We start from the raw sequence: 57,671 nt of genomic DNA, 5'->3' as shown, positions 1-57,671 counted from the left end.
ACAGCAACGTGTACGGTTTCCGGCGGAAAATAAGCAAAAGCAGTCATCAAACAAAACCTCGCCGCCGCAATATTTTGAGAGGGTATTTGGTGCGTAATGTCAATGACTTTTAACTGCGGGTTAATTTGGGCGATCGCACCTTTCATCACTCCCACATAAACATCGCTTAATCCAAAATCCGTAAGCAGAGTTATAATTCTATTTTTCGACATATATCCACAGGTAAAAATATGGTATCACAATGGGAAAACTTTCTGCAAAACTTGGGAGAATGGCACGGTTCCTTCACTCAGCTATCAACGCGAGGAGAGGTACTTCAAGATACTCCTAGCATTATTTCTCTCGAAGGTTTCAATGACAACAAAACTGTGCGATTGAAACTACGTCGGTTTTCCCCAAATCCTAGCGGTGTCGGCGAACCGGAAGTCAGCGAACTTGTTCGAGAATATCAAGCTTTGGGACGAGATATCCTGTTTTTTGAGAATGGAGCTTTTTGTCAGGGAACTATTCAACTAGCGCCTTATTCTGAGTGCGGTGCCGAGTTTGGTTTTATCTACAATTATCGTCGGTTGCGCTTCCCTCTGACATACAATACCGACGGCAATTTATCAAAACTTATCTTAATTCGGGAAAAGCAGCTTGATAAAAATGTCCCCGAACGTCCGCCTTTAACTGTTGACGATTTGCTGGGAGAGTGGGAGGGCGAGGCCGTGACAATGTATCCAGATTCGCGTTCTCCTGATACCTATTCTACCAATTTACAACTGCATTTGGATGGAGCCGATCGCCTAGTGTATAAAATTACTTTTGGCAGTAATCCTACCGTTATCAGTTCTAGCGGCAGGATTGACGGTTCAGTTCTGCACTTTAACGAAGGTGCTTCACCCGTGCAAGTTTTGCTCCTTCCTGACGGCGGTTCTTGCACTTTACCTGTCAAGATTGAATCCAGAAAACCTATATTTTTCGAGGCTGGTTGGTTAGTTGAACCTGACTTGCGATTTCGGATGATTCGCAGTTACAACGATCGGGGTGAATGGGTAAGTTTGACTTTAGTTAAAGAACGAAAAATTAGTCATTAGTAATTTAGTCATTAGTCATTAGTCATTAGTTAGTAGGGGCGGGTTTTACCCTAAATATTTATAGGTAACTCAGGAAATAGATAAACCCGCCCTTGGGATTTGATGCTCTTCCAGTCCACTTTACGGCGGAGGAAAGTTTATGTAGCAGCTAATTTTATTTGCGGGACTTTGTTTCCTGGGTTTGCGATTGAATCACCGCACTCCAATCATCATTGTTAACAGCCGCTTCCAAATCCTTAGCGCGTTCGCCGTCATTTTTGGCTGCTGTTTCTAACTCTTTGGTAAGACTAGAATCTGCCATTGCTTTACGCAATTTCAGCTTCTTTTCCTCATAAGCTTTTTGTTCTTCTGCAGACATTGCCGATCGCGCTGCTTGACCTACCGTAGCCGCCCACATTTCACTTTCAGCACCGTTCCCAGGCGGAATGCTGCCAATTTCTGCTATCCAAGCATCCCGCAAACTTTCCATTTCTTCCCGCTTCGGAAATTTGAAAGTTTGCACGCGCAGGAAAGCGCAATTTTCGACGCCATTTTGGGCGATGTGACCGTTGATTGAAAGCAGGATATTTCGCGAATAACCGATAAACTGAGTGTTGCGGGAAGTGTCCATTACAGCGTACACGCCGGCGACTTTCGCGTTAGTTGCCAAATCGCGCCAGGTATCGATCGACATTACTTGCGTGCCGTCATTTTCTAATTCAGAAATAGTCGCTGCTGCGCTGTGTTCTGCATCGGAACTGTATAAAAAGTTGTGCAGTCCTTCATGGGCGACAGGTACGTTTTGATGTTCAATTGCTACGTCTCGATCGGCATTCACTTGATTAGCTTCCATTAAATTCAATTCCTCAAAAAATGTCAATTTTACTCATTAAATCCCCCTTTCAGGGGCGGGCAAGATGCCCAACCCCTACTCCCCACAATAAAGTTCTCTTTGTGGAACAGGCATCTTGCCTGTTCTATTGCTTTTTTTGCCCTTATATAGCAATCCTAAATGAGATGTAGGGGTAGTGCTACCCCTACTCCCCGTGCCTACCCCAGCATCATGGGGGCAACCGGGCGTGGGTTTTGCCCCTACAAGAATTACACAAATGATGCGAGGATTGCTATATACTTAACTTACGGCAATTTGTTGCAATTCCTCGTCAGTCAATTTAACTTCGAGCGCCTGCACAGAGTCCTCAATACTCGATACTTTGGTCGCACCGGGAATCGGAACGATGCAGGGCGATTGAGCCATCAACCAAGCTAATACTATACAGTAAACAGAAACGTTTTTTTCTTCGGCTAATTTGGCGATCGCGGGCATATCTTGCAAGCTGGTGACGCGGCGGCTTCCTCCCAAAGGACTCCAGGGAAAAAATGTCAGTTTTTCGGTTTCGCAATATTCCAGAACCCCGTCTGATTCCGGCTGTCTGTGCCACGGATTGTACTGATTCTGCACGGAGACAACTTCTACTGTATCGCGGGCACGTTTGATCTGCTCTACAGAAAAGTTGGACACTCCAATAAATCGAATCATTCCTGCTTCTACTGCTTCTTTTGCAGGTGCTAGGGCTGCTTCGATGGTATAAGCAGGATCGGGCGAGTGGTACTGCCAAAGGTCGATCGGTTCCTTGCCGCCCAATGCTTCAAAACTTTCCCGAATTGTCTTGCGTAAATGGTGGGGGTTGCCATTGCGCGTCCACGCACCTTGAGGCCGCATTAAGCCGCCTTTAGTGGCGATAGTAACGGCGCGAGTATCTCCGGTGTACTGTTCCAAAGCTTTGGCAATCAACTGCTCGTTGTGGTGTTTATCAGATTGATCTTGGCAGTAGGAATCTGCTGTGTCAATTAGGGTGACACCCAAATCGAGGGCGCGGTGAATTACCGCCATTGATTGATCTTCGGGGGGCCGGCCGCTTAAGGACATTGGCATACATCCAAGACCGATCGCGCTGATAGTAAAATTACTGTTACCCAGTTTTTTTCTTTTCATTGGTTTGCCTTCTTGTGCATGGTTTATTTCCAGTTTACATTTCCAGGATAGGTTAAAATCTTACATTTATTTAACTATCTAAGTAAATAGACAAAAATATTTTTTAGATAAGCTGTTTTGCATTGAAAATGTATATTTCAATTCCCTATTCCCCGGTGTCAAATCCTCTCCCTCTCAAACATAATAGACAATCTAGATGTGCAGCAGCTTACCTACCTACTTAACTAGCTGGAAGCGCTGGTGTAAAAGCGGAGGGCAAATTGCCAGAAGTAGCGGGAGAAAAATAACAGCCCGATCGCCAATATTCCCGCCCCTGCGATCCAAACGATTTCACCTCTCCCCAGCATGGCTTCTGCAGGTACAGTCGTCAAGAAGGCAACGGGAACCACGAAAGTGAAGAAAAATCGATAAGCTGCAGGATAAGCTGCCATTGGAAATCTACCCGCTTCTAACAATCCTTTGAGGACTTCGGTAACGTTGTAAATTTTGACAAACCAAATGCTGGTTGCCCCTAACATAAACCATATACTGTAAAGAGTAAGAGTTCCGAATAACAGCGGTATTGCTGTTAAAAAATAGTTGCCGATTGCTACTCCCAATTTGTTGGCAGCATACAGCAGCAATACGGTGCCCAAGATTAAATCTGGCATTCCCCAAGGCGAAACTGTGTTTGCAGATAGCCAGAATTGGGAACTGATGGGTTTGAGGAGTACGAAATCTAGAGTACCTTGCTGCACTCGATCGACAATACGGCTGAGATTAGGTGCTAGAAACGTTGACGAAAACCCCTGCAAAATCGTGAAAATACCCAGTACAACTAAGGCTTCTTCCCATGAATAGCCCGAAAACGTGTAACCGGTACGGTAGAACAAAAACAGCCCAAACAAGCTGCCCGCAAGATTTCCGAGGCTGCTGATGGCCGCGAGGACAAAGTTGATTCGGTATTCTAGTTCCGCTGCGATCGCCGCGCCCCAGAACAATTTCAGTACGTGCAAATATCGTCCCATGTTTGTCGCCATTTTTTGCCGTGTAAATACTTAAATTCCCCTATTGTAAAGCTTGTGTAAAGTTAACTGCTGTGCGGGCTGCTCATTTCACTATAACAATAAATTATTGATACCGCTTACTTAAGTATTTTTAGTGATAAATAGTATTAAGTTATTTAACAAAATTTAAATAAAAATTACAATTATTAATTTAAGTCAATCTTAAGGCAATATATTTTGGCAATTATTAAGCAAGGTTCATGTTTTGACACAAAGTTCCGCTTAATTGATTGCAAATACTAATATGTTACAAGTCTTAATATTATAAATATTTGACAAACATCTAGCCAAACCCAAACGGAACCCTTAGGATGGGGCATACGTACTCAAAAGGAATACGTAATCATAAATACGTAATCATACGTACAAAATAGGGGTCGAGAAATTGACTTAAGTAACAACACGTAAGGAAAAAAAGACATGGATGCTTTAACATTATCGAGACTGGGCGTCAAGCACACCAAGAGTGCAGTAGCCGAATCGCTGCGGATCAATACAGGATACGACGTGACAAGCCCAGTCACTTTTTACGGGATTGTCAACGAGCACTGCAATGTTAAATGCCGCCAGTGCGAGTATTGGCGACTCAAAGAATATAAAGACGAAATGACGATCGAAGAATGGCAAAATGCCCTCTTGAGCGTCAAAGAATTTGTGGGCGAATTTTCAATCAACTTTAGCGGTGGCGAACCTTATATTAAAAAAGGTTTTCTCGACTTGCTGGCCTTTGCGAATAAAAATGGCATTCACGCCGGCGTCACCACCAACGGCTATTGCATGACCAGGGAAAACGCAGCCAAAACTGTAGCGGCGCGTCCTTTTAATGTGAATATGTCCGTTGACGGGCCGAATGCAGAACTGCACGATTATTTGCGGGGTCAACCGGGATTATTCGACAGACTTTCTAAAGGAATCGGTTATCTGCGCGAAGAACAAGAAAAACAGAACGTCTTGTTTCCGATCAACGTCAAACCGACAATTAACCGACTGAATTTCCGCCACCTCCCGGAAATAGTCACCTGGGCTCAGGGAATTGGGGCGACGACGGTCAACTTCCAACCAGTCAACCGCTGGACGCCAGAAACATACGAGGAATTGTGGATTGAAAAAGAAGACATGGAGGAATTTTCCCAAGTAATCGAGCGGCTAATTGAAATGAAGAAGAACGGTGCTCCGATTATGAACAGCGATGAAGTGTTGCGATTGATGATTCCTCACTTTGCCGAAGAAAAAGCTCCTGATTCAACTCGTCCTTGTCGCGTTGGACTCCGCAATTACTGGATTGATACGCGCGGCGATGTGAAATTGTGCGATGAGTTCCCGGTAATTGGTAATGTAAAAAATGCCAGCGCCCGCGAGATTTGGTACGGCGAAAAAGCTCAGGAAGTCCGCCGCGATACTTTGAATTGTGGCAAGCTTTGTCTGATTACTTGTGTTTCACAAAAAACGATTTTGGACAAGGTAAAAATGGGGATGAAGTTATTAAAGAATTGAGGTTTGAGCAGTGTTAATATTGCTTGTGCTTATGGTGACCGGGTTTTATCAGAAACCCGGTTTTTTGTTTGATGATGTATTCCCGTTCGGTTTTGCTAAAGGACAGGACAATGCCGTTTCCCTACGAATACAATGTTTTGTATCAGTCGTAGGGTGGCTGACGGGGAAAAATCATTGCACCGCAGCCCTTTACTATTGACTCTCACGCACGGCTTTACCTGACCAATAATTTTCTTACCAGCCACAGGATTCTGGGGGATATTTTTCTCGCCAGCGGCAGGATACCCAGTATCGGCGTTCCGACAAAAATATGATATTCTCAAGTTGGCGAGATCGCTTTTTCTCTTTGTCTTCCTTCTTCCTGCCGATTTTCATTTGTTCTCGATCGCGCTCTTTCTGCTCTTGTTCCTTTTCCTTGTATAATTCTAGTTGTTGGCGATCGCGCTAACATTCCCTCTCTTGCTGATCCCGGTTCAATTCCACCTGTGCGATTGCCACCATCCCGCGAATTGTGGATATCGACTGCTAGAACAAATATTGATTAGCAATCAGGTAGTTTAAGTTTTTTTCCATATCCCTTTCCATTCCCAAAAGAGCGATCGACCTTTCTATGCCAAAAAGAGCGATCGACCTTCCCAGACACAAGAGCGATCGCATTGCTTTTACTCAATCAGTATTGAAAACATCCTGCAAGTTACGATAACCACTAATAACGAGCAAAATCTCAATACCATCACCAACTATTTGATAAAAAATGATGTATCCCATCAATGGCACACCACGTCAACTGGGAGAAAATTGTGAATACGATCGCCCCAAATATGGAAACTGTGCAATCTGCTGACATTTTTTACCAAATCCTTCCACAAAGCGATCGCCCGCATCTACACTTTGCGCCAAAAAGTAATCGGAAATTTCGGATAAATCTCGACTCGCTTCGATCGTAATAAGCAAGCGATTCATGCTCTTAATTCTCTGGCTTTTTTCAGTTTATCTCTAAGTTGAGCTAATACATCGTCTAGATTGAGCAACTCACCTCGTTGTGCTTGTTCTCGTGCTAGATCGATTTTTTTCGCAGTTTCTTGTACCCACGCTAAATAGTTTGGGCTGTTGCCGTCATCGGATAAAGTAACATCATCGATTAATAACAGCAAGGCCGTATTAATTGCTTCTTCAAGGGAGGGATATTGACCGTGCTTTACTAAAGCTTCAAGGACTTGGGTTTGCTCTTGGCTCAAGGTGATTTGCATTGTTACCTCGGATGGGGCAAGGGTTGGACAATACTTCGACTGTATCGTATTTTATTACAAAAGTACGCGCGTGCGAAGCTATCCCGTAGGGAATCGCTCTTGACTGTGGCAGATAGAAAAAGGCGATCGCCTGCGCGTTGAGAAAAAGAGATAAAGTCTCGGTCGGAATTTGGCGGGCTGCTTGCGGTTGTCCGTCGGTCATGAAGATTGGGAGCGATCGCAACTGAGCGCTCCTAATCTCAAGGATGCTATAGCAATCCTAAATGATTATACTCGTTACCAGGAAGAGCCTGGTAACGCATATCCGGAGGCTCTGCCTCCATAGTCTGGGCCGAGGCAGAGCCTCGCTTACATCGGTTCCCAGGCAGAGCTTGGAAGTTAACCAGTTATTGAAACTGATGTGAGGATTGCTATATCATAGATTAACAGTTACTATGTCTTTATAGGTAAATGACATGAACGCTAAAGAATTGCTCCTTAAAGAAGTGGAGAATATTCCAGAATTTATATTAGAAGAAGTTTGGGATTTTCTGCAATTCCTCAAAGCAAAGTATGATAAAGATAAGTTAGAAGCAATCCTGCTCAGTGAATCTTCTTTGCAAAAAGACTGGTTAAAGTCAGAGGAGGATGAAGCATGGCAGAATTTGTAAAAGGTGATGTGATAGTTGTTCCTTTCCCATTTTCAGATTTAACACAAGCCAAGCGCCGACGCTCTAGTAATAGCAACTTTGGCAGGAGACGATCTAATTCTTTGTCAAATTACTAGCCAGACGCTCGCCGATCGCTATGCTATTACCCTTGAAAGTAGTGATTTTAGCGAGGGCGGACTTAACCAAACGAGTAACATTAGACCTAATCGCTTGTTTACCGCCGATCGAGAAATTATACTTTATAAAGCTGGTAAGCTTAAACCTGAGAAGTTGAACGAGGCGATCACCAAGATAGTTGAAATTCTTCACCAATAATTCTCGATTGTCCAGCGTTCTTCTGCTTCAAAATGCTGTTTGACTACATTGTGTTGTGCGAGCGCCTGCGCGTTGAGAAAAAGACATAAAGTGCGATCGACCTTTCCCGACCAAAAAGGCGCTCGCACTCACACTCTAAACCAAATATCGCCCCTCTCATTCCACTCCTGGCGATCGCCCCATTACCTATAATTTTAATTAACATCCTGTCCCTCCCTTAAGCAGGGCTGGGGGGACAGGATGGGAGGGGAAACGAGCCTTAAAGCGATCGATAAACGCGATAGTTAATTTCAGGGAAAATATTATCAATCTCCTCAACCTTCTCCAACCAACCCGAATCAACTTTCCCTTCTTTCACTTCATCGTAAAGCTTGTGAAAGCGCATTAAGTGCGATCGAGTCCGGCGCACTGCATAGGGTACCATCGTCCCTGTACGCATGATAAACGCCCAGTCAGAAGATTGAGCTAGCAGCACTTCCCGCGCCGCCTGGTTCAAAGACCGCCACTGCAATTCATCCGCAGGTTCCATGCTTCCCAACTCAATCATCCGTTCCGCTGCTTTGTGCAAGTGCGGGTAAATCCAAGCATTGGTATCGTTGAGCCAATATTCGTGGAAACCCCGGAAACCCCAACTAGACTGAGACGGGCGGCACACTTGCTGAGTCGGATTTCCCCGCAAATAATCGGCTAAGTGCGTCATCTCGTACGTATTTTGGTCGTACCAACTCTTGCGGAACAGGTAATCTAAGAACCAAGGCCCTTCGTACCACCAGTGACCGAAAAGTTCGGCGTCGTAAGGCGAAACAATAATCGGCGGACGCTGCATAATGCCGTTGAGGTGTTCGACTTGGCGTTCCCGGTTGAAAGCAAAGTTGCTGGCGTGTTCGGCTGCTTTTTCCCGTGCCCAGTAAGGATCGTACAACTGTTTATCGCCTAAACCCAATCCGCGACCGGTGATTTTGTGATATTTAATCCCGGTATTTTTCCGCTGGCCGTTGGGCATGATGTAGGGCTTAATGTAATCGTAGTCAGCTTCCCAGCCCAAATCTTTGTAGAATTCGCGGTATTCGGCGGCGCCTGGATAGCCGACTTCCGAAGACCAAACCTGCTGCGAGGATTCGTGATCCCGGCCGAAGGCTGCTACTCCGCATTCGGTGAAAATTGGGGCGTAGCTGCCGTAGCGGGGACGCGGGCGGGCGTAGAGGATGCCGTGACCGTCTGTGAGAAAGTAGCGGAGGCCTGCGTCGGCTAACATCCGCTCTAAGCCTTCATAGTAGGCGCATTCGGGCAGCCAAATGCCTTTTGGTCGGCGGCCGAAGTTTGCTTCGTAGTTGTCGCAGGCTACTTGAATTTGTGCCCAAACTGCTTCGGGGTACATTTTCATCAGCGGTAGGTAGCCGTGGGTGGCACCGCAGGTGATGATTTCGAGGTTGTTGGTATCTTGGTGTTCTTTGAAGGCTTTGACTAAATCTCGATCGTACTTTTCCCAAAAGTTGCGGACTTGAGAGAAATGGGCGGCGTAATGTTCTGCCAAATAGCGGAGGTGGCCGTTGCCGCTATTGTGTTCGATTTCGAGATCCGCTAATTCTTCGAGTTTAGCCAAGTGGTCGTCGAAGCGGTCTTGCAGCAAGGGGTCGCGCAGCATTGCCACCAAGGGCGGCGTCATGCTCATGGTAATTTTAAAGTCGATGCCGTCGCGCTTGAGCCCTTCAAAGACTTGCAGCAGGGGAATATAGGTTTCCGCGATCGCCTCAAACAGCCATTCTTCTTCTAAAACGTAGTCGCTTTCGGGGTGGCGAACAAAGGGCAAGTGGGCGTGGAGAACGAGGGCGAGGTAGCCAATAGTCATAATGATTTGGATGCCGTAGTTATTAACTGACGCCTGTTAGGGACAGCTTTAAAATATTTTAAGATTTTATGCTGAAACGGGACTCACAAAATGCCGTGTTTTTTTAACTCCTCGCTCCTGTTGTCCCCCGCTATAACTGTACCCAGTGTCTTCGGTGGGATGAAAGGCAGGGAGATTGTAGGTACGGAAATCTCCAAATCTTTATTTTTGTAGATATTTTACTGAAATGTTTATAATACAGTAAGGAGGCAATGAGATGCTGCATACTGCTATCAAGGTTCGACTTGATCCAACATTAGAGCAACAAGCCCTACTGTCTGGGCACTTTGGCTGTGCCAGATGGTGGTGGAACTATGGTCTAAATAAGTCAATTGAGACTTATAAAGAAACGGGTAAAAGCCTTGGTCAGTCAGCACTCAATGCCTTTTTACCAAAACTCAAGAAAACCGAAGAAACACTTTGGTTGTCTGAATGTTACAGCCAAGTTTTGCAAGCAACAACGCTCAACCTCACAACCGCCTATAAAAACTTTTTTGCAGGTCGTGGTAGGTTCCCGCGCTACAAGTCAAAGCATGGTAAGCAATCGATTCAGTATCCTCAAAATGTCAAGGTACTTGATGGGTTTATTCAGTTTCCGGGCAAGGTCGGCAAAGTTAAAGCCAAGTTGCACAGGAACATAGAAGGAACAATCAAAACCGTAACGGTTAGTTTAAATCCTTCTGGGAAATACTTTGCCTCAATATTGACGGAGAGTGAAGGCGACAATCCGACTGTTTCAACGGTCGGAAAAGTAATTGGGATTGACTTGGGATTGACTCATTTTGCTATTACGAGTAATGGCTGCAAAGTCTCCAAGTATGATAACCCTAAGCATCTAGCCAAACACGAGAAAAACCTCAAACGCAAGCAACAAAAGCTAGCTAAAAAACAGAAAGGAAGTAATTCAAGGAACCAAGCTAAAAAGACGGTAGCTAAAGTGTACGAACGGGTAAGTAAATCCCGTCAGGATTTTCTACATAAGCTTTCGAGAAAGCTCGTCAATGAAAACCAAGTTGTCGTAGTAGAGAATCTTAATGTCAAAGGCATGGTACGCAATCACAATTTAGCTAAAGCCATATCTGATGTGGGATGGGGAACCTTTATCAATTTCCTAGCTTACAAGCTAGAGAAAAAAGGTGGCAAGTTGGTTGAAATTGACCGCTGGTTCCCCAGCTCCAAGCTCTGCTCTAATTGCTATTACCAGATTGATAAGTTACCGCTTGATATTAGGGAGTGGACTTGTCCTAATTGCGGTACTCGTCATGACCGTGATGGTAACGCCGCAACAAACATTAGATCCGAAGGCATCAGGATACTACAGACGGATGGAACAGCCGTTTTTGCTAACGGAGGGGAAGTAAGACCAAAGATTGGACGCAAGTCTGTTCTGAGGCATTCCTCTGTGATGTTAGAAGCCCACACTATAATCGTTTCGATTTAGTGTGGGTAGTTCACTGGCCTTTCTCTAACAAACTAAATGTCAGCAAATTCTGATTTTCTGCTTGCTGTCGGATTAGGGCTGCTGCTGTTTGAGAGTCTACTGGCTTTGAGAAAAAGAATCCCTGGGCGTACTCACATTTTAACCCTTTGAGTATAGATAGTTGCGAGGCTTCTTCGACTCCTTCGGCTACTACATCCATACCTAAATTGTGGGACAAAGTAACGATCGACCGCACAATTTCTGTCGGATCAATCCCTCCTTTACTGAAATCGAACTCACCTCCCATCCTGCTAACAAAAGAGCGGTCTATTTTTAAGGTATTGGTGGGGAAGCGGTGCAGGTAGGAGAGCGAGGAATAGCCGGTGCCGAAGTCGTCAATGCACAAGTGTATGTTTCTGGTTCTGAGCTGCACCAGCATGGCTGTTACTGATTCGGAATTTTCTATGAGTACGCTTTCGGTAATTTCTAGTTTTAAACTGCTGCCGTCGAGGTGAGTTTCTGCGAGAACTTGGTCGATGTATTCGATTAAATCTGGCTGAGAAAACTGTTTGACAGAAATGTTGACGCTAACGCTTAAGGGGGGGTTGCTGGGAAATAGCTGCTGCCACTGGCGGATTTGGTGGCAAGCTGTGCGGAGTACCCAGCGGCCCAGGGGTACGATCAAGCCGGTTTCTTCGGCGATGGTGATGAATTCGCCGGGGGAAACTAAGCCGCGTTCTGGATGCTGCCAGCGCACTAGGGCCTCAAAACAGGTAATTGTGTTATTGGCGATCGACACGATCGGCTGGTAGTGAATAATAAACTGGGGCGCTGCGGATAAGGGGGGTAAGGCTGATTCGGGGGATGGGGGAAAGTCTTCTTCTTTCGCCTGGTCTCTAATTGATTCGATCGCCCGCCGCAGGTCGTTTTCTAGCTGCAACAGCCGCAAAGCGTGGGCGTGCATGGAACTGTTGAAAACTTCGTGTCGGGCTCTGCCGAGTTCTTTGGCGCGGTACATTGCTGTGTCGGCGTCGCGCAGCAGGGTTGTCGGTTCCACGTATTCGCCAGAACTCAAAGCTATGCCGATGCTGGCGGTGATAAATACTTCGTGTCCGTCTAGAAGGAGAGGGGAGGTGATTTTCTTTTGCAGGCGGTTGACAATGGTGGTAGCTTCATTGATGCCCTCGATGTCTTCGAGCAACAGCACGAACTCGTCTCCCCCGAGGCGGGCCACTGTATCTCCGGGCCTCAGACAAGCTTCCAGACGCCGCGCGATCGATACTAGCAGTTGATCCCCGATGGCGTGGCCGAGGGAATCGTTGACTACTTTAAATCTATCTAAATCGAGAAACAGCACGGCAAACAAGTAGTCTTTGCGCCGTTTTGCCAGCCTCAGAGCGTGTTCGAGCCGATCGGTAAATAGCGATCGGTTGGGCAATCCGGTGAGGGCGTCGTGAAAAGCATCGTGCAGCAGTTGTTCTTCGGCGAGTTTGCGCTGAGTGATGTCGTGACAGTTAATCACGATTCCCTCGACTGCGGGATCGTACAGCAAGTTGGTGGCTACAGCTTCTACATAACACCAGGAACCGTTGCGGTGGCGGACTCGGTACTCAACTGGGCACTGGCTTCTTTTGGGGTTTTCAATGGCTTTGTGGAGGGTTTCGGCGATCGTGGCGCAGTCGTCGGGGTGAACTATTTCTAAGGCGCTGCGCCCGATCGCCTGGTGGGGTGCGTATCCTAAAATTCGCTTGACGGAAGGGCTGATGTAGCGGAAGATTCCTTCGGCGTCGAGAATGATCGTGATGTCTGTGGCATTTTCAATCAGCGAGCGAAATCGCTGTTCGCTTTGGCGCAGGGCTGATTCTGCTTGTTTGCGATCGCTGATGTCGAGGGCTACTCCGTCTATAATTACGTCGCCGTTTTCGTTTTTGGAAAATTTAGCGCTGTCTTGCACCCACTTGACCTCCCCAGATCTCAGAACGATGCGGTACTGGCGATCGCACGGCAAAAGACTCGCTCTCGATGCTGCTACGCCACTGTCAGACGAGCTTTTGTCCTCTGGATGGATAATTTCGGTCAAGAGTTCTGGGTGGGAAATCACTTCTTCTGCCGCGAACCCAGTAACTTCGCGCACGCCCGGACTGATGTAGGGCATGGAGATTTTGCCATCTGGATGCAGCACGGTGCGGTAGACTGAGCCGGGAATGTTGGCTGCCATTGTGGCTAGCTGCTGCTGGATGCCGCAGACTTCTGCTTCGGCGCGCTTGCGTTCTGCAAGTTCGGTTTGGGCTTGTTGGTAGAGTTCGGCTTGGTGGATCGCGATCGCGCACTGATCGGCTATGGCTTTGAGTAGTGACAGTTCTTCTGCGCTCCAACAGCGCGCTCGATCGCACTGATAGAGGCTAATTCCTCCCAAAAATGACTGCTGGTAGAGCAGTGGCGCGATCGCGACGGAGCGAAACCCTACCAACCCTGCTGATTCTTGCAGGGACGGGCACAGGGTCGATAACTCGTCGATAATCAGGGTTTCTCCGGCCGCGAGCCCCGATCTGTAGTGCTCAGCCACTTTGCAATTTAGCCCGACAAACCGTTCTCTGTCGGCTGCTTTGCTGATGTAGCGAACTCTGATGCCGCCTTCAGCATCTGGCTGCAAGATGGCGCAGGCGCTGATGTCTAGAGCTTCGTGCAGTTGATCTGCGGTGGTTTGGAGCACTTCGTCGAGTACAAGGGTGAAGCGCATGGCTTGGAGGATGCGGTTGACGATCGCTTCACGAGTCGCTTGCCGCTGAATTTGGGCGATCGCTTCTTGTTGCTGGCGCCGCATTTTGTATTCTTGGAGCGATCGTTCTAAGACTGTTGGCAACCTAAACAGCCGCCCTTTTAATACATAATCGGTCATTCCGGCTTTGATGCACTCAACGGCCGCTTCTTCTCCCAAACTTCCCGTTACTAAAATTAAGGGTATGTCTTGCCCTAATTCCTGCATTAATTTCAACACTTCTAAACCGTTGAATCCGGGGAGGCGGTAATCTGAGAGTACAGCATCGTACTTGCAATTCTGGAGCAGTTTTCTGCACTCTGTTGCTGTTTCTGCCGTGTCGCACTTAAAATTTACCCCCCCCGCTTCTAAGGCGAGCACTATTAATTCCATATCTTCTGCCATGTCTTCGATAATCAACAATTTTAATGTTGATTCCGCTACCATTTTTAGTAGATAGTTAGTCTGATTTATATCTAACATAAGGTATTGGGTATGTTTTCAATTGGTTATTTTTGTTTTTGCTAGTAATTTTTTAGACGGAATTTGGTTGTTAATTTTATCTCGATATTTTTAGTTATTTTTAGCAAAATCAATTATATACTCTACTCGCAAGACCTTTATTTAGCACTGGCAGTCGAGCGCTGACCGAACCGATTGGGGATCATCCCAATTTTTAAAAGAGCATTTTTTAGGAGTACGAGCATCTTGCACAGCCGGGCCTAGAGCTTTCGCTTCCATGCCTAACCGTGAACACTCCTGTCACACCAAAATTCTGATGCTCTCACCGATTGTGACTTATTTAAGTGTATAAGAGTTTTAAATTCTGAATTTAAAACTCTTATACACTTAACTTACGAATCTATATTACCGTTTGAGATTGTTTGCGCTAGTTTAAAGTAAAACGTGGCTCCTTGACTAGGTAGGCTTTCTGCCCAAACCGTGCCGCCGTGGCGGTGAATAATCCGCTGGACGATCGCCAAACCGATGCCCGTACCTTCAAATTCTCTCTGGGAGTGCAGCCTTTGAAAGGCTCCAAACAGGCGATCGGCATATTCCATCGGAAAACCCACCCCGTTATCCTTGACAAAAATCGTCCCATCCGGTAAACCCTCAATAACTATTGTAGCCGGAGTGCGTCCGCGGCTGAACTTGACGGCGTTGCTAATCAAGTTGCTGAACACCTGTTGCAGCAAGGTGGGATCTCCCATTACTGTCGGCAAATCTCCGACGACAAATTCAACGCTGTGGGGAGTTTGGGCCGGATCTGCGACGGTTGGTGGTTTAGTCAATTTAATCGCATTTTGTACCAAACGGCTCAGATCGATCGGAATTTGCCTCAACTCGGTGCGAGTCACCCGCGACAGGGCGAGCAAACCGTCAATCAACAGGCTCATTTTTTGGCTGCTGTCTTCAATTACTTCCATATAGTGAACTATTTTGGGATCGCTCAAAGCCTCCGTTAATTCTAGCCGCTGTTTCAACGCTTCTACAAAACCTGAAATGTGTCGCAAAGGTGCGCGCAAGTCGTGGGAAACTGAGTAAGAAAAAGATTCTAATTCTTGATTGGCAGATTCTAATTGCTCTGTCCGTTCTGACAAAGCTTGTTTTGTCTCTACCAACTCAGTGATATCGCGAGAAGTGCCAATTAAAGCATAAACATCGCCCTCGATATTTTTCAGGGGGATTTTAAAAGTATCGTAGTAAGTAGTCTCGCCAGATATCACAAATTTATCCTGCAAGTGCAGAGTTGCCCCTGTTGCAAATACCTGCGAATTTTCCCTAGAGAATTTTGCGGCTATTTCTGGGGCGAAACATTCAAAAATAGTTTTGCCCTGCATCTCTTTTCTGCTATTTAATCCCGCAGTTTTGGCAACAGATTGGTTGACAAAAGACAGGCACATATTCTCGCGCTCAACCACAAAAATGTGATCGGGCAAAGCATCAAAAAAAGTTTCTAATTCTGCGGTACGCTGCGCGACTTGAGCTTCTAAAGTTTCGTTGAGTTCTTTAAGTTCAGCTTCTACTCGTTTGCGTTCGGTAATATCTTGTCCAATGCTGATACACCTGCCGTCCGAAAGACGAACATTGGCCCAAGAAGTGTCGATAATTCGCCCGTCTCTAACTTTTGTCTTGAAGTCGCTCCAGTTCGGATTTGCTGCTTCAATTTCATCCCAAACATATTGACGGTATTCTGGCTGCAGATAAAATTCGGCCAAGATATCGCGGTCTTTGATTTCCGCCAAACTCCAGCCGAGCACTTGTTCCCAGTGGCGGTTTACCCAGTTTATTTGACTGTTTTTGTCCAAGAATGCGAGCATGACTGGCACGTTGTCGAATATAGTTTGCAGCAGTTCTTTTTGCTGTTTTAATGATTTTTCGGCTTGTTTGCGATCGCTGATGTCGAGTACGGAACCGATAAATTGTAAAATTTGTCCGTCTGGGGTTCTTTTGAAAATTTTAGAGCGATCGTGCACCCAGCGCCATTCCCCATTTTTGTGTTTGATTCTGTAGTCTCTGTCATCCGTTTCATAGGGATTCCTACTGTGTTTGAGTCGCTCCATACCTGTAATTAGCTTTAACATATCATCGGGATGAACTAAGTTAGCTACAGCGTCTTTACCCAAATCTTGCAATTCTTGGGGAGTGTATCCCAGCATGGCTGTGACAGATTCATTTGCATAAATATTTTTGTTTTCTACTGCATCGTAAATGTAGAGAAAGTTAGGTATAGTTGTAACAATACTCTCTAAAAGTCGCTGATGTTTTTGCAGTTCCAATTCTGCCTGCTTGCGCTCGCTTAAGTCCAGCACAAAACTGACGCCTAAGTGCTTCGTTCCTTCTAAAAATGTGCTGCCCAGCAGCACCGGAACGCGACTACCATCGGAGCGTATAAATTCTTTTTCAAAGGGAATAACCATATTTCTAGCCTTCAGTTCGGCAACTTTTTCTGTATCTAAACGCACGTATTCATGTGGTGTCATTTCTTGCCAGTTAACTCTTCCGGCCAGCAGATCCTCCCGCGTATAATTTACAGTGTTTAAAAAAGCGGCGTTGGCATCTGTAATGCTGCCGTTAAGATCCCAAAAAATTAGACCGATCATGTTAGAATCAACGATGGCTTTAAATTGGGATTCGCTTTGTCGCAACTGATCTTCGACTTGTTTTAGTTCTGTGATGTCGCGGGCGATGGATAAAACTGTTTCTACGGAATTGTCTTCAGCAAACTCGGGAATGACTCGACAGTGGTAATGTTTTATGCCATCGGGACTAGGAAACTCAAATTCTATGGTTTCTTGTTTGCCGGTGCCAAAAACTTTAAAAAAACTCTCGTCCCACAGGTCGCACAAGTGTGGTGGCATTCCTGATTCTCTGTTGCTTTTGCCAATCAATTTTGCGGCGGGTTTTCCAGTGGTTGATTCTACTGCTGGGTTGATGTAAAGGATGCGTAGGTTGCGATCGAACCGAGCGATAATATCGGTCGCATTTTCGGCGAGGGTGCTGAAAGCTTGTTCGCGCCGATGCAGTTCTTCTTGAGTGCGGTGGAAATCGGTTATGTCTCTGGCAAAAGATAGAATTGAAACTACTCTTCCCGATTCATCGATGAGTGCAGAATTGTACCATTCGCAGTAAATTACCGAGCCATCTTTGGTATAGTTGCGGTTGTGGCAAACATTGCGGGGTTCTCTGCTGTGTAACAGTTGATTTGTGACGGCGCATACTTGCTCGAAGTCTTCTTGATAAACTATTGACCATTCGTGCCAGTATTTGCCCATTACTTCTGCTGCACTCCAGCCAAATATTTGTTCTGCCATTGGCGACCACCGCACTACCCGAAATTCGCTGTCCCACTCTACCACTGCCATTGGTGAGTTTTCTAGATGAAATTCCCGCCGCGAGTTGGCTTTTTTTATTTGAGTTTGAAGTTGTTGCCGGAGTTGCTTCGCCTCGGCCAAGCTGTCGCTGAGTTCCTGTGTATTTGCTGAGCCGGCTTTGGCAATTTGAGCAATGGTTTCTGCTGTTTGTTTTTCGAGTTCGTTCCAAGCGAGTTCGAGGGCTGATTCCGCCTGCTCTAGCTCAGTGATGCTGTTGAGAAACAGTGTGGCACTTTCAACTGGAATTTCAGGCATAGTTTTGACACTTAGGCAAGTGTTACTTTTAGAATTCAAAATTAAAGCTTAAAAATTAAAAATATAGAATTTCCTGTTAAATTATACATTTTTAATTTTTAGTCTGTGCGTGGAGCCGATCGTTGGAGGCGAGCGGCGTTATTCCAGACTGCCAGTCAAAGGATTTGGGGTGTAGATCGATCGGCAATTGTGGTGGATCGATCTAAAATTCTCCTGGGTAAGGGAAGGGTGCGGGCAGGAGCTGGCCCTAAGTATATTTTTGCACAGAGAGAGCTGTTGTTTGGGGGCGATCCAAAGGATCTCGGCGTGGCTGCGGGCTGGGGTCGATCGCCAATCTGTAGCAGGGCGTTGCGTATGCAGATCCCCATTTCTCTCAACTAAACACGCTTGGTCAAAGTCCGGCAGGGGTTAAAACCAGCCCGAATGCGGGTTTGACCCGCTTGTTGACACCAATGAAACCGCCCCTACCTACCAATAATCTCCCATCAGTTTGGTCAATAAAAAGCTAAAATAAAATCTAAAGTTATTTCAGTCTTTTAAATCGCTTATGACTGCTGCTGCACCCTCTTCGATAAAAAACCAAACTCAGTACGAAGCCATTATCGGTCTCGAAACTCATTGTCAATTGAGTACGAATACTAAAATTTTCTCCAGTTCTTCTACAGAATTTGGCAATGCCCCAAATACTAACATTGACCCAATTTGTATGGGAATGCCGGGAGTGTTGCCAGTATTAAATCAAAAAGTTCTGGAGTATGCGGTGAAAGCAGGGCTGGCTCTCAACTGCTCCATCGCACCTTACAGTAAGTTTGACCGCAAGCAATATTTCTATCCCGATTTGCCGAAAAATTATCAAATTTCTCAGTTCGATTTGCCGATCGCTACTAACGGTTGGCTAGAAATTGAACTGGTGGATGAGACGGGAAATTCTACTAGAAAAAAAATCGGGATCACTCGCCTGCACATGGAGGAAGATGCCGGAAAATTGGTTCACGGCGGCAGCGATCGGCTCAGCGGTTCAACTTATTCAATGGTGGATTACAACCGCGCCGGTGTGCCTCTAATCGAAATTGTTTCGGAACCGGATTTGCGATCGGGCGCGGAAGCTGCCGAATACGGTCAAGAATTGCGCCGGATCGTGCGCTACATCGGTGTTGGCGACGGGAATATGCAAGAAGGTTCGCTCCGGTGCGACGTGAATATTTCGGTGCGCCCGGTTGGCCAAAAAGAGTTCGGCACGAAGGTGGAAATTAAAAATATGAACTCTTTTAATGCGATCGAACGGGCGATCGATTATGAGATCGAGCGGCAAATTCAAGCTGTGGAAAATGGCGAAACCATCATCCAAGAAACCAGGCTTTGGGATGAAAACAAGCAGTGTACTTTCAGTATGCGGATTAAGGAAGGTGCGAGCGATTACCGGTATTTCCCGGAACCGGATTTACCTCCGATCAAAGTTTCAGCCGAGCAATTGCAGGATTGGCAAGCTCAACTGCCGGAATTGCCGGCCATGAAGCGCAATCGCTACGAAACTGAGCTCGGTCTTTCTCCCTACGACGCGCGGGTGCTGACTGACGACAAAGCGGTGGCGGAGTATTTTGAAAAATCGATCGCCGCTGGTGCTGTGGCTAAACAAGCGGCGAATTGGGTGATGGGCGATATTACTGCTTATCTGAAAAATGAAAAACTGGCGATCGCAGAAATTCCTTTCCAACCGCAGGATTTAGCCGAACTGCTGGGGTTAATTGAGGCCGGCACGATCAGTGGCAAAATTGCTAAGGATATTTTGCCGGAGTTGCTGGCCAACGGTGGTTCGCCTCAGAAGTTCGTTGAGAGTAAGGGTTTGATTCAAATTTCGGATACTGGGGCGATCGATCGAGCGATCGATGCCGTGTTAGCGGCCAATCCCAAGGAGCTCGAACAGTACCGAGGCGGTAAAACTAAGCTGCTGGGCTTTTTTGTCGGCAAGGTGATGAAGGAAACGGGCGGCCGGGCCGATCCCAAACTTACCAATGAGCTGCTGGCGGCGAAGCTTAACGGCCCAGGCTAAGCAATTGTTAAGGGGATCGTGTAGCGGATACAGCGGCGGGCGATCGGTTTTTCCTGATCTCGCCATTCTCGCGGGATCGTAACTTTATAATTAATCTACATTTCTTTACAACATCTTCACGTTTGGGGGTAACACCCCTCATCCCGGTCGTGTTATATTGTGTTATGTAGATGCACCCTGATGGCAGAGAGAGTTACTTAGGTAGCTCTCTCTTTTTTTTGTCTTTTTTTTTTCACGGACGTGAAAATACGGATGGGGGAGAGGGCAGGGCTGTTTCATTCTCAGATCAAAAGGAGGTTTTCTGTAGGGGCAGTGCTAAGAGTGCCTGCCCCAAACCCAAAAGGGGCAACCACGGGGGGTTTGCCCCTACAAGAAAATGAAACCGCCCTGGGGGAGAGGGGGATGGGCTATACCGATTCCCGATTACTGATTACCGATTAGCAATTACCGCTTTGAGTCGATTAATATCAACTTTAGTTATTAACTAATTTTGACAGTATGAGCGAACAAGCTAGCGAGCTAATCAAGCAGGGGATTTCGCAATATCAGGCGCGCCAATTTGAGGCGGCGCTGGGTTCTTGGCAGGAAGCGCTGGGGCTGTATCGCTCAATGGAGGATAAGCGCCGATCGGGTGCGGCGCTGGGTAATATGGGCGTAGCTTACGAAGCGCTGGGAAATTATGCTCAGGCGATCGACTGCTACCAGCAGCATTTGGTGTTAGCGCGGGAAATTGGCGATCGCCGGGGCGAGGCAAATGCTTTGGGCAATCTGGGCAATGCTTGCTGTGCTCTTGAGGATTTTTCTGGTGCTATTGATTACCAGCAGCAGCGTTTGGCGATCGCGCGGGATACTGGCGACGCGCGTTCTGAGTTGGAAACTTTGGGCAATTTGGCGCTAGCTTACGATGCTAAGGGAGATTTGCCTGGTGCGATCGAATGTTATCACCAGCAGTTGTCGATCGCGCGCGCCAGCAAGGACGATCGCATTGAGCGTAATGCTCTCAAGAATTTGAAGGTTGCTTACAAGTATTTAGCAGATTACGAGAAGGCCGACGAGTACCGACAGCAGCAATTGGCGATCGTCCGGGAACTGTTTTTAACTGATAAAAATAAGAGTTTTGTACAACTTGCCGAAACAGTGGGTTTGAATCCGATTGAGGATTTTGCTGGGGCTAATTTAAGCGGTTTTGACTTGCACTACGCTGATTTTAACGGTGCGGATTTGCGCGAAACCAACCTCCGAGGCGCAGATTTGACTTTGGCCGATCTCAGCGGTGCTTTGCTGAGCGCTGCTATTTTAATTGATGCTAATTTGTGCAATGCTAATTTGCGGGATGCTGAACTCAGCAGCGCCAATTTGAGCGGTGCTGATTTGCGGACAAAGCTGCCCAGGGCGAATTTGAGCGGTGCAAATTTAACCGACGCTAATTTGAGCAGTGCTTATTTACCGAATGCGATTTTAGTAAATGCAAATTTGACAAATACTGATTTCAAAAATGCTGATTTAAGTGGTGTTAATTTGAGTGGTGCGAATTTAAAGGGTGCTGATTTAACCCGCGCTGATTTGAAAAATACGGTGGTTAAAAATGCGAACTTTTCTGGTTGTGTGGGAATTTCGGAAGCCCTGAAGGTTGAATTAAGGGCACGGGGCGGGATTTTTGAGTAGAATTAATTGGAAAGGTTGGTAATTGTAGAGGGTAAGAAAAGCTATGACTGCCGTAACTGTAAAACGATTCTCGATCGCCGAATATCACCGTTTGGGAGAACTGGGATTTTTCGCCCCCGATGACCGAGTTGAATTGATTCGCGGAGAAATTATCATTATGGGTGCTAAAGGTACGTTTCACTCTGTTTGTAATTCGCTACTGTTAGGAGACTTGTACCCGCTGCTGCGAAAAAGAGCGATCGTGCGCGGTCAAGAGCCGATTATTTTGTCGGCTGATAGCGAACCAGAGCCTGATGTTGTTATTGCTTGCAATCGTTCTGATAATTATTTATCTTCTCACCCGGAGCCTCCTGATATTTTGCTGGTAATTGAGGTTGCCGATTCTACTTTGAAATACGACAGGAGAACCAAGTTATCTCTCTATGCTGAATCGGGAATTTCTGATTATTGGATATTTAATTTGGTAGATATTCAACTGGAAATGCACAGCGAACCTTATCAAAAACAAAGAGGTGGTTTCGATTATCGAGTCAAACGAGTGGTTTTGCCGCATGAGGTTGTGGTAATTCCAGGTTTCCCAGATTTGTCTCTCGATTTATCTGCGGTATTTCCGGCGCAGATGGGTGAGTGAAGGTGAGGAGTGCGTAGGCCGGGGCCGGGGCGTAGCCATCGCCCGGATTGATGATATAATGCAAAAGTGCGATTGAACTCTTCACCAAAGTAGCACTATGACCGCTAAAACTCTCGCCCCACCCGAACAAATTGTCCAGCTATCGGGTATCAGTTGGCAAACCTACGAAAATTTGCTTGCCGAAATCGGCGATCGGCAAATTCGACTGAGATATAATCGCGGCCATCTTGAAATTATGGTACCTTCTCCAGAACACGAACGCTTCAAACAAGTATTGGGTCGATTTGTTGAAACCTTAGCGGAAGAATTAGAGGTGAGAATTGAACCTCTTGGATCTACCACATTTAAACGTCCTGAACTTAGCGGTGTAGAACCTGATGAATGTTTTTACATCCAGAATATTAGTGCAGTTAAAGGCAAAAAAAGAATTGACCTGACTCAAGATCCGCCGGATTTAGTGGTGGAAATTGATATTACCAGCCGTTCGGAAAATACCTTGCAGGTTTATGCGGATCTGGGAGTGCCGGAAGTTTGGATTTATAATGGACTGCGACTCAGAATCAACAGATTAGAAAATGGAGAATATGTTGAGAGCGAGATCAGTTTAGCATTTCCCAGCTTACCGATATTAGAGATTGTCAGATTTTTGGAACAAGCAGAAACAATGGACTATTTGGAATTAGTAAAAGCATTTCGGAATTGGGTAAAAAGCCAAATTCAGCAAAATCAATGAAGGGCGGAGGAAGTTAAACAAAATTTACAATTTTACAAAAAAAAAGCGGTGGTGTGATAAAATAGAGATCATAAACTAATTTAAATATCAATTACAGGCTGGTAGTGCCAGCAATTCTACCCGATATGCGATCGCTAGAGTCTCACAACAAATACCCAGATTGCTTGTGGATGCAATTAGAAGCAATTCCCGTTCCATCGGTTGCACCCCAAACCCAGCAGCTCGACATTCACTTGAGCCTGAATTTTAACGAGCATTGGGAACCCCTGCTAGGTGGTCGCGTCAAATTTGGTCTGCAAGGCGGGACGCTCAAACTATATCTAGAAAACTGCGAAATACCCGTAGCATCACGTCAGTTAGTCGGTTCTTTCAAGCTTTTGCCCATAGGAGAAACCCTGCCCATTCAAAGCAGTGCAGAAAATTTAGTAACCGAAAGTCAGCGGGGAGTTCAGGGCGGGGAAACGGCGGAAAAAACTAAGGAAACAGAGAGCATATTTTGTCACGTTTCCACAATCAGCGATGATACAACGCCAGCTTGGATTTTTGCAGTAGAACAGGGCAAATCCGTATTAAAAGGTTTGCTAAAAAGTGCTAAGCTGGGAGAAATTACTGCCAAAGAATTTCGGATTGCGGCGGCTTTTGAAGTGGCTAAAGAAGATATTTATCTCACAGATGCTGAGGGTTTGTGGCCGCACGAAATCACGCCAAATCAACATTCGATTTTAGAAAGAATTCTGACTGCATACCTGCAAGCAAATAAACTCAAACCTGCTCTTAGTTGGGCGCTATTCTCCTACAATTTGCCTCCGGTGGAACCGCGCGAAGTGGAAATTGTCCCGGAAGCTGAATCGGAATTGCAGGAAATGGTCGATCGCATTATTTCCGCTGAAACCGACAACTTTACAGAGTTGGCAAAAATAGCCAATCTCAATCCAGCACTAGATTTCGCGGGTAGCAGCTTGCGCGGAACGACTTTAAGTGCAGTGGATTTTAGCAGCGCAAATCTCGATCGGGCAAATTTCCGGGGTGCAACCTTAAACGATGCCGATTTCAGCGACGCCAACCTGCAAAATGCCAAATTCGGCGGTGCAGATTTGAGTGGGGCTTTCTTAGGAAATGCTGATTTAAGTGGCGCAGATTTGCACAAAGCAAGTCTAGCTTTAGCTAACCTCAGCGGCGCCAATTTGAGCGGTGCAAATCTGCTGGAAGTGAACTTAACAAATACTAATTTCAGTGGTGCGAATATCGAGTCAGCCAGATTCGGGAACAATTCAGGAATCGATGAGGAGATGCAGGTGAATCTACAGCAGCGAGGCGCAATTTTTGAGGAGGTTTAGTCCGTAAGTGCGAGATCCCTTTATTCATCCGCCTCCATTAGAAAGATTTCGTAAAAATAGCAATTACTGAGAGAAATTGTATCGAACAATCCCCAGGTTCCCAGAGAGGATAGTCAGTCTAAATCCCAACCCAACACCTTCGCAATCTCAACGGCAAGCATAGTTGGTTCTAGAGGATCGACGATCGCTGCTGCAAGTTGAGATTTGTGGAACCAACTCTGTTGTAAATTTGACCATTTGGCTTTGAGAGTTAGCAGCACAACCGGAATCCCTTGGGTTTCTGGTTGGCTTTTTAGTTGTTTGAGAAATCGCACTCCATCTATTTCGCCGATAGAAACCTCCAAAATAATCGCATCTGGCTGATAGGAACTTGCTTGTCGCAATCCTTCTAAAGTCGAGCCCGCAACTTCGACTTTCCAACCTACCACATCAGTCAAGCAAGCCTGGATTACCTCCCCTATAGTCGGATTTTTGTGAATTAATAAAAGTCTTTTTGTAGTCACACCGGGGAGTGTCAATCATTCCATCCCAAAATCTCTGCCACTTTTCCCGACAGGGTGGTGGCTTCAAATGGTTTGGGAATTACCCCTGCAACACCCATTTCGGCAAAGTTGGCCATATCGCTTGACAAAACTCTTGCTGTCAGCAGAATCACTGGAATCGATCGAGTTATGGGATCGGATTGGAGGATCTCGTACACAGCAAACCCATCCATTTCCGGCATTGATATATCCAGCAAAATAGCGTTAGGTCGTTCTTTTTCTAGGATTTGTAAACATTCTTTTCCTGATGCGGCCACCAGGGTGTTCCATCCCGCGAGGTCTTCCAGGCACATCTGTATCAGTTCGCGGAGGTGATCTTGGTCATCAACGATGAGAATTTGTTTCCCTATCATCTTGTTTTGGGGAAGGAGACTGCGATCGTAATTAGCTAGTTGCAAAGTGTTCATTTTATTTGGGTTGATTATAAATGAATTTTTCGGTGACCAATTGGGTCTCAAATACACATCTTTAAGCAATCGCTCAAATTGGCAGGTGAGAGTTGAATCCGAACTTCGGATGGCGGAATTCTCAACTCTTTAGCAAGCTGAATTGTTAAACCATCGCCGTGTATTTCAGTGCCATAGATTTCAGGATGTACGCGGTGGGGCAACGGGATGAGACTTTGAAATCTACTAGGAAGGAAATAACCTTCTACTCCAGCCACTTCGGTAGGTTGACCTTTAATTAAAACAGTTTCGGGAGTGATTTGGAGATTCAATTTGACAAGATGAATGTCAGAAATGCGAATCTTAAGGATCAGTGTCAGCTTCTTTTCTTGAATTGTAATACCTGCGATCGGTGTTTCCTCTGTATGAGCAATCCAAAGTGTGGATTGCTGACAACCAGTGGGCAAACGGGAAAATGAACCTGCCAGGTCCTGATTTATATCATTCAAAGCCTGAAAAGCATTCATTGAGTCTCCTCCTAATGCCAAGAACTGTTAGCTGCATAACAGGAGACTAAATAGCAACGGTAAGGAATTGGTAAAGATTCCGTTATTGTTACAAAAATTGACAAAAATGGTGAAAGTCAATCGATTTTCGATTTTCGATTTTCGATTAAAGAATTGAAGCTTTCACCCCACGGATAAATTCGGGGGACAAGTTTCATCGGATACAGTTTTTTTATTTCTGGGGTCTGAGTCTGCTTTCGGAATGAATCACGTGGCGGGTATCCTGGATGCTTGATTGTCAATCATCCCATCCCAAAATCTCTGCTACTTCTTCCGTCAGCGTGATGGGTTGGATTGGTTTGGCAATTACCCCAGCTACCGCCATCTGGGCAAATTTAGCCCGATCGCTGGGCAAAACTTTCGCTGTCAGCAGAATCACTGGAATCGATCGGGTAATCGGATCGGACTTGAGGGTCTCGTACACGGCAAACCCATCCATTCCCGGCATAGATACATCTAGCAAAATAGCGTTGGGTTGTTTTATTTGCAGTATTTGTAAACATTCCTCTCCCGATCCTGCCCCCACTGTTTTCCATCCGCCTAAATCTTCTAAGCAGGCTTGCACAAGTTCCCGTAGGTGTTCTTCATCGTCAACAACTAGAATTTGTCTCTCTGTCATGGGATTTTGGATGGGAGATTTTGGGTTTGGGGTGGATGCTACAGATTAATCTAAGCGTTATTCACTGGTGGGTAAGGGTAGGGTGAAGCAAAATGTGCTGCCTTCACCTAAGATACTTTCCGCCCAGATTTTGCCACCATGCTGCTCAACTATACTGCGACAGATTGGTAAACCTAAACCGGTGCCTCCTTTTTCACGGGAGTCGGAGGCATCGACTTGCTGAAATCGACCAAAAATGAGTTCTAGTTTATCGGCAGGAATGCCTCGCCCGCGATCGCTAACTTGGAACAGCACAAAGTCTGTCTGGTTTTGGGCACTCAGATGAATTGTGGAATCGGCAGGTGAGAATTTAATCGCATTACTGAGCAAATTTGTTAAGGTTTGGACGATCGCATCTCCTGTGGCCCAGACTTCTGCATCCGTGGGGGTAACGATTAATGAGATCTGCTGTTGAATAGCGATCGCCTGAGTGCTATCTACTGCTTGCTGCATCAAATCGGCAGCTTTGCAAACGGTTTTCGCCACAATTGCCCGCCCGGAGTCTAGGCGCTCCAAATCTAAAATATCATTAACCAGGTTCACTAATCGATTGGTATCGAGGAGGGCAATTTCAATCATGCGTCTACATTTTTCTGGCTTGTTATCATAAACCCCACTTTTTATTAGTCCTAATGACATTTGAATTCCTGTCAAAGGAGTGCGAAGTTCATGGCTGACAATGCCAATGAACTCATCTTTAATGTGTTCGATCCTTTGTCGTTCGGTAATATCTTCCCCAATGCCGATCATTCCAATGAGGTTGCCCTCTGAATCTTGCAGAATGGTATTGTTCCACGCAATGAACCGTTCTTCACCAGATTTGGTCAAGATGTGATTTTGATAATAGGGATGATAGTTATGGGTGAAAAGTTCCGAAACAACAACTTTAATTGATTGTATAATAGAACTGGGTAAGAAGTTTTCACACCAATTTTTCCCGACAACTTCTGGGTGAGTATATCCTGTGATTTTTAAGAAAAAAGGATTAACGTAATTGACATTTCCCCCTATATCAATTCCGACAACAATCAACTGCACGTTATCCAAGAGCGATCGCCAGCGTCGTTCGGCTTCTCGGATCGTGGCTTCGGCTTGCTTACGTTCTTGCAGTTCTAGCTGAAGTTGTCGGTAGAGTTTGGATTGCTGAATGGCGATCGACAATTGGCTGGCAATCTGTTCAAGTAATTGTATTTCCCATGATTGCCATTGACGAGGTGCATTATTTTGGTATATAGCTAACAAACCCCAGAGATTTTCTCTCACAAATATCGGGAAAACTGCATAACTTTGGGCTTGAAATTGTTCCACTAGCTCGATATGACATGGTTGAAGTTCAGCGTTGTAAATATTATTAACAACAAACTTTTCATGATTGCGGAATCGACCGCCCTGAGTTTCTTGCAGATAGGTATCTGCACAAGTTTTTTGAACATCGCTTCCTATCAGTTTTACCCAATCCTCACCAACTGACTCCACGACAAAATCACCACTCCAATCAGGATTAAAGCGGTAAATGGCAGCGCGATCCGTTTGTAATGTCTGCCTGATTTCAGTAACAGCAGTATTTAGAACGGCAGTCAGATCCAAAGATTGGCGAATCCCTTGAGTAATCCTCCATAGCAAATTTTCCTTTCGGGATTTCTGTAGTAAGGCGGCAGCCGCCTCTTGTCGAAGTTCTTCGAGGTGCTTCGCTACTGTGATATCTTGATGAACTGCCACCAGAACCTCGCCATAGTCGGAATGATTGAATACACAGCAAGTGGCACTACACCAAAATGGAGTCCCATCTTTCTTGACATTATGAACTTCATAGCTAAATTCACCCCTTTGTAAAACGGCAGACCGAATGGCTCGATTTGCATCTTCAGGACTCACCGATGCGCTGCCATAGTTGAGAATCGAAACGTGCTGACCGTTGAGTTCGCAAAAGTCATAGCCAAACATCTGCTCAAATTTAGGATTGGCATAGACAATTACCCCATTGTCGGTTCTTACTAAGCAAATTCCTTCCGCCATATTACGGGTAATAACAGCCTGAAGTTCCAGCATTTGTTCGGCTTGTTTAAGCTTAGTCAGATCGCGCAGACTAACGATTACCCCTACAATCTTTTCGCAGGCATCACGTAAAGGAATATAAGTAACGCTCAAAAATTGCCGGACTAAATTGGGAGAATCAAACCAGTTTTCATGCTGAATTTTTTCTCCAGCCAAACATCTATCTAACCGAGGTTTTATCATGTTATCGAACACGTCTGCATCCAGGATATTTCTAACAGAACTTCCGATAACTTCGCTTTCAGATTTGTTGCACCAAGTTAAATAAGCTGGATTGACTATTTGATAAATATAGTTGCGATCCATCAACACAATCCCATCTGTTGTATTGAAGACGATGCGTTCATATTGGCGGAATGCTTCTTCAGTACGTTTGCGCTCGGTGATATCAAATACGATAGAACGACTCATCATGAAGTTACCTGCTTCATCATAAATTGCTGTAGCATTTAGGTTAATCCAAAGGGGTTCTCCATTTTTATTCAATATCTGAAACTCTAAATTATCGAGCCAGCCTTGTTTTTTCAATAAGGGAAAGTTTTGATAAAAAATATTTTTACTTTCAATTGTCATTAAATCAACATATTTCATTTGGTGCACAATTTCCTCGCGGGTATAGCCTAACCACTTCAGTTCCGTATCATTAATCATAATTATTGTTCCTGCTGCATCTAGGGAATGATAGCCACAGGGAGCATTATTATACAGGTCTTCAGCTTGAGTGATATATTGTTGGCAGCTATCGTTGACTTCAGTGAGTTCTGCTGTCCGTTCTATGCCTCGTTGATCGAGTTCATTATGGAGGTGTTGTAGGGAAATTCCTGCTTGTTGGCGCTCCCTCAGTTCCGTTTGTACTTGAGGAAATAAATCAGCTTGCTGAATGGCAATTCCAGCTTGAGTTGCTAGCTGTCGCATGAGTTCAATTTCTGAGGGTTGCCATTCGCGAGGGGCTGCACAGTGATGGGCAATCAATAATCCCCAAAGTTCTTCTCCCTTAAGGATAGGAATAACCAGGTTAGCTCTAACTTGAAAAGTTGCCAGGAAGTCCCGGTGACAAGTATCAATTGGGGCAGTATAAATATCAGATTTAGAGGTAAATAAGCCTTGTTTGAAGGGTTCGATATAGCTTTCACCCACGCAAGGATCGTGAATCTGAGTGGATAAGATTGCTGTCCATTCTGAACCAACGGACTCTACCAACACCTTTCCGCTCCAGTCTGGAGCAAATTGGAAGATAATTACCCGATCGCATTGCAGAATGTTTCTGAGTTCCGTTACCGTAGTGTTGAGAATATCTTCTAGATTGACGGATTCGGAGAGAGAAAGTGCGGTTTTAGCAAGGATTTGTTGTTGCTGTTGTTGCAATTCCCCATAATTCTCATCAGTATGATCTATCATTAATCTACTTAATTAATTAATTAATTAATTACATTTTTTAGATTGAGGCCGAAACCGGGTTTTTAGCCAGGGCTGTTTCATTCTTTGTAGGGGCAATCCCCCCGTGGTTGCCCCAATCCCTGAAACGCCTGCCAATCGTGGATGGGGAGGGTAGGCACGGGGAGTAGGGGTAGCACTACCCCTACAAAACCCTGGTTTCGGTGAGAATGAAACAGCCCTGGGTTTTTAGCCCTTGTGCGTAAGTTTTATTTAAGTATTCCCAGGCTTAAGTAAAGGACGACTGCGCTTGATTCGGCTGAGTACCCGCGTGACTAATTCAGGCCCTAGTACCGGCTTGGTAATAAAATCATCGGCTCCCGCTGCAAAGGCTTGTTGCAGAGATTCTGGATCGGTATGGGCTGTCACCACCAAAATCGGTAAATTTTCCCATTGGATATCCTGTCGGACGACCTGACACAATTCTAAGCCACTGACGATCGGCATTTCTAGATCCAGCACTACTAAATCGGGCTCAATGGTAATTAACACCTCCCAAAATTGCTGTGGTTCTTGGAGATTTGTCACCTCAAGTCCCCAAGGAGTCAGTAACGCTGATAATTTAACCAGCATCACAGGGTCATCATCTACGATTAAGACTTTGGCTTCTGAAGTTTTGGGACTGGGTAGAACACGGGCGATGGCTCGAAAAATTTGCTCGGTGGTTGCAGGTTTGTGGAGAAATTGCTTAGCACCTAAGCGCGATACTGCCAAGCGATCGGCAAGACTATCTCGTCCGGTAAAGACAATTATAGGAAGAGTAGGCGATCGCTCGGTGAGTTCTCGCAGTAGCGTCAATCCATCTTCCTCTGTCTGTGCAAAGCTTAAATCTAGTAACATCACATCGGGCATTGACAAAGCAAGACGCGATCGGGCCGCAGTAATATTCGGCGCAATTTTCATCCGCAATCCCCAAGCTGCGGATTCTACTTTCAATCGCTCCGTTAATGCAGCATCATCATCAACTACCAAAACCCGATAGTTGAAAGTTGAAATAGTAGAAACTGGTACAGCCGTTGATGTAATCGGTGTTTTGGCTAATTCCTGCTGTAATCCTGTCACCAATTCCGAGAAGCGGGTAATTTCCTCAGCAGTCAAAGAGCGATATTTTATTAGCAAATGCTCGGCCGAGCGTGCCAATTTCGAGCCTTCGGGATAACCAAAAGATCCCAGAGATCCAGCCAATTTATGAGCTTCATGTTTTGCCGATTGCTGTAATTCTGTTTCTAACTTTCCTGCTAATAGAGCAGTTTTTGCCTGCTCCAATACAGCAATTTGTTGGGTGAAGCATCCCCGAAACCGCTCTAAAACTTGGTCGGTATCGGAGTTCTCAACCCCGCCAGATTGATGTTTTTGGGTACTCTTTCTGAGCAACTTGTTGACGTTAAAAGACGCAGATTGCGGGTACGGTTTCAGTCGATAGCCCATGCCATAAACTGTTTCGATGATTTCTTCAGTTAAGCCGCCGGCCTTCAATTTCTTTCTGACATCCTTAATATGAGTGATAATGGCGCGATCGGTTGGTGCGTCATCAAATCCCCACAGACGATCCAAAATCGCATTGCGGCTAAAGATGCGATCGGGATTTCGCAGGAATAATTCCAGCAGATTATATTCCGTCGCTGTCAGTGAAATTATTTGTTCGCCAAATCTCACTCTACCAGAATCTAAATCTAAACAAAGATCTCCCCAAGTCAATGTATTAGCGGCTGAATTCGGAGTAGAACCTCCTGGGGAAAGTGCTTTACTGCGTCGCAATAAAGTTCGTATCCTGGCCAGTAATACTTCCGTAGCACAAGGCTTGCTGATGTAATCATCGGCGCCCGCATCGAAAAGAGCCACCACCTCCGCATCTGAATCCTTTGCCGTCATTAACAGGATCGGTTTGTGGTAGCCTTGCGATCGCAGTTGCCGACATAGACTAATTCCATCTAGTTTGGGAAACTGCACGTCTAACAAAATCAGGTCATACTCAATTTCTGCTGCCAAGTCTAGGCCCACTTGTCCATCATTTGCCCGATCGAACCCGTAATGATTTGCTTCCAACACCTTGGCCAGTGTTGCACTCAGCCATCCATCGTCCTCTACTAGCAGAATTTTGATCTGAGACTTCTTCATTTTGGCTGTGTGGTTTAATTTCCATGCGATCGACGCGCTTTGATGTCAGGCCGAAGCGTGGCTTGTAACTAAATCACTGCTACTCATTACTACTGCTTTTATCTTACCATTTTTGCAGTCCCATAACCTAAAAATTGCTGTCACTTCCGCAGTTTAGATAAAACGGATCGCCCTTTTATCAGAGAATTGGGTTGAAAACCCCGTCCTTATAGGACGGCTTTTGCCATTGTTAAGTAAAGTAACAAATCCATTGCCACAAATGAATATGGTAGAATAAACACATCAGACAAGATTTAAAAACCTACCCCTGGACTGGGGGAAAGTCTACGCCCAAAACATTTTTGAGGAGATATGACTACGCACTCAACGGTGCAAACGTAGTCAGCCTGGGAACCCACGCTTGCGCGGGATATTTTGACAGAAATGTCTTAAGAATCCCCGTACCTTGAGGTCGGGGAGTGTCAACCCTATCCGTCCATCGTGGCACGGGCGTCTCGCCTGTGCTTCCGAATCGGGTCAAGCGATTTTAGATTTTAGATTTTAGATTTTAGATTGACTTGCGCGAGATAAATGCGGGGGCTTGAGGATTTTCGATTTTCGATTTTCGATTGATTCCACGGATAAATCACGTGGCGGGTACCACCTTTGAAATTCTTGGTCAAAAAGAGCGTGAAGCGAAGCTATCGGGAAGGGGATCGCCCCAAAAAGAGCGATCGCCCTCCCAAACAAATTATCCTTCATCCTCCGACTTTACAGGAGGACGCCCAGAAATCACAATGAATCCCACAGACTCAAGAGTCATGTGCGGGCGGCGAATCCCAGCTAAAACCGCTTCACTCAACAAACTTTCCGTACTGATTTCCTCAGCCAAAACCGATTCTAAAAGTTGTTCGGATTTAGAAAGTCGATTCAACCGCAATTGCAATTGATTCACCCGGTTTTCTAGTTGGATAGCAGCAGTAACAGCAGATTGCTCGCACATTTCCACAAAAGCCGATCGCCCGCGCAGCAATTCCTCCGATACCACCCGTCCCTTTTGACAAAAATCATCCCATTCTAGCGGATCTACAAAACTGTCAATCAGCGACGTGCGATTTTTCGACAAATTATAATCCCGATTCGGCCCGCCTTTCCCCTTATAATCCCGCTGCAAAATCGCCAGAATTTCCGCATCTTCCACCAGAGACATCGGCTCGCTGCGAGCATCTACAAACACCGTTTCAAAAATTGGGAGAAACAGAGCATCAGCGCGGCGCTGCAAAGCTTTTAAGTTGTAATTTTCGATGTTTTGTGCTTGCAAAACTTGCTCAGCAGGCTGCACATCAGTCTGGATTGAATAATTAAACTGAAAGCCGAACCACTCCTTCCCGGGCTCCGCATCCCAACTTTCATCATGCCGCCACATGGCAAAAGCTTGACCGCGATCGTCCCAGCGAATATAAGAGCCAAGTGCATCGATCAATCCCTCACCAATGCGGTAAAGAGCAACATCCGCATTCTGATAAGCAATACGGCGATTGTAACTACCATATTGCTGGCAATAAGGAACCAATCTGGTCATCAAATCCTTCGAGGGAATTAACGTTTTTTGAGTAGGTTTATAGCGCATCAACCCCGATACACTCGGATGTTCAATTTGTTTGAAGTGGAGAGCTTGACACAACCAACCTTCAGTAGCCCGCTGCATTTCTTTATGCTTAGCATCGCAGTTGTCGAGAGATTCAAAATACTGAGATGCACTGTCATCAAGAGTATCAATTTCATCGAGAACGTACTGTTCATCAATTTTGATTTTCTCTTGTTCGATTTCAGTTTTAATCGCTTCAATTTCGCTGGATAAGCCCTTGCCTCCCTCAGCAAACAACTTTTCTTCAAGTTTGAGAAGTTTTTCCTCAGCATAAAACTGAAGGCTGGCAATAGATTTGTTGAAGATATCAAACCCATCTTTTAAAACTTGAAACCAAGCTTCGTGGGGACTCTCTGGCAAATCCGGGCCTGCAAACAAACAAAATTGCACTCCCATTTTGCTGCCAATGCGATCGACTCTGCCGAGTCTTTGTTCTAACTGGTTGGGAAACCACGGCAAATCGAAGTGAACTAACCAATCTGTCAATTGCAGATTTACCCCTGCTTCAGCAGATCGATCGCACACTAAGATAAAACAATGGGGTTCAGTCTTAAACCGCTTGAGACTAGCCTCAACATCATCAGCCGATTTGCTCGTGTCATGGCTGGCGATCGCATTTTTACCAAAGATTTTAGCTAAATTTTCCGCAATCTCTTGACAAGTTGCAGTAAAACTGGTAAAAATCACAACTTTCGGGAAACGCTCGCCCGGAATCGGTCGTTTAATTTGCTGTTGAATTCTCGACAGCAAATCGCGAGGTTTGCTGTGATACTCGCGCGGAACCTTCAAAGCAACTGCGAGAAATCGGAGAATCGCGATTCGTAACAAACTCAGTCGATCGAGTCCTTCCTGGGGCTTTTCCAGGGTATTAAGCAAGGTTTCCAGCATTTCCCTTTCTTCGGGAAACAGCTCCGTTTTGGTCAAAATTGCCGTGTCATTTTGTCCAAATTCGCGATCGAGTTCTGGAGTCGATTTTTTCTGCAAACGAGCTTTGACAACCCGTTCTAAAACATTCAGCCAAGTACCAGAAGCGCGGAAAAACAGCAGAAAAATTCTCTGATATTCGCTCGACTTGGGAGCGACTGTGCGCCATTTATCGAGTACCGTTTGAATTTCCGACCACTGTTCATCATTCAGATCGTACTCGGTTTTGGGGACAGCATCTCGCTCGAAAATCACATCTTCAACCGCATCTCGGCGGTTGCGAAGGATGCGACGATGGAGGCGGTAGGTATCGCTAACATGAGTGCGAATAGTTCGGACAAGCCGAGCCTGTTCTGCGGTTTCTTTAGTTTTCAAACAACTTTCTAACTCGGTTGCTAATCCGATTAAATAATCATCTTTGGCAAAAATAGTGCGGAGTTGAGCGAGTTTTGTTTGCAAAACTGCAGGCTTGGCATTTTCTCGGAAATCCAGCAAAGCGCGACCGATTTCTTGACGGTTTTGCACCTGTTCTTTGAAGCTTTCCAGGTCATCAAGACGGTAAGTTGTGGGATCTAGCAAATGTAGCATCGTTAGAAAATCTTGCTCGTGACCGATAACTGGCGTTGCAGATAATAACAATACATTTTTACTTTTTTGAGCTAGTTTCTGACAGAGTTCAAAGGACTGCTGCTGAGCGCGATCGCTCGAATTTGCCATTGCCGCCACATCATGCGCTTCATCAACAATCAGAAAATCCAGGTTAGCGTTGCGGCTAATTTGATTGATTTCGCTAACAGCAACAAGCTGCACTCGGTCAGCAAAATGAGACAAATAGAATTTATTTTCCAACTCCTGCCGCCACTGTTCGAGCAAGTATTTCGGAACCAGTACCACAGCGCGTCCGTTGGGTTCATCTAGCAGGAATTGGCGGAGAATTGTCCCGGCTTCTACTGTTTTTCCGAGACCTGGTTCGTCGGCCAATAAATAGCGCACGATTGGGTCTTCTAGGACGCGCCGCACGACTTCAACTTGGTGCGGATAGAGGTCTATGTTAGCAGAAATTAAACCGGTCATGCCCCGGCTGACGGCCCGCTGTTCGATCGCAGATTGAACGAATGCCAATCGGCGATCGTGAAAATACGGCGTTTCTTGGCCTTTGACTGCTAAAATGTCGATCGGATCGGCGATCGGGATATTGCAGCGAACGTACAGTTCGGTTTCGACAGCTTGCAAACTTTGGCTGTCGGGGAGGTCAATTTCGTATTCTAATTTATCTTCATCCCAGTCGTAAACTCGCCCGATAATCCATCTTTCCTGAGTTGTACTCCAGAGGTAGCAGCGGGTTTGGCGCTGAAGTCTAGCTTCTTGCAGTAGACTTAAGGGCACGGTTTTGCGGATGCGATTTTTAACTGAGCAAAAATATTCAACTACCGCCTCGATACGCGATACCTCGACAACTTTTCCGACTCCCAAATCGTTTCTGGGCGATCGAACTAACGAACCAACATCAATCATAATTTCAGCCTGACAATACTTACTAGAATACAGTAAATCCTTTTCCGTTAAAAATTTTAGCAAAATGCGATTTTTGCCGCCGTCACTTTTCTAGTCAAATGACAGTCAATCGATTTTAGATTTTAGATTTTAGATTTTAGATTTGAAGCATTGACACCACGGATAAATACGTTCGGCAAGTTTCATCGGATACACGTTTTTGATTTCTCCGTCTTGAGTCTCCGAAGGAATGAATCACGTGGCGGGTATCCTCGATGCTTTCGGTCAATCTGGCATTCGGAAAACAATAATTTTAGCATGGTAACTAACATTTTGGGCATTGAATAAATATGCTGACAGCGAATAAGTATAATAGGACTGACGCACCTACTACGATTTTCTGTTCGCAGAAAACGTAGTGAAACAATCTCAAACCCTTGATTCAACGCCCTTTAGTGCCTAAGTCCTGAATAACTAATTACGAGGAAGGAAAAATAACGCCTAGATTACCGGATTCCCATTTCGGATATTTCTGCATCACACTGCTATAAATTTCCGAGTCTGTGAACGCTGCTAACCAAGCTTGTAGTGGAGGCCAAGGCTGTTCGTTGAACCAAGCTAGATCCGTATGAGCAAATTGACGAACAAAAGGTGCGATCGCCATATCAGCCAATGCTACATTGTTACCAAACAAATATTTAGTGGCGCTTAACTGTGCATTGAGTTTTTCCAGGAATAAAGAACCTTCATACCGATGTACTTGGGCATCAACACCGGGATAACGATCGGGGTACTTATAACGGTCAAGATGATATTTAAACCTATCATCAAATAGAGCAATTAGTTCCAGCATTTCTGTAAGAGAACCTTGCTGTGGCATCAACCATTTTTCAGGATCATGTTGTCTCAATGCCCACAACATGATATCGATACTTTGATCTAGTACACGCCCGTCAACATCAATCAATATTGGTACTGTACCTTTGGGAGATACCTCCAACATCTCTTGTGGTTTGTCTCGCAAAACAACTTCCCGCAACTCACACACCCGATTGCTAACCATTAAGGCCAAGCGCGCGCGCATAGCATAGGGACAGCGGCGAAAGGAATAAAAAATCGGGTATGTTGCTGACATATTATATCAATTCCGGTTGCACCGGAATTATTGTTGACTGTTTACTGTTGACTGTTGACGGTTGACTGTTGACGGTTGACTGTTGACTGTTGACGGTTGACTGTTGACTGTTGACTGTTGACTGTTGACTGTTGACTGTTGGTCAAAGAAATGAAAATTGCGCGAATTATTTGTTGACCGCAGGATTAGACTTTACGCCCGACGATGAAGCGCGGATTTGATATCATTCCGGCCTACGCCGGAATTGATATAATTAGTCGATCGCACGATCGGGTTTTTCGGGTCAAAAACCCGGTTTCTTTCGATATTTCTCGTCGCCAAACAAGATTTTTCGTAGAAACCGGGTTTCTTTGAGCTTAGTGAATAATAATATTAGTCGCAGGCCTCATCTACTTTTTCCTTCGCATCGTAGCGCGCGCCTATATGTACTTGGTTGCGACGCTTAGCAAGCTCAATCTGACGTTGACGTTCAGATAAGGCTTGTTTTTTGGTTTCAGTTTTTGAGTCATGACAATGAGGACAACTCACACCAAGTACAAAGAATTCAGAAGCCTTATCTTCCTGACTAATCGGGTGACGACAACCGCGACAAAGTTCATAGTTACCCGGCTTTAAGTCCTGACCAACAGAAACCCGTTCATCAAAGACAAAACATTCACCTTCCCAACGACTTTCTGCTTCCGGTACCGTTTCCAAATATTTTAAAATTCCGCCTTCGAGATGATAGACTTCCTCAAAACCTTGACTACGCAAAAAAGCAGTAGATTTCTCGCAGCGAATACCACCCGTGCAAAACATTGCCACCTTGGGTTTATTGCGTAAAGCAGTTTCCCGCAGCACCCATTCAGGTAACTCGGAAAAGCTTTTTGTTTTGGGATTAATAGCGCCTTCAAAAGTCCCCAGAGATACCTCGAAGTCGTTACGCACATCAACCACGACAACATCGGGATCGTCAAGCAGCTTATTCCACTCATCAGGCTTAACATATTTGCCAGCCATAAGGCGGGGATTAATGTCCGGTACACCCATCGTGACTATTTCGCGCTTCAAGCGTATTTTCAGACGGTAAAAAGGTGCTTTTTCCGAGAAAGATTCCTTGTGTACCAGATCCGCAAAACGCTGGTCACTACGCAAGAAGGCCAGCACTGCGTGTACGCCCTCAGACGACCCGGCAATAGTGCCATTAATACCTTCTTGGGCCAGCAAGATAGTGCCTTTGACGTTGTTGTTGTTGCAACAATCGAGTAGCGGTGCTTTCAGGTCAGCAAAATCAGGTAGTTCAACGAACTTATATAAAGCAGCGGTTAAGAAATAAGCCATAGATTGAATTGATAGCACTAATGAATTTTCATAATTATATGAAAATTCAGTCAAAGCGGACGGTGGGACTCGAACCCACGACGTTCAGCATGGGAAGCTGACATTCTACCACTGAATTACGCCCGCGCTTAGTGTTTTCTAGTTGTTTTCACCTGCTTTCACCTTGGAGGCGCAGCGGTAAAAAACGACTAGAAAAACATTGTACAACTATTTTCTGATTTTGAGTATAGCATTTTGACAATCAATTTTGGGCGGTAGCCGATCGCAGAGCCGAGCCATCGTACAGCGACGGACGAGCAAATTGTCATCGCGACGAAAAGCTGCCACGAAATGAGCGATCGCCTCGCTTCCCAACATTGACAAAGAGTTAGCGGCTTCTGCAGGCACATTCCGATCGCGATCGAACTGCATCATTTTTAACAGCGCCGCCAAAGCTTCCGCAGTTTGACTGTGCCGCCATCCCATCGCCATGAACCGCACCATAAACTCCCCATCGTTCACTTTCCTCAGCAACATCGCTAGCGCCACCGCAGAATCGCCTTTTCTCACAGCCGTTACCCCCGGCAGCCTGTCTTGAGAATCCGAACTTTGCAGCGCTGCTGGGATTTCCCTAATTTCCCTCAGCCAACTAAAATATTTTTTTGTTACTTTTCTTTAAGATTTTAGCAAAAACTGCCGGTTTTTGGGAAAATAAAAAATTCAGTTATTAGATTGTGTCTGCCAATTAATAGCCTCAAACTTCAACACCAGAAGAAGTTCTGGAAGCAATTGCTGAATCTGATCAATATTGGCAACCGCTAATGGACGATACTCTGGAAATGACTCAAAAGGTAAAAATGCCCCAGCAAGCAGTGATGAAGCAGTTAAAAAAATAATCCAGAGAGAGTTTACATCGACGTGGCGGTAGGGAATTTGCGTGAAGCGAAGCTATCCCGCTCTTAATCGCCTCAAACTGCCTACCTAAAAACGAGATTAATTGCGGTTGTGGATGATGTTCTGGTTTTTTAGGTTTATCTACTTAATTGTACTGTTTTGTTTCCCCGCAGCTTTTCCCGATCGCCAATCCTTGAGAAGATCCCAAAAGATTCCGGTTGGAAGTTAATTGAGGAGTTGGCGCATTTAGGGAACTCCACTCGATCGCAAATATTCATAGAATTGGTACGATCGCAGAATCTGCAAAGTTAACTGATTCTCCACTCTTAGCAGTATAATCTAGTATAATTTTTAAGGGATTTCCCGTTTCAATCTTGTTCCCCGCTAGGAAAGGGGGAACTCCAAAATAAGGATTTTAAAATCGATTGAGCGCACCGATCGAGTTCGCCTAGAGATTATATCGGCAGGTAGATGACTCATTATTCATTTTGATATATATATATATATATATATTAAAAATAAATGCAATATAACTATAATACGCGCCCCGGAAGGTAGCTGCTAGAAAAAATGAGTCAGAATAAGTATTCCAAGAAATCTCGACCTAAAGCTGGTATCAAAACAGCTCAAAAGCAGGACAATCAAAACGACTTATTCCCTGTAGTCGCAATAGGAGCGTCTGCGGGTGGATTGGAAGCCTTTATGCAGTTACTGAGCCATTTGCCGATCGATACCGGCATGGCGTTTGTAATAATTCAGCATATGTTGCCGAATCAGGGAAGTGGCTTGAGTTTGATTCTGGGTCGATCGACCCAGATGCCCGTGCATGAGGTGACAGATGGGATGCTCATAGCACCGAATCAGGTATACGTTATCCCCCCGAATTTCAGCATGACCATCGAGCGATCAGTGCTGAAGCTAACGCCTCGCGGCAAACGAAAGGGGGTATTTATGTCTGTCGATATTTTTCTGTTTTCCCTCGCCGAAGAACGGGGGAACAAAGCCATCGGCGTCATTTTGTCCGGGGGCGACAGCGATGGTGCCCAAGGGTTAAAAGCGATTAAGGCCGCGGGTGGTATTACTTTTGCCCAATGTGAAGATACGGCACAAGTTAGCAGTATGCCGAATACTGCGGCGGCTACGGGTCAGGTAGACTTTATCTTGCCACCGCAAAAAATAGCATATAAAATAGCAGAGATCGGCCGTCATCCCTACATGAGCGATCTGCTTTCGAGAGAATCCACCAGCAGGGAAGATGCGATCGCAAGCGAAGATGCGATCGCAAGTGAAGATGCGATCGCAAGTGAAGATGCGATCGCAAGCGAAGATGCGATCGCCATTATCTACAGTTTGCTGCGGGCGGCTGCAGGAGTTGACTTTACTCACTACAAGCAAACCACCTTGAAGCGGCGGATACATCGGCGGATGTTGCTCTACAAGCTGGAACGGATCGAAGATTATGCCGAATATCTCCAAAACACCCCGGCAGAAGTAACGGCGCTGTATCACGATGTCTTAATTCATGTCACCAGCTTTTTCCGCGACCCCGAAAGCTTTGAGGCCTTAAGCAGCACTGTTTTTCCCGCAATCGTCAAAGATAAATCGCCGAAAAAACCGATCCGAATTTGGATTGCCGGCTGTTCAACGGGTGAAGAAGCTTACTCGATGGCCATCTGCTTGCTAGAGTTCTTAGCCGCTCGATCTACTAACCTGCCGATTCAGATTTATGCCACAGACATCAGCGAAAATGCGATCGCGATCGCTCGCAGTGGCTTTTATACCCATGCCCAAGTCGCCGATATTTCACCCGAACGCCTACATCGGTTCTTTGTCCCAGTCGAGGGCGGATACCAAATCGCTAAGCCCGTGCGCGAACTCTGCGTCTTTGCTAGACAAAACCTGATCGCCGATCCGCCCTTTTCGCGGATGGATTTGATTACCTGTCGGAACGTGCTGATCTATCTGACACCCCTGTTGCAGAAAAAACTGCTGCCAATGTTCCACTATGGGCTTGGGCCCACGGGCTTTTTGCTGTTAGGCACTTCGGAAACGGTTGGAGAGTTTTCATCAATATTGTTTGCGGTATTCGATAAAAAGAATAAAATTTATACTAAAAAACAGGTAACGCATTGGCTTAGCATGGATTTAAATGCTAGCAACTATCCTCTGACACCTCCCAACCCACCAGCCCAGCACACGGAAAGATTGGAGGAAATCGAAATGGAAAAAGAGGCCGATCGCATTGTTTTGAATCACTATGCCCCTGTCGGGGTCGTGATTAATACAGCCAGCGAGATTCTGCAATTTCGAGGCCAGACGAATGCCTACCTAGAACCGGCTCCCGGTAGAGCGAGCTTTAGCCTGCTGAGAATGGCAAAAGAAGGGTTGCGCGTGGAACTGCGTACTGCAATTCAAGAAGCCTCACATCATAAGCAGCCGATCGCACGGACAGGCTTCCAACTTAAAGACGGCGCTCGCCTCCGGCATATCGGAATTAATGTGATTCCATTCCAAGCCGGCGCTGTGGCAAAAGAGTATTTTTTAGTGTTGTTTCAAGAGGAGTCCCCGATCTCTGCAATGCCTGCTGCTGAACAGGATAGAGTCAACTCTGATCCTTCACAGGGTGAAAGTGAGGAGATTGCAAGGCTGCTACAGGAACTGAAAACTACAAAAGAACATCTCGGAGCGATCGTCCAAGAACATCAAGCCGCTAATCAAGATTTGAGAGCCGCTAACGAAGAGATTTTGTCGAGCAACGAAGAGTTGCAAAGCATGAATGAGGAACTCGAAACGGCGAAAGAAGAGATTCAGGCAACCAATGAAGAACTCAACACGATTAATGACGAATTGCAGCGGCGCAATTTGGAATCGACTGAGGTGAGCAACGATTTAGAGAATCTTCTGACCAGCATCAATATTCCGATCCTGATGCTGGGAAACGACCTGCGAATCCGCCGGTTTACTCCCGCAATTGAAGGCATCTTCAACTTGATTTCTGCCGATGTCGGGCGGTCTTTGAGCGACATCACTCACAAGTTGATAGTACCGGAGTTAGAGCAATGGATTTTAGGGGTGATCCGCACGCTCAATTTGAAAGTTCAGGAGGTTCAAGATCGAGAGGGTCGTTGGTACGAGCTGCATATTCGACCCTACCGGACGCTCGACCACAAGATTGATGGGGCTGTGCTGATGTTGGTGGATATCAACGAGCTAAAAGTGAGCGCCCAGCATTTGATGGAAGCGAAAAATTACGCCGAAACGATCGTGGAAACCGTGCGGGAACCGTTGCTAGTGCTAGATCTCGATCTGCGGGCGCTCACCGCCAATCGTTCTTTCTACGAGACGTTTCAGGTGATAGCGAGCGAAACAGAGCACCGCTCATTGTTCGATCTGGGTAATGGACAGTGGAATATTCCCAAGTTGCGAGCGCTCCTCAAAGAAATTCTCGCAGGCACTCCCCAGTTTAAAGATTTTGAAGTCGAGCATGACTTTGAGCACATCGGGCATAAAATAATGCAGCTCAATGCCCGCAAAATGCCTCCGCTGGGCGATACACAGATGATTCTGTTGGCGATCGAGGATATCACCGAGCAAAGACAGTACGAGACTGAACGCAGCCTTCGGATTCAAGAACAATCGGCTCGTGCGGCTGCTGAGGAGGCCAACCGCGTCAAAGATGAGTTTTTGTCCGTCCTCTCTCACGAACTGCGGACGCCGCTGAATGCGATGATTGGCTGGGCACAGTTGCTGCGCCTGAAAAAATTTGACCAGCCTAAAACCGAGGAGGCGCTAAAAACGATCGAGCGCGCCGCCAAAGCACAAAACCAGCTCATCGATGATATCTTAGACGTTTCGCGGATTACCACAGGCCAATTTCGGCTCAATGCTTCTGAAATTGAGATCAATCCAGTGGTTGAAAATGCGATCGGGGTGATTCGTTTCGCCGCAGAAGCCAAAAATATTCAAATTGAATCCAGGCTAAATCCTTTAAAACCAAAGATTTTGGGCGACCCAAGTCGCTTACAACAGGTGCTGTGGAATCTACTTTCAAACGCGATTAAATTCACCCCAGCGGGAGGAAGAATTGACATCGCATTAGACTACATTGATGGAATGGCTCAAATCCAAATTAGCGATACTGGTAAGGGCATTCACCCTGATTTTCTCCCCTATGTGTTCGATCGCTTCCGTCAGGCAGATAGTAGCTACTCTCGCAGAGACTCTGGATTGGGGCTAGGATTGTCGATCGTCGGTCATTTAGTAGAACTCCACGGCGGTACTGTTAGTGCAACAAGTGCGGGTGAGGGACAAGGAGCAACCTTTACCGTGAGGTTGCCGCTACGAAAAGATATCCATGATTGTTGACTGTTGACAATGACGGACGGTACAACCAAAATCGATATAACTATTTACCAACCTTAACCCGATCGCCATCCTTAAGAAAACCAGCGCCAGTAACAACCACCCGATCGCCCGCCTTCAAACCCTTTTTAACCACCACCTTAGCAGCTGTCAAATCGCCCACTGCACCCCCGGAAATTTCCCCGACTTCCACCGGTTGAGCCTGCACCTTGTCCTGGCCGACAAGTTTATAAACAATAGAACTGCCGTCAGATTGTGGCACAATAGCTTTAGCTGGGACTTTCAAACCTTGAGCCTTTGCTGTCGAAATGGATGCGCGCAAAAACATTCCCGATCGCAAAAACTCGCTTGCCGGCAAATCAATCTTCACCGTAGCTTGCCGATTTTGCGGGTCAACTACCGGCGAAATCTCTCGCACAGTTCCTGACAACTTAATCCGCTTGTCAGAATCCGAAGTAATTTGGACTGCTGTTCCCGGCTGCACTTGCGAAATCTGAGTTTCCGGTACTTTCAATTGTAGTTCCAGCTTGTTGCCCCGAATAATCGAAAATAGTTTTTGACTTCCCGAAGAAACATCGCCAACTCGACCAATTCTTTCAGCCACAGTGCCACTATCCGGCGCTCGAACAATTGTTTGTTCTAGTTGAGTTTGTAACTGTTTGACTTGTGCATCATTGCTGCGGACACTTGCTGCGTTATTTCCGACATTTGCTCTGGCACTGCTGACGCTCGCTCCGGCCGTATTCACTTTAGCACGAGCGCTGGCGAGGGCCGCTCTAGCCGTACTGATATTAGCTTCTGCAGTAGCTACTTTAGCAACAGCAGATCGCACTTCTTCCGCTGCTTTATTCTGTTCTTCCAAAGCTGTATTCAAGTCAGCTTTAGCTTTGTTCAAGTCTTGAACAGCAGTCTGCCGTTCCGTCTTTCGTCTTTCCAAATCTTGCTGACTAATTACTCCCTGAGAAGCCAAATCTTGGGTGCGATTTACTTCTCTTTGAGCTTGATCTAATTTAGCCTGGGCGGAGGCAATGCCGGCTTTAGCTTGAGTGACACCGGCTTTAGCTTGTTCCACACCGGCTCTTGCTTGCCCGACGCCTGTTTTGGCTTGCGCTGCGTCAGCGATGGCTTTTTCCACGCCAGCTTGAGCATGAGCCACGCCGGCTTGGGCTTCTTGTTGGGCTGACTGAGCTTGCTGTACCTGAGCTTGGGCTTGTTCTACCGTAGAATTTGCCGATTGTACTCCCGCCAGCGCTTCGGCAATTTGCGATCGTAGCACCGAATCGTCCAAAACCGCCATCGTCTGACCTTTTTCTACCGCATCCCCTTCTTTCACCAACACCTGCTTAATTTGCAAACCGTTGGCTTGTGGTAGCACCGGCAGCAAGTCATAGGCTGCCACGGTGCCCGTCGCTTCCAAAGTTTCACCCACCTCGGCAGATTCCACAGGGGCCACTGTCACAGTCTGATCCGTCGCCTGCTGAGTTGCCGATGGAATTGGAACTGCCGCAGGTGAACTCTGCTTGGCCCCAGTTAACTGTACTGCTAGCAGCGTTGCAGCAACGCCAATCCCTGCGCCCGCCAACAAGGCAGGCCACCTGATTTCTTTGCGGGGCCCAACTTCAGTTGCTTCTGGTTCCCAAACTTGTTCTGCCTCGATTTCTGGAAGTTCCAGCGCAACTTCTCGTTCATCATCGTCACCGGAGAATTGCCAGCGAGAGTTCTCTGAGACTTCACTTTCAGCTACATCCACTGCTGATTTCCTGTCGCGCCCGCTCTCCACGGGGGGAAGGGGTTGCTTTTCTTCCGCTTCTGAAAAAACTTGATTGGTCACGGTAGTTCCTCTCGCCGCTATTAGCCTTTGGTTTTTTTATTGTAAAGAAAGATTGCGATTTTTATATTTGATTCATTTTAGCGGATAGCCTCAGCAATCCCGCGTCCCCCTTTTGGGTGAGTGCGGCGCCATTTCACCTTACAATGGCGAATAAATCGGAGTTTGTGCGATCGATATTTAATTTGATCTGCGTGCGGGGCATACTGAATATTAGCGCGATGGGCGATCGTCGGGGCGATCGGGCTGGCATTGTCTCTCCCCAAGTGGCTTGGCCGTCTAATTACTAGAAAACGGAATATTGGAGTATACTGGAGTGATTCTATATATTAGAGTGTTCTAGTAATGTATCTGTCCCCAGCTCAAGCACAGGAAAAATACGGCTACCACCCTAAAACATTAGCAGATTGGGCGGATGACGGCAAAATCGAATACATCCGCTCCAAAGGAGGTCATCGCCGCTACCTAGAGTCCAGTATTGTCGGGAAATCAGGCTTGCAGGAAACTACCGGATTGGTAATCATTTATGCCGATCGTCTCAACTCATTCGCAGAAAAACTATTTAGAGTCTCAAGCTACAGCCCTCAAAGCTAACCGGCAAGGCAACTTAATTCGAGAGATCGGCTCTGGGATGAATTTTAAGCGCAAGAAATTCATTAAATTGATGGAGCGAGTTGGACAGAGAGAAATATCTGAAATTGTTGTCGCTCACAAAGATCGTCTGTGCCGATTTGGATTTGAATTTGTGGAATGGTACTGCTCTCAAAATGGCTGCAAAATAACTGTTTTAGGCAAAACCGACCTATCCCCTCACGCTGAATTGATGCAGGAGTTTATGAGCGTCATGCACTGCTTTAGTAGCCGCCTTTATTTTCTGAGGCGTTACAAAGACCCGATCGGTAAAGAAGAAATAACGACTAACGAAAAATCTGCGGAACCCATTGACGAATCGGAGTTTATAGGAGTAGCATTGTAAAATGCTCAAACGCCAAAAAGGATATTCAATCGCAACAAAATCAGTTAAAGCGAAATTGATTCGCTCAAAGTTTGATAGGGAGCATCTCACCTTTGCAGCCAAGCTAGAAATAGGAGTTTTGAGGCAGGAGGCAGAAGGCAGGAGGCAGAAGGAAAGATGAAGAAGGAAAGAGGAAGAAGGAAGGAGCCAGAAGAAGGAAGGAGCCAGAAGAAGTATTTTTACAAATATGAGATGCTCCCGTTTGATATGCAGGAAACCAAGGATGCTTACAACGAAATAGTGCATTTTTATTTCCTGTTAATTGCCGAAAATCCTCAAGGCGTTAGTATTCCCGTTCAATCTAATGGTGGTTGGCGATACTACGAACTACTGACTGCTGGTCATCAGTTTATCAATGGTTTCCCGAACCCATTGAAAAGAGCTGCAATTCGACAAGCCATCGGCGCTTACGAAAGTTGGAATTCTACCTACCAAAAATGGTTAAATCGGCCGAAGCGGATGAGGCATCATAAACCTCCTATCCATCCTAGAGCGTTCCGGTTCAACCCGCAGTACGATTCAGGGATGTGGAAAGAGGATGATGGCTTTTCCATTGTTTTGAAGATGCGAGTTGGAGATGCGTGGAAGTGGGTTAAACATCAATACCAATGCCCTCATATCTCAGCGGAATGGGTAAAAGGTTCTCCCAGGATTCAGGTACAAAACGGTTCTTTGTGGATCGTTTTTCCACTAGAAAAGTATGTTCCTGCAACTGGAGGTATCAAGGGACTCATGTCTAAATCCGCATTGAGAACCTGCGGAGTTGATATGGATATCGACAAGTTTATCATCATTGCAACCGTTCTAGAAACCAACGACAGAGGCGAAACGACTGAGATCGCTAGACACTTTATCAACCAGTCGCGTCATATAGCTCGTAGGAAGCGGGAGCTAGGAAGAATTGCAATCAAGATGAGAAAATCCCAAATAGTGAGTCGCGGTTTTGCTAAATCAAAATGGGACTCAATAACGGCTAGAGAAATTGACTTTTCTAGGGTTGTTTCAAGGAGTCTTGTTGAATTCGCGAAGCACTGGAAAGCGGATGTAATTAGTTTTGAACACCTGGGTAATCTTCGCCCCAAAAAAGGTAAATTTTCTAGGCGGTCAAATCAAAAACGCGCTTACTGGCTCAAGGGAAAGGTTTTTGAACAAGTCAAGCGGATTGCGTATCAAGATTATGCCATATTGACAACTCGTGTTAGTCCGATGAACACGAGCCGTCTTAGTCCGTGGGGAGATCCACTTTGGAGAGGAGTTAAATTTCCTGCTAGCCCACTTGAATTTGAGGACTATCAATCTGGGGCGGCATTAGTGGCAACTGTTAATGGTTACAAAACTCATTCTGGATTAAATGCCGCCCGCAATGTAGCGTTAAAAGCAATCCAGCGCAACATCCCAGAGGCGGAGCTCAATCTTAAAAGCCTTAAGTAGTAATACTTGAGGTGTGCAATCAAACTAGAACGGTGTTAGCGACTGCCACTTTGATTGTATTAGGCCAGGGTAAACTGCCTAAAAATTCCTACCTTACTACGCTCCACTTGGTTGGGACTAGCTCCCACAAACTAAAGGACGCGACTACAGAGGAGTTGCAAAAGTGAACTTTATTGGGAATGTCGTGTTTCGCTCCGACTTACTCCATTTATGGGTTACTCACCTATCTATCAATGCTGAGAAAACTCAGTCTAATCTTGAACTGATTATTCCTAATCTATGGATCGCGAATTAAATAACTTACAATTTTAATTGTTATTGTGGGATGGGCGTCCCGCCCGTCCTTTTTGGACGGGCGGGACGCCAATCCCACTTTCAAGAGTGGAAGTTATTTAATTCTCAATTCCTATAGCCATCCTAAATCATTTGTGAATTTCTTACTCCCTCCCCTTGATAAGGGGAGGGTTGGGGTGGGGTCAAAAATTTACGACTCCTGCAAGGATTGCTATATACTCTAATGTGTTTATTGTATAATACGGCACATCTGCAGAAAAACTTGTGCCACTTTATTTAAAAAAAATCAAAATGAATAGTCTTTTTTCTCCCCTCCAACAGTTTCTAATTACTTGGCTGCTAGTGCTAGTGACGGGATGGTTTACCCTGACTGCTGTCAGTTATGTTGGGGAACTGGTCAGCATTTTAGTAACAGCGGGACTGATTGCATTTTTATTAAATTATGCAGTAAAAAGACTGGAAGTATTTTTGCCGCGGGGAGTGGCGGCGGGGCTGGTTTATTTAACTGCGGGTGTGATATTAGTAGTAATCGGTTTAACTATTGTGCCGCCGGTGTTCAACCAAGCCAGCCAGTTGGGCGTGAGGTTCCCGGAATTGCTGGAGTCGGGGCGGCAGCAGCTAGGTGAATTTCAAGCCTGGAGTGCGGAGCGCAATTTACCGTTTGACGTGCAAATATTGGAGCAGCAACTGTCAGCGAGAGTCCAGGGACAAGTCCAGGCGATCGCCGGTACCGGTTTAGGCTTAGTTGTAGGTACTGTTAATTGGTTTGTGGACTTAATTTTTATTGTGGTGATTTCCTTTTATATGCTCCTCGACGGGAAAAGAGTGTGGCAGGGTTTGACCAGCATTTTTTCCCCAGAAATTCGCTATGTTTTAACAGAGACTTTGGAGCGAAACCTCCAGCGATTTATATCGGGACAGTTATTGCTGGGACTATTTATGGCTCTCTCGTTGACTCTGGCTTTTTGGTGGCTGCAAGTTCCGTTTTTTCTGTTGTTTGCCGTCTTTATAGGGTTGACGGAAATAATTCCGTTTATTGGAGCAACTTTGGGAATTGGCACTGTTAGTATAATTGTAGCGTTTATTGATTGGTGGCTGGCGCTGCAAGTGTTGGTAGTGGCGATCGGTCTCCAGCAAATCAAGGATAATTTAGTAGCTCCCCGAATCATGGGCAATCTCACCGGATTGAGCCCGGTAATTATTTTCACAGCTTTGCTGTTAGGAGGTAGAGTAGGAGGATTGTTGGGAGTTATCCTGGCAATTCCGCTCACTGGGGTTGTAAAAAGTATAGTAGAAATTGTACTCAATCCCAAATTGCCGCCCCAAACAGGCTCGTTTTTCTACAATCCTTTTAGCGGCGAGGAATTGGGGAAAATACCAGAAGATCAAAGTAGAATAATCTTGGTCACAGATGAACAAAAGTAGCAGGTGTACACTGTGCATTTTACTTGCGTAAGTCCTGTAGTTAGTCAACAGTCAACAGTCAACAGTCAACAGTCAACAGTCAACAATTCCCAATTTCAAAACTTATGAAATGGTGGCAAAATCTTAGAAATAATCCTCTAGCTCGGTTGGGAGCCGTGCTGCTGTTAATTTTTTATACAGTCGCGCTTTTGGCCGAATTTGTGGCACCTTACGACCCCTATGACTCTCAATTAAACGGTTCATTGCTGCCGCCGACTCAGATTTATTTAAGCACCAAAGACGGTCGATTTATCGGACCCCACGTTTATCCGACTACTCAGGGCCCCGTAGATGCAAATACCGGCGCTCGTGAGGTAATTGTAGACTGGGGCAAGCCCTCTGCTGTCAGTTTATTTGTCAAAGGTTCCCCCTATAAATTTTTAGGAATTTTGCCATTAGATAGGCATCTTTTTGGCACTACAGGAGAAGGTAAAATTAACATTTTAGGCACGGACGAACAAGCTCGCGATCAATTCAGTCGCTTAGTACACGGCAGCAGAATTAGCCTCAGCATCGGTTTAGTAGGAATAGCAATTTCTTTCCCATTGGGATTGTTTATCGGAGGCATATCGGGTTATTTCGGTAGTTGGATTGACAGTATTTTAATGCGTTTCGCCGAAGTATTAATGACGATTCCTGGTCTTTATTTATTAGTAGCGCTAGCAGCAGTGTTGCCGCCGGGACTGACAAGTGCTCAGCGATTTATATTGATTGTGCTGATTACTTCATTTATCAGTTGGGCGGGTTTGGCGCGGGTAATTCGCGGTCAGGTACTGTCAATTAAACAGCTACAATTCGTGCAAGCGGCGCGGGCAATGGGTGCTAATCCAATTTATATTATTGTCCGCCACGTCTTGCCACAAACTGCTACTTATGTAATTATTTCTGCTACTTTGTCGGTTCCGGGTTTTATTGTGGCGGAGTCGGTTTTGAGTTTAATTGGCTTGGGAATTCAACAACCCGATCCTTCTTGGGGAAATTTGCTATCCCTGTCTACTAATGCTTCAATTTTAGTGTTGCAACCTTGGTTGGTTTGGCCTCCGGCGATACTGATTATTTTGACTGTTTTGGCGTTTAATTTATTGGGGGATGGGTTGCGGGATGCTCTCGATCCGAGAAGCATTCAAAGGTAATTGGGAGTGAGTAATTGGTAAGTGGGAATTCAAATATTTGTAGGGGCGGGTTCACCGAAATTTATATCATCAATTCCCCGAACTAAAAAACCCGCCCCCACCCATCGCAGATACTCAAAAACTTGTTCCGCAATCAGGGTTAATTGGTTTGGTAGATACTGTCTTGACCTGTCAAGGGGTAGCAGTCAAATAATTGGGGTCGAAAGGCTTTTGGGATTTTAAAATCCCAAAAGCCAAATGCACCAGTTTCCTCATCAGCGCACCAATCACCTGCATTTTGACCTTACCACGACCCAATAATCGCTCACTCATAGCTTTGAGTAACGGGTTGTGACGCATCGCCACTACCGCAGGCAGATACAATGCCTTTCGCAATCGGACATTGCCGGTGCATGACAAACGAGTTTTGCCTTGAACAGAAGTCCCAGAACTACGTTCACAGGGAGTCAAGCCTGCATAAGCGGCTAGTTGACGGGCATTGTTGTAATCGGAAACATCACGAATTTCAGCTAACAATACCGAGGCCGTCTGTTCACCAATTCCTGGAATTGAGGTCAAGAGGTCACGCTGTTGTTTTAAATGTGGATGTTGGTTAAAATGGTCGCTAATCAGTTTTTTGATTAGTTTTTGTTGCTCTTGTAGGTACTCCAAATGTGCAAGGGTAAGCCCAGCAACAGTTGGCGTAGCTGTTTCCAAACGGTTTTGTTCTTGAGTGGCCATTTCAATCACAGATTCCAGCCGTCGCAACAAAGCTTGTAATTCTTTAACTTCCGGTGCGGTTGGTGTCCATAGAGACGGTTTCATTGCCGCACAAAAACGAGCAATTAGTGCCGCATCTACCGAGTCAGTTTTAGTTCGTAGGAGCTCGCTTTTAGCAAACCCTTTAATCCTAGCTGGATTCACAATACTAACCTGAAAACCAGCCCCATACAGGAATTCGGCTAAGGCTTCTCCGTATATGCTAGTAGCTTCCATACAAGCATGGAGCTCGACTACACTTTGTTGTTGCAGCCAGTTATGCAAACTCTCAAACCCTTGAATATTGTTCGTAAACTTTTTAGGTTTAGTTGCACGACCTTCTCTCAGTAATGAGACATGAAAGTCTCTTTTACTGATGTCTATACCTAAGACTGTTGATGTCATTGTTTGCTCCAGATGTACTCCGATTTATGAAAGAACCGACAGGCAATTGAATACTAACGAGAGTCAATGCAGGCTTTCCCAATCAGAAGATCGAGAGCCTAAGATACTGTCCAGCTTAAGGTGTGCCTGTCATCAGTAATGGGAGCTTATCTACGCAACAGACTTTGCTTGAGTCTAAGGGGCGGGCCAACTTCACCGATTTCTGATGTCCTTAAACAACACTTTCTGCTGAAACTTGCACTCTTGCGCTAGATTTTTCTTGTTTCTTTAGATTTACGCCTACTGGATAGAGCGATCGCCCACTTATCGGTACGATCACCCACTTGTCGGTTCGATCGCCTGATTGATCTGGCGATCGCCTGCTTGACGTTACGAGCGCTACACCAACTCTTTTAAGATACAAGGGGCGGGTTCACCGAAATTTATATCATCAATTCCCCGAACTAAAAAACCCGCCCCCACCCATCGCAGATACTCAAAAACTTGTTCCGCAATCAGGGTTAATTGGTTTGGTAGGGGCGGGTTCACCGAAATTTATATCATCAATTCCCCGAACTAAAAAACCCGCCCCCACCCATCGCAGATACTCAAAAACTTGTTCCGCAATCAGGGTTAATTGGTTTGGTAGGGGCGGGTTCACCCAAATTTATATCATCAATTCCCCGAACTAAAAAACCCGCCCCCACCCATCGCGGATACTCAAAAACTTGTTCCGCAATCAGGCTTAATTGGTTTGGTGGGGGCGGGTTCACCCAAATTTATATCATCAATTCCCCGAACTAAAAAACCCGCCCCCACCCATCGCGGATACTCAAAAACTTGTTCCGCAATCAGGGTTAATTTGTTTGGTGGGGGCGGGTTTATGAATATTTTGGATGTGAACCAAAGATTGTTGGTGAACCCGCCCCTACGAGATTTGGTAATATAAGGATAGCTCAAAAATACCAAGATTAGTTAAGGATTAACTGGCAACCAGATAGTAAAAGTAGAACCAACACCCTCCTGACTTTTTACGGAAATATTGCCACCCATCATTAGGCAAAAACGCTGGCTGATTGCCAGTCCCAAACCGGTGCCGCCGTACTTGCGCGTGGTAGAAGCGTCTGCTTGGATAAAGGGTTGGAAAATGTGCTGCAACTGGTCTGGAGTCATCCCAATTCCTGTATCTATACAATTAACAACTAAAAATTCGTTACTAGCAATTGAAAATTCTGAAGTCGCCGCCGGTTCAGAAGTGTTTTCTTGTCTTGCTTCGCTGCTGTCACCCGCAATTTTTTCTCGGCTGGCTGTGAGGGTAATTGTACCGTTTTGAGTGAATTTTGCGGCATTGCTCAGCAAATTTAATAAAATCTGCTGCACTTTGGTAATGTCACCGTGCATAGTGCCGATATTGCTAATTTTGTGCAACTTGAGAGTGTTGCCGTTTTTCTCTATTAGCGGCGCGGCTGTGGATGCTACTTCTTCAATCAAAGCGGCGATGTCGAAGGTTTCTAAGTAAAGATCCATGCGGCCGGCTTCGATTTTAGAAATGTCGAGAATGTCGTTAATTAGCGATAGCAAGTGTCTGCCGGAAGAGCGGATTTTGTCTAAATCTGGGATTAGTTCATCGTAACCCAATTCTTCGGTTTCTTCTTGGAGCATTTCGCTGTAGCCGATGATGGCATTCAAAGGTGTTCGCAGTTCGTGGCTCATGTTTGCCAAAAATGCGCTTTTTGCGGTGGAAGCGGCTTCGGCTGCTTCTAGGGCGAGTTGCAAGGCGGATTCAAAGACTTTGCGATCGCTAATATCCTCGACGCTGCCTTCATAGTAGAGTACCTCGCCGTTGGCGTCGCACACTGCACGCGCGCTTTCGGAAATCCAAATTACCTTGCCGTCAACGCGGTAAACTTGTGACTCAAACCCCGAAACTTCTCCGAATTCTTCCATCACCCGCATAAACTTGTCGCCCTGCTGAGGATTGACGTAAGCTTGCTGCCTGATGTTTGTGAGATTTGATGTCAATTCTTCGGGAGTGGCGTAGCCGTAGATGCGGGCTAAAGCTGGATTTACGCTCAAGAAGTGGCCTTCCGGGGTTGTTTGAAAAATGCCTTCGACGGCATTTTCAAAGATGCTGCGGTATTTTTGTTCTGCTTGACGCAAAGCGCTTTGTGTACGATCGCGCTCGCTGGCTTCGATCGCCAATGATACCAAATCTGCGAGGGAAGCAGCAAAATTTTGTTCGTCTAATGTCCAGTTACGAGGAGTTCCCACTTGTTCGATACAGATGACTCCCACTGTTTGTCCGCCCAGCCGCACCGGCGCGTCTAAGGTTGATTTAGTACCCACTTGTGCAAAGTAAGATTCCACAAGTTCTCTAGTTCTAATATCTGAGAGAGCGTCATCGGCTGCGATCGTCCGGTGTTCTTCCAAAGCTTTAAAATAAGCTGGATAGTCGGCTGCTGTCAGTTCGGCACCTTGGGAATGCTGCGGGTTGCTGTGGTGAAATTGGTCGAGACATTGCACTTTCGAGCGGCTTTCATCGTACAACCAAGCTCCGGCTCGTTGTGCATCTAGGGTATGAGTAGCCGCTTCGGTAATTTGCCTCAAAGCTACTTGCAAATCGCCTCGATATAGCGCTTTATTTCTTGCCAATTCTACCAAAACCGTATTTTGTTTGAGCAATTGTTTTTGCCTTTGGCGTCGCGCCGAGTCGGCTCGCTTCTGTTCGGTAATGTCGCGGGCTACCACAATGACGGATTCTTCTGAAAGCGGTGAAATGCTGGCTGCAAAACAAACTTCGCGGTCGTCAATGGTTAAATCGTACTCGATACTGACAGTTTGCTGAGTATCTAAAGCTGCTCGGATGTGGTTGAGAAAATTGTCTGATGTAGCTTGCGGAAACACCTCTGTGAGTGTTTTGCCCACTAATTCTTCGATTGGTTTGTAGAGCAGAGAAAGATTTGTGGGGGCGATTTTTAAATAGCGACCGCTGGCGTCCAGAACTATAATTAATTCGTTCATGGCTGCAAACAAAGCCCGCAATTCTGCTTCTGCGGCTTCGAGTTCGGCAGTCCGCTCTGCTACTCGCTGTTCTAAACTAGAGTTGGTTTGTTCTAGGGCAACAAAAGACGATCGCAATTGTCTTGCCATTTGGTTGAAAGACTGAGCTAGGAGACCGAGTTCTTTGACTCCTTTAACTTCGACTTCGCCGTCTAATTCTGCGGAGGTGAAGTCGGATGATGCCGACATTTTTGTTAAAGCTTTGGAAGCTTCTAGCAATCGGGTAATCGGTTTGACAACCCAGCCAGAGGTGAAAATTCCGAGTGCGATCGCCAGTACGAAGGCAAAAAAGCACAATAAAATAGTTGTGCGAGTGTTGGCGTTAATTTGCTCCATAAAGTCTGCTTCCGGGATGGCGACTACAATCAGCCAATTGAGGCCGCGGCCGTCTTGCAGGGGAGCAACGGTAATAAATTGACGTTTGCCGTCTATCTCGAAGGTAAACTGTCCTTGGCTGTTAATTTGTTCAAAACTACCAAATCGTTGTTGCAAGTAGGTGGAAGCTGATCGAATTAGCAAATTTTTGCTCTGTGTCGCCAGCAGCCGTTTTTGTCCGTCTTTGTCCGTGACAAAGGGCAATTCGTCTGTGGAACTGGCGACTATTTCTCCGCTGCGTTCGATCGCAAAAACTTGTCCAGACGGGCTAATTTTGATGCTTTTGAGAAAATCGCTGATTTGAGAAAGAGTCAGGTCAATTGCCAATACCCCCCGCAGGTTTCCTGTTTCATTGTAAATAGGCATCACCGGCGTAATCCCCAGAACTGGCGAGGCTGCGAAGGGGTAGATGGGAGACCAAGTGGCTTTGCCTGACTGTTTGGCAGCTTGGTACCACGGTCTAGTACGGGGGTCATAGGCGACGGTTTTGATTAGCTCAGTGCGATTTCCTTGGCTATCTAGGCGATAAATTTGGCGGTTTGGAGCGGTTGATTCGTCTCTGATGTATACTAAGTCTTCTGCTTCTCTCTTGAGCAAGAGGAATCTGCCCTGTTCATCGCCGTAGTAGATGGTTGTATTTCGATCGCTCAGCTTGGTCTGGTTCCACAAATAGCGCTCTAAGTTGGGCAAGTCTTCCGGGTCTAAGTTTCCAGAGGCGATCGCAGCAGTATTCATTTGCAGAAATAGGTGAGAGACATCCCCAAAACTGCGGAAATTTTCTTTCGTCCTCGCTGCAACTTCCAAGCTTAACCTCGTAGCAAGGTCATTGACGGCTTTCTGGCCGTTGCGAAACGAAAGCCATCCAGTCACGCCGACTGCTACGGTGATTTGCACCACCAGCGGTATCAACAAGACGAGGCTTAGTGACATCTTGGGCGAGCTTTTCATCAGGCGAGAACTCAGGATTTTGAATAACATCAATATTGTGACAGATACCGACTTTGCGTATGCTTGTTGTAAATTCCCTGCACCTAAGCTACCACTAATCTCGGCGGTAGTTCAGAAAACCTAGCAACTTGGTTGCTCCAAAAATACCACTGCTATTCTCTTGTCAGTTGAGTTGAGGGTGACGAGGCGGACAACTGTAAGTAATTTAACAATCTTTAGAAAGTAGGTTGGGTTTCGTACCTAAACCCAACCTACGTGAAAATACTGCTGGAAAAATACCGATCGTTTCGTTGTTGAGGATTACGATTGCGATAAATGTAAACAATTTAACAATCTTCCCTTTGAAAATTTGCTATTAATAAAATAAGTTGGCAAAATCCAGAGCAAACTATCGGGAAAAATTTAAGCGTAGGCGATTTTGCGCCCACGGTAAATTTGAGTGTTTTCAGTTTTTTGGACGATCGATATTTTGGCAAAACAATACTTCGGGAGGATGACATGAACTATACATTTGAAATCCTGGGCGTATCTCCAACTTTAACGTTTTTTAACCAGCAACAGGAATTGCTGCAACAACAGCAGCCGTCCGGTGTAGAATACTTGGCAAACCGGAAGTGTACTCTCGATGCGTTTGTGGCATCCGTGGAGACAGTTTCTCCCGATCGTGGCTGGGATGTCGATCGAGTTGTAGACACCGTGATTAGTTTCTGGATGAACAACTCCGATAGCATCCAATATTGGAGACACAGGCTGCAGGATGCCGGCAGCGAAAACTTGTTAGTAGCCAGAGTAGGCGATATCAAGTCTTTGCAAGCCGCATTTGAATCGCTGCTGGGCAAATAGGAAAATTGGGAATTGGTAATGGGCGATCGACTTTTTCGCAAAAATCCACTCAACTGTCTATTCGCAATTCCCAATTCCCCTGATTCGCGGCACGGAAGTCGCAGATATAAAATATCTGTTTCTTCCATCCTCCATCATCCACCTGCCATCTGCCTTGAACATCTGCCTAATGACTAATGACTAATGACTAATGACTAATGACTAATGACTAATGACTAATGACTAATGACTAATGACTAATGA

The 57,671-nt window shown here is 45.8% G+C and carries 44 protein-coding genes and 1 tRNA gene (1 of these 45 running past the window's edge); 18 read left to right on the top strand and 27 right to left on the bottom strand.

Features of this window, described 5'->3' with window-relative positions; translation table 11 throughout:
• Window positions 1-212 carry the 5' end (the start) of an SAM-dependent chlorinase/fluorinase gene (locus tag QUA16_RS10710; RefSeq protein ID WP_333108646.1) on the bottom strand. The gene continues 598 nt to the left of window position 1, outside the view, so only the first 212 of its 810 coding nucleotides appear in the window; it begins with the start codon at window positions 210-212; the stop codon falls past the left edge of the window.
• A gap of 18 nt (window positions 213-230) precedes the next feature.
• Between QUA16_RS10710 and QUA16_RS10705 the strand changes: the two genes are divergently transcribed.
• Window positions 231-1,079 carry a DUF3598 family protein gene (locus QUA16_RS10705; RefSeq protein WP_333108644.1) on the top strand — a complete coding sequence of 283 codons (849 nt, stop codon included), beginning with the start codon at window positions 231-233 and terminating at the stop codon, window positions 1,077-1,079.
• Between the two features lie 154 nt (window positions 1,080-1,233).
• On the opposite strand, the gene QUA16_RS10700 is transcribed toward QUA16_RS10705, so the two are convergent.
• From QUA16_RS10700 to QUA16_RS10690, 3 genes are all read right to left on the bottom strand, one after another.
• Entirely contained in the window at window positions 1,234-1,911 is a 678-nt protein-coding gene (locus tag QUA16_RS10700) for a GIY-YIG nuclease family protein (protein WP_333108642.1), read from the bottom strand.
• Window positions 1,912-2,190: 279 nt separating this feature from the next.
• Window positions 2,191-3,054: an aldo/keto reductase gene (locus QUA16_RS10695; RefSeq protein WP_333108640.1), complete on the bottom strand. Its 864-nt coding sequence runs from the start codon at window positions 3,052-3,054 to the stop codon at window positions 2,191-2,193.
• A gap of 224 nt (window positions 3,055-3,278) precedes the next feature.
• On the bottom strand, window positions 3,279-4,073 hold the full coding sequence (locus QUA16_RS10690; protein WP_333108639.1) for an ABC transporter permease: 795 nt from the start codon (window positions 4,071-4,073) through the stop codon (window positions 3,279-3,281).
• Between the two features lie 447 nt (window positions 4,074-4,520).
• Here QUA16_RS10690 and QUA16_RS10685 point away from each other — a divergent pair, with 447 nt between their 5' ends.
• The gene (locus QUA16_RS10685; protein ID WP_333108637.1) at window positions 4,521-5,594 is read left to right on the top strand and encodes a radical SAM protein; all 1,074 of its coding nucleotides are present in this window, start codon (window positions 4,521-4,523) and stop codon (window positions 5,592-5,594) included.
• 319 nt (window positions 5,595-5,913) lie between these two features.
• Here QUA16_RS10685 and QUA16_RS10680 read toward each other — a convergent pair whose 3' ends face one another.
• From QUA16_RS10680 to QUA16_RS10660, 5 genes are all read right to left on the bottom strand, one after another.
• Window positions 5,914-6,045, bottom strand: coding sequence for a hypothetical protein (locus tag QUA16_RS10680; RefSeq protein WP_333181130.1), 132 nt, complete (start codon window positions 6,043-6,045; stop codon window positions 5,914-5,916).
• 74 nt (window positions 6,046-6,119) lie between these two features.
• Entirely contained in the window at window positions 6,120-6,251 is a 132-nt protein-coding gene (locus QUA16_RS10675; RefSeq protein ID WP_333108635.1) for a hypothetical protein, read from the bottom strand.
• A 126-nt stretch (window positions 6,252-6,377) separates the two neighbouring features.
• A complete protein-coding gene (locus QUA16_RS10670; RefSeq protein WP_333108632.1) occupies window positions 6,378-6,557 on the bottom strand; it encodes a type II toxin-antitoxin system RelE/ParE family toxin in 180 nt (59 codons plus the stop codon).
• Window positions 6,554-6,844 carry a hypothetical protein gene (locus QUA16_RS10665; RefSeq protein ID WP_333108630.1) on the bottom strand — a complete coding sequence of 97 codons (291 nt, stop codon included), beginning with the start codon at window positions 6,842-6,844 and terminating at the stop codon, window positions 6,554-6,556. The genes QUA16_RS10670 and QUA16_RS10665 overlap by 4 nt, the downstream gene beginning before the upstream one ends.
• Window positions 6,804-7,046, bottom strand: a complete 243-nt coding sequence (locus QUA16_RS10660) for a hypothetical protein (RefSeq protein WP_333108628.1) — start codon at window positions 7,044-7,046, stop codon at window positions 6,804-6,806. The genes QUA16_RS10665 and QUA16_RS10660 overlap by 41 nt, the downstream gene beginning before the upstream one ends.
• 253 nt (window positions 7,047-7,299) lie before the next feature.
• On the opposite strand from QUA16_RS10660, the gene QUA16_RS10655 reads away from it, so the two are divergent.
• Together QUA16_RS10655 and QUA16_RS10650 are read left to right on the top strand one after the other, a co-directional pair.
• Window positions 7,300-7,494 (top strand): hypothetical protein, encoded by a 195-nt coding sequence (locus tag QUA16_RS10655; RefSeq protein ID WP_333108626.1) that lies wholly within the window; start codon window positions 7,300-7,302, stop codon window positions 7,492-7,494.
• 69 nt (window positions 7,495-7,563) lie between these two features.
• On the top strand, window positions 7,564-7,809 hold the full coding sequence (locus QUA16_RS10650; RefSeq protein ID WP_445252222.1) for a type II toxin-antitoxin system PemK/MazF family toxin: 246 nt from the start codon (window positions 7,564-7,566) through the stop codon (window positions 7,807-7,809).
• Between the two features lie 43 nt (window positions 7,810-7,852).
• On the opposite strand, the gene QUA16_RS10645 is transcribed toward QUA16_RS10650, so the two are convergent.
• Together QUA16_RS10645 and QUA16_RS10640 are read right to left on the bottom strand one after the other, a co-directional pair.
• Window positions 7,853-8,014, bottom strand: a complete 162-nt coding sequence (locus tag QUA16_RS10645; RefSeq protein ID WP_333181129.1) for a hypothetical protein — start codon at window positions 8,012-8,014, stop codon at window positions 7,853-7,855.
• Between the two features lie 54 nt (window positions 8,015-8,068).
• A complete protein-coding gene (locus QUA16_RS10640) occupies window positions 8,069-9,658 on the bottom strand; it encodes a glycoside hydrolase family 57 protein (protein WP_333108620.1) in 1,590 nt (529 codons plus the stop codon).
• A gap of 256 nt (window positions 9,659-9,914) precedes the next feature.
• On the opposite strand from QUA16_RS10640, the gene QUA16_RS10635 reads away from it, so the two are divergent.
• Entirely contained in the window at window positions 9,915-11,138 is a 1,224-nt protein-coding gene (locus QUA16_RS10635; protein WP_333181128.1) for an RNA-guided endonuclease TnpB family protein, read from the top strand.
• Between the two features lie 10 nt (window positions 11,139-11,148).
• Here the strand turns inward: QUA16_RS10635 and QUA16_RS10630 are convergent, their stop codons facing one another.
• Both QUA16_RS10630 and QUA16_RS10625 read right to left on the bottom strand, forming a co-directional pair.
• On the bottom strand, window positions 11,149-14,322 hold the full coding sequence (locus QUA16_RS10630; protein WP_333181127.1) for an EAL domain-containing protein: 3,174 nt from the start codon (window positions 14,320-14,322) through the stop codon (window positions 11,149-11,151).
• 407 nt (window positions 14,323-14,729) lie between these two features.
• Window positions 14,730-18,005, bottom strand: a complete 3,276-nt coding sequence (locus tag QUA16_RS10625; protein ID WP_333105507.1) for a PAS domain S-box protein — start codon at window positions 18,003-18,005, stop codon at window positions 14,730-14,732.
• Between the two features lie 547 nt (window positions 18,006-18,552).
• Between QUA16_RS10625 and gatB the strand changes: the two genes are divergently transcribed.
• The 5 genes from gatB (at window position 18,553) to QUA16_RS10600 (ending at window position 24,421) form a co-directional block, all read left to right on the top strand.
• Entirely contained in the window at window positions 18,553-20,055 is a 1,503-nt protein-coding gene (gatB, locus tag QUA16_RS10620; RefSeq protein WP_333105509.1) for an Asp-tRNA(Asn)/Glu-tRNA(Gln) amidotransferase subunit GatB, read from the top strand.
• A gap of 498 nt (window positions 20,056-20,553) precedes the next feature.
• Window positions 20,554-21,720 carry a pentapeptide repeat-containing protein gene (locus QUA16_RS10615; RefSeq protein WP_333105510.1) on the top strand — a complete coding sequence of 389 codons (1,167 nt, stop codon included), beginning with the start codon at window positions 20,554-20,556 and terminating at the stop codon, window positions 21,718-21,720.
• Between the two features lie 43 nt (window positions 21,721-21,763).
• Window positions 21,764-22,351 carry a Uma2 family endonuclease gene (locus tag QUA16_RS10610; RefSeq protein ID WP_333105511.1) on the top strand — a complete coding sequence of 196 codons (588 nt, stop codon included), beginning with the start codon at window positions 21,764-21,766 and terminating at the stop codon, window positions 22,349-22,351.
• Window positions 22,352-22,448: 97 nt separating this feature from the next.
• Window positions 22,449-23,084, top strand: a complete 636-nt coding sequence (locus QUA16_RS10605; protein WP_333105513.1) for a Uma2 family endonuclease — start codon at window positions 22,449-22,451, stop codon at window positions 23,082-23,084.
• A gap of 104 nt (window positions 23,085-23,188) precedes the next feature.
• Window positions 23,189-24,421 carry a pentapeptide repeat-containing protein gene (locus QUA16_RS10600; protein WP_333105514.1) on the top strand — a complete coding sequence of 411 codons (1,233 nt, stop codon included), beginning with the start codon at window positions 23,189-23,191 and terminating at the stop codon, window positions 24,419-24,421.
• Window positions 24,422-24,534: 113 nt separating this feature from the next.
• Here QUA16_RS10600 and QUA16_RS10595 read toward each other — a convergent pair whose 3' ends face one another.
• The 11 genes from QUA16_RS10595 to QUA16_RS10545 form a co-directional block, all read right to left on the bottom strand.
• Window positions 24,535-24,939, bottom strand: a complete 405-nt coding sequence (locus QUA16_RS10595) for a response regulator (protein WP_333181126.1) — start codon at window positions 24,937-24,939, stop codon at window positions 24,535-24,537.
• Complete coding sequence (locus tag QUA16_RS10590; RefSeq protein WP_333105532.1) at window positions 24,936-25,316, bottom strand: response regulator; 381 nt, start codon at window positions 25,314-25,316, stop codon at window positions 24,936-24,938. Before QUA16_RS10590 ends, QUA16_RS10595 begins: the two co-directional genes overlap by 4 nt.
• Before the next feature lie 101 nt (window positions 25,317-25,417).
• On the bottom strand, window positions 25,418-25,876 hold the full coding sequence (locus QUA16_RS10585; protein ID WP_333105516.1) for a hypothetical protein: 459 nt from the start codon (window positions 25,874-25,876) through the stop codon (window positions 25,418-25,420).
• Window positions 25,877-26,153: 277 nt separating this feature from the next.
• The gene (locus QUA16_RS10580; RefSeq protein ID WP_333105518.1) at window positions 26,154-26,534 is read right to left on the bottom strand and encodes a response regulator; all 381 of its coding nucleotides are present in this window, start codon (window positions 26,532-26,534) and stop codon (window positions 26,154-26,156) included.
• A 57-nt stretch (window positions 26,535-26,591) separates the two neighbouring features.
• On the bottom strand, window positions 26,592-30,026 hold the full coding sequence (locus QUA16_RS10575; protein ID WP_333105519.1) for a PAS domain S-box protein: 3,435 nt from the start codon (window positions 30,024-30,026) through the stop codon (window positions 26,592-26,594).
• 249 nt (window positions 30,027-30,275) lie between these two features.
• On the bottom strand, window positions 30,276-32,180 hold the full coding sequence (locus tag QUA16_RS10570) for a response regulator (RefSeq protein WP_333105520.1): 1,905 nt from the start codon (window positions 32,178-32,180) through the stop codon (window positions 30,276-30,278).
• A gap of 730 nt (window positions 32,181-32,910) precedes the next feature.
• Window positions 32,911-36,246, bottom strand: coding sequence for a protein DpdE (gene dpdE / locus QUA16_RS10565; protein ID WP_333181125.1), 3,336 nt, complete (start codon window positions 36,244-36,246; stop codon window positions 32,911-32,913).
• Between the two features lie 457 nt (window positions 36,247-36,703).
• Entirely contained in the window at window positions 36,704-37,360 is a 657-nt protein-coding gene (locus QUA16_RS10560; RefSeq protein WP_333105523.1) for a glutathione S-transferase, read from the bottom strand.
• A gap of 372 nt (window positions 37,361-37,732) precedes the next feature.
• Window positions 37,733-38,680 (bottom strand): oxygen-dependent tRNA uridine(34) hydroxylase TrhO, encoded by a 948-nt coding sequence (trhO, locus tag QUA16_RS10555; protein ID WP_333105524.1) that lies wholly within the window; start codon window positions 38,678-38,680, stop codon window positions 37,733-37,735.
• A 54-nt stretch (window positions 38,681-38,734) separates the two neighbouring features.
• Window positions 38,735-38,806: transfer RNA gene (locus QUA16_RS10550), tRNA-Gly, on the bottom strand.
• Between the two features lie 81 nt (window positions 38,807-38,887).
• On the bottom strand, window positions 38,888-39,229 hold the full coding sequence (locus tag QUA16_RS10545) for a HEAT repeat domain-containing protein (RefSeq protein WP_333105525.1): 342 nt from the start codon (window positions 39,227-39,229) through the stop codon (window positions 38,888-38,890).
• A gap of 894 nt (window positions 39,230-40,123) precedes the next feature.
• On the opposite strand from QUA16_RS10545, the gene QUA16_RS10540 reads away from it, so the two are divergent.
• Window positions 40,124-43,918 carry a chemotaxis protein CheB gene (locus QUA16_RS10540; protein WP_333105526.1) on the top strand — a complete coding sequence of 1,265 codons (3,795 nt, stop codon included), beginning with the start codon at window positions 40,124-40,126 and terminating at the stop codon, window positions 43,916-43,918.
• 40 nt (window positions 43,919-43,958) lie between these two features.
• On the opposite strand, the gene QUA16_RS10535 is transcribed toward QUA16_RS10540, so the two are convergent.
• Window positions 43,959-45,746, bottom strand: coding sequence for an efflux RND transporter periplasmic adaptor subunit (locus QUA16_RS10535; RefSeq protein ID WP_333105527.1), 1,788 nt, complete (start codon window positions 45,744-45,746; stop codon window positions 43,959-43,961).
• 143 nt (window positions 45,747-45,889) lie between these two features.
• On the opposite strand from QUA16_RS10535, the gene QUA16_RS10530 reads away from it, so the two are divergent.
• The 6 genes from QUA16_RS10530 (at window position 45,890) to QUA16_RS10505 (ending at window position 51,080) form a co-directional block, all read left to right on the top strand.
• On the top strand, window positions 45,890-46,033 hold the full coding sequence (locus tag QUA16_RS10530) for a hypothetical protein (protein ID WP_333105528.1): 144 nt from the start codon (window positions 45,890-45,892) through the stop codon (window positions 46,031-46,033).
• Window positions 46,034-46,088: 55 nt separating this feature from the next.
• Window positions 46,089-46,337 (top strand): helix-turn-helix domain-containing protein, encoded by a 249-nt coding sequence (locus QUA16_RS10525; RefSeq protein ID WP_333105529.1) that lies wholly within the window; start codon window positions 46,089-46,091, stop codon window positions 46,335-46,337.
• Window positions 46,270-46,719 (top strand): IS607 family transposase, encoded by a 450-nt coding sequence (locus QUA16_RS10520; RefSeq protein WP_333105530.1) that lies wholly within the window; start codon window positions 46,270-46,272, stop codon window positions 46,717-46,719. Before QUA16_RS10525 ends, QUA16_RS10520 begins: the two co-directional genes overlap by 68 nt.
• 156 nt (window positions 46,720-46,875) lie before the next feature.
• A complete protein-coding gene (locus tag QUA16_RS10515) occupies window positions 46,876-48,189 on the top strand; it encodes a hypothetical protein (protein ID WP_333105531.1) in 1,314 nt (437 codons plus the stop codon).
• A 585-nt stretch (window positions 48,190-48,774) separates the two neighbouring features.
• Complete coding sequence (locus QUA16_RS10510) at window positions 48,775-49,908, top strand: AI-2E family transporter (protein WP_333109020.1); 1,134 nt, start codon at window positions 48,775-48,777, stop codon at window positions 49,906-49,908.
• A gap of 104 nt (window positions 49,909-50,012) precedes the next feature.
• Window positions 50,013-51,080 carry an ABC transporter permease gene (locus QUA16_RS10505; RefSeq protein ID WP_333109018.1) on the top strand — a complete coding sequence of 356 codons (1,068 nt, stop codon included), beginning with the start codon at window positions 50,013-50,015 and terminating at the stop codon, window positions 51,078-51,080.
• 171 nt (window positions 51,081-51,251) lie between these two features.
• Here the strand turns inward: QUA16_RS10505 and QUA16_RS10500 are convergent, their stop codons facing one another.
• Window positions 51,252-52,223: a transposase gene (locus QUA16_RS10500; RefSeq protein ID WP_333109016.1), complete on the bottom strand. Its 972-nt coding sequence runs from the start codon at window positions 52,221-52,223 to the stop codon at window positions 51,252-51,254.
• Window positions 52,224-53,177: 954 nt separating this feature from the next.
• Window positions 53,178-56,567 (bottom strand): PAS domain S-box protein, encoded by a 3,390-nt coding sequence (locus tag QUA16_RS10495; RefSeq protein ID WP_445252226.1) that lies wholly within the window; start codon window positions 56,565-56,567, stop codon window positions 53,178-53,180.
• Between the two features lie 516 nt (window positions 56,568-57,083).
• Between QUA16_RS10495 and QUA16_RS10490 the strand changes: the two genes are divergently transcribed.
• Entirely contained in the window at window positions 57,084-57,428 is a 345-nt protein-coding gene (locus tag QUA16_RS10490; RefSeq protein WP_333109012.1) for a hypothetical protein, read from the top strand.
• Window positions 57,429-57,671 lie beyond the last annotated feature (243 nt).

Origin of the sequence: Microcoleus sp. S13_C3, assembly GCF_036700905.1 — a bacterium.
Taxonomy (GTDB): Bacteria; Cyanobacteriota; Cyanobacteriia; order Cyanobacteriales; family Microcoleaceae; genus Microcoleus.
Note: the sequence above shows the minus strand (reverse complement) of the source record. Positions and strands in the feature narration are given on the sequence as shown.

Bases quoted from the DNA above. Each gene is read 5' to 3' on its own strand.
- QUA16_RS10705 (WP_333108644.1), top strand. From the start codon at position 231: ATGGTATCACAATGGGAAAACTTTCTGCAAAACTTGGGAGAATGGCAC.
- QUA16_RS10700 (WP_333108642.1), bottom strand. From the start codon at position 1,911: ATGGAAGCTAATCAAGTGAATGCCGATCGAGACGTAGCAATTGAACAT.
- QUA16_RS10695 (WP_333108640.1), bottom strand. From the start codon at position 3,054: ATGAAAAGAAAAAAACTGGGTAACAGTAATTTTACTATCAGCGCGATC.
- QUA16_RS10690 (WP_333108639.1), bottom strand. From the start codon at position 4,073: ATGGCGACAAACATGGGACGATATTTGCACGTACTGAAATTGTTCTGG.
- QUA16_RS10685 (WP_333108637.1), top strand. From the start codon at position 4,521: ATGGATGCTTTAACATTATCGAGACTGGGCGTCAAGCACACCAAGAGT.
- QUA16_RS10680 (WP_333181130.1), bottom strand. From the start codon at position 6,045: ATGTTAGCGCGATCGCCAACAACTAGAATTATACAAGGAAAAGGAACA.
- QUA16_RS10675 (WP_333108635.1), bottom strand. From the start codon at position 6,251: ATGCGATCGCTCTTGTGTCTGGGAAGGTCGATCGCTCTTTTTGGCATA.
- QUA16_RS10670 (WP_333108632.1), bottom strand. From the start codon at position 6,557: ATGAATCGCTTGCTTATTACGATCGAAGCGAGTCGAGATTTATCCGAA.
- QUA16_RS10665 (WP_333108630.1), bottom strand. From the start codon at position 6,844: ATGCAAATCACCTTGAGCCAAGAGCAAACCCAAGTCCTTGAAGCTTTA.
- QUA16_RS10660 (WP_333108628.1), bottom strand. From the start codon at position 7,046: ATGACCGACGGACAACCGCAAGCAGCCCGCCAAATTCCGACCGAGACT.
- QUA16_RS10655 (WP_333108626.1), top strand. From the start codon at position 7,300: ATGAACGCTAAAGAATTGCTCCTTAAAGAAGTGGAGAATATTCCAGAA.
- QUA16_RS10645 (WP_333181129.1), bottom strand. From the start codon at position 8,014: ATGTTAATTAAAATTATAGGTAATGGGGCGATCGCCAGGAGTGGAATG.
- QUA16_RS10640 (WP_333108620.1), bottom strand. From the start codon at position 9,658: ATGACTATTGGCTACCTCGCCCTCGTTCTCCACGCCCACTTGCCCTTT.
- QUA16_RS10635 (WP_333181128.1), top strand. From the start codon at position 9,915: ATGCTGCATACTGCTATCAAGGTTCGACTTGATCCAACATTAGAGCAA.
- QUA16_RS10630 (WP_333181127.1), bottom strand. From the start codon at position 14,322: ATGGTAGCGGAATCAACATTAAAATTGTTGATTATCGAAGACATGGCA.
- QUA16_RS10625 (WP_333105507.1), bottom strand. From the start codon at position 18,005: ATGCCTGAAATTCCAGTTGAAAGTGCCACACTGTTTCTCAACAGCATC.
- gatB (WP_333105509.1), top strand. From the start codon at position 18,553: ATGACTGCTGCTGCACCCTCTTCGATAAAAAACCAAACTCAGTACGAA.
- QUA16_RS10615 (WP_333105510.1), top strand. From the start codon at position 20,554: ATGAGCGAACAAGCTAGCGAGCTAATCAAGCAGGGGATTTCGCAATAT.
- QUA16_RS10610 (WP_333105511.1), top strand. From the start codon at position 21,764: ATGACTGCCGTAACTGTAAAACGATTCTCGATCGCCGAATATCACCGT.
- QUA16_RS10605 (WP_333105513.1), top strand. From the start codon at position 22,449: ATGACCGCTAAAACTCTCGCCCCACCCGAACAAATTGTCCAGCTATCG.
- QUA16_RS10590 (WP_333105532.1), bottom strand. From the start codon at position 25,316: ATGATAGGGAAACAAATTCTCATCGTTGATGACCAAGATCACCTCCGC.
- QUA16_RS10585 (WP_333105516.1), bottom strand. From the start codon at position 25,876: ATGAATGCTTTTCAGGCTTTGAATGATATAAATCAGGACCTGGCAGGT.
- QUA16_RS10580 (WP_333105518.1), bottom strand. From the start codon at position 26,534: ATGACAGAGAGACAAATTCTAGTTGTTGACGATGAAGAACACCTACGG.
- QUA16_RS10575 (WP_333105519.1), bottom strand. From the start codon at position 30,026: ATGATAGATCATACTGATGAGAATTATGGGGAATTGCAACAACAGCAA.
- QUA16_RS10570 (WP_333105520.1), bottom strand. From the start codon at position 32,180: ATGAAGAAGTCTCAGATCAAAATTCTGCTAGTAGAGGACGATGGATGG.
- dpdE (WP_333181125.1), bottom strand. From the start codon at position 36,246: ATGATTGATGTTGGTTCGTTAGTTCGATCGCCCAGAAACGATTTGGGA.
- QUA16_RS10560 (WP_333105523.1), bottom strand. From the start codon at position 37,360: ATGTCAGCAACATACCCGATTTTTTATTCCTTTCGCCGCTGTCCCTAT.
- trhO (WP_333105524.1), bottom strand. From the start codon at position 38,680: ATGGCTTATTTCTTAACCGCTGCTTTATATAAGTTCGTTGAACTACCT.
- QUA16_RS10540 (WP_333105526.1), top strand. From the start codon at position 40,124: ATGAGTCAGAATAAGTATTCCAAGAAATCTCGACCTAAAGCTGGTATC.
- QUA16_RS10530 (WP_333105528.1), top strand. From the start codon at position 45,890: ATGGCGAATAAATCGGAGTTTGTGCGATCGATATTTAATTTGATCTGC.
- QUA16_RS10525 (WP_333105529.1), top strand. From the start codon at position 46,089: ATGTATCTGTCCCCAGCTCAAGCACAGGAAAAATACGGCTACCACCCT.
- QUA16_RS10520 (WP_333105530.1), top strand. From the start codon at position 46,270: ATGCCGATCGTCTCAACTCATTCGCAGAAAAACTATTTAGAGTCTCAA.
- QUA16_RS10515 (WP_333105531.1), top strand. From the start codon at position 46,876: ATGAAGAAGGAAAGAGGAAGAAGGAAGGAGCCAGAAGAAGGAAGGAGC.
- QUA16_RS10510 (WP_333109020.1), top strand. From the start codon at position 48,775: ATGAATAGTCTTTTTTCTCCCCTCCAACAGTTTCTAATTACTTGGCTG.
- QUA16_RS10505 (WP_333109018.1), top strand. From the start codon at position 50,013: ATGAAATGGTGGCAAAATCTTAGAAATAATCCTCTAGCTCGGTTGGGA.
- QUA16_RS10500 (WP_333109016.1), bottom strand. From the start codon at position 52,223: ATGACATCAACAGTCTTAGGTATAGACATCAGTAAAAGAGACTTTCAT.
- QUA16_RS10495 (WP_445252226.1), bottom strand. From the start codon at position 56,567: ATGTCACTAAGCCTCGTCTTGTTGATACCGCTGGTGGTGCAAATCACC.
- QUA16_RS10490 (WP_333109012.1), top strand. From the start codon at position 57,084: ATGAACTATACATTTGAAATCCTGGGCGTATCTCCAACTTTAACGTTT.